Below are 57,671 nucleotides of genomic sequence, written 5' to 3'. Positions count from 1 at the left end.
CGAATTTCCAGGACAATACGAACCCCATGAAAACGAGCGTGGCCGGGTTCAGCAGCGGATTGCCCAGCCAGAACGCCACGGCCGAGCCGGCGGATACGTTCCGGCGGCGCAGTCCCGCGGCGAGCGGGGCGGCGCAGCACGTGCACATCATGCCGGGAATGGCCGCGATTCCTCCCCAGAACGTGCTTTTGAAGCCGTTGCTCCCCAGCTTCCGCTGCAGCCAGCGCGCCGGGATCAACACCTGCACCAGCGAACCGAGCAGAATGCCGAGAACGGCCGCTTTCCACACGGATTTGAAGTAGGCTTCCGCGTATTCGAGCGCGCCGCTCCAGCTCGGGGCCGCCTCGCGGTTCGCCGGATCGCCGAGGATGGATTTTCCGATCGAATGCGTATCCGCGGCGGTTAACGCTTTATGATAATAAGGCCACCATTTGACGTACAGAAGACCGGCGGCCGCGATCAAGACGAAGATCGCCGCCATCGCCGCGATTTTCGCGCCGCCGCGATTCCCCGGATGCAAGTCCAGACTGGCTTGAGACATAACGGACAACCTCCTTTAACGCATAAATAGGCACAAAGAGCATTATAGCACACCCGATCGCGGGCGAGCCGGAAAGTTTGCCTGAATTCCGCGGGATCGTGTACGATGGAGAGAGTAGAAGCAAAGGGGATGCAGAATCGATGGAATCGTGGGAGAACGTGAGATTGACTTCCTTATCCAGCAAAGGCGGCTGCGGCTGCAAAATCGGACCCGCGGACCTGATGCAGGTCATTCGCGAGTTGCCGCCTTCCGTCCCGGATCCGAATTTGCTGGTCGGACTGGAGACGAGCGACGACGCGGGAGTCTATAAGCTGTCGGACGAGACGGCGCTCGTGCAGACGGTCGATTTCTTCACGCCGATCGTGGACGATCCGTACTCGTTCGGACAGATCGCCGCGGCGAACGCGATCAGCGACATTTACGCGATGGGCGGCAGACCGTTAACGGTATTGAACATCGTGGCGTTTCCGATTTCGGCGCTGGACAAGCGGATCCTGGCGGAAATTTTGCGGGGAGCGTCCGATAAGGTGCGGGAAGCCGGCGCCGTATTGGTCGGCGGTCATTCCATCGACGATAAGGAGCCGAAGTTCGGGCTCGCCGTCACCGGCCTTGTCCACCCGGACAAAGTCCGGACGAACGCGGGCGCGCGGCCGGGCGACCGCCTGATCCTGACCAAGCCGATCGGGGTCGGGATTCTCACGACGTCGCTCAAGAACGGACAGTTGGATTCGGAGGAAATCAGCCGGGTGACGGGCGTCATGTCGACGCTGAACAAATCGGCCGCCGAGACGATGGAGCCTTACGACGTCCATGCCTGCACGGACGTGACCGGGTTCGGCCTGATCGGCCACGCGCTGGAAATGGCCAAAGGCAGCGGCGCGGGCATCCGCCTGCACGCGGGCCGCGTGCCCGTGCTTCCGCGCGTGCGGGAGCTGGCCGAGAAGGGCTTCGTGCCGGGCGGCACCAAGAACAACTTCCGGCACGTATCGGACAGCGTCGATTTTCCCGAATCGTTGGACGAAATCGGCCGGTATATTTTATGCGACGCCGTGACGTCCGGCGGGCTGCTCATCTCGGCGCAGCCCGAGCAGGCGGCGGAGCTGCTGGAGAAGCTGCGGGCAGCCGGCGTGGACGCGCACATGATCGGCGAAGTCACGGCGGACCATCCGGGACGGATCGCGGTTCTTGACTGACGGAAGCCCAAGCAAGGGAGCCAAGGAGACGGTTATGTTTCAAGATATCGGCATCGAAGAGTTGGCGGACAAGCGCCGCCAAGGAGACATCGCGCTGATCGACGTGCGTTCGCCGTCCGAGTACCGGGAATCCACGATTCCGGGCAGCGTCAATATTCCGCTGTTCGACGACGGGGAACGCGCGGAAATCGGCACCCTTTACACGCAAGTCGGCATCCCGGCCGCGAAAGAAAGAGGCCTGGAGATCGTATCGGCCAAGCTGCCGGCGTTCATCCGCCGCTTCGCGGAAATCCCGGGGCGCAAAGCCGTGTTCTGCTGGCGGGGCGGCATGCGGAGCAAGACGTCCGCCACCGTCCTTTCCTTGATGGATATCCACGTATACCGCCTGAGCGGCGGTTATCGGGCTTACCGCAAGTGGGTCGTGGAAACGCTGGAATCCTATGAAATCCGGCAGCCGCTGTACGTCCTTCACGGCAATACGGGCACCGGGAAAACCGAAGTGCTCCAAGCTTTGAAGCGGAAAGGCTATCCGGTGATCGACCTGGAGGATTTGGCGGGACACCGCGGGTCCATCTTCGGCCACATCGGCCGGAAGAGCCGCAATCAGAAAACGTTCGATTCGCTGCTCCTGGACGAATTGATCCGGTACGAGCGTTCCCCTTACTTGATCATCGAGGCGGAAAGCAGCCGGATCGGCAAAGTCGTAATGCCGGAGTTTCTGTTCCGCAAGAAAGAGACCGGCCGGCATCTCTGGCTGGAAATGCCGACCGAAGATCGGGTCCGGAACATCCTGAACGATTACCGGCCATCGGAATACCCGCAGGAATGCCTGGCCGCTTTCCGCAGGATCAAGCAGCGCATCCACACGCCGATCGCGGCCGAAATCGAGGGATGCTTGCTGACGGAGCGATACGATAAAGCGGTCGCCATGCTGCTGGAGTATTATTACGATCCGAAATATGCCCATTCTTCGGAAGGGCAAGAGCCGGACCCCGGGTCCGTCATCCGTGCCCGCGGCGCCGAAGAAGCGGAGGAGCAGCTGGTCCGGCTGCTGCCGGATCCCGGCGCAGCGGACTGAAAGCGGGGCCGGGTTCGCCCCTTAATATCCTTCGTCCATGATTTGGGCGATGGCGTCCGCCAAAATATCGACCGTGCGATAGCATTCCTCAAGCGAATTGTAAGCCCCGCCGATTTCGATCAAGGCGCTGCGGGGAGACAGGTTCTGATTGTAAACGCCGTTGCCTAAGCTGCGGCCTTTATACGCGATGCCCCGGGACAACCCGGGGTATTTACGTTCGACGAGGGACTGCAGCTTGCGGGCCAGCCCGTCGTTTTGTTTCCAATCCGGATTTTCCTTGCCGATCACGAAATACAGCCGGGCGTAAGACGTTCCCTGGATCGTCGCGGTCGTCTCGTCCCGGGAGCTCGAATCGCGATGGAGATCGAACAGGTACCGGATGCGCGGATGGGCGGCCAGCAAACGTTTGACGGTTATAGCCGAGTATTCGTAGGATTTGCCGACGCTGAACGACGAACCGTAGATCGAAGGGTAGTCGTCCTTCGCATGGAAAACCTCCGCGCCTTGTTTCTCGAGGTCGCTCGCCAGACGGTCTCCGAGCAGGCCGATGTTCCGTTTGGCATCGTAAGCATCGTCCGGATTTTTCACGCCGAGTAAAGACGTGTACGATTCGCGGTTGTGGGAATGGTAGATCAGCGCGGACGAACTCTGCAAACCGGGCGTCCATAGCCGGACGGCCCGGGCGGTTCTGTCCCACTGAACGCTTACGCCGAACCGTTCGGCGACGAACCGGACCGGCACCAAGGTGGCGCCGCTTGCGATCGTCGGGGCGGCGTCGAGCTCGACGCTTTTCCCGCCGTCGTTGGCGCTGGTCCTGCCGATCGTCAAGACGATGACCGTGGAATGCTTCGCGATGGTAACGGATCGAGCGGCGGGATCCCATGCGACGGAAGCGCCGAGCGCTTCCGAGACGGTTCTGACGGGCACGAGAGTCGTTTGGCTCACGATGCGGGGAAGTACGGGCGGATTCAGCTTGCTTCCGTTCAGATACAGCTGCAGGGACGATTGGGAGGAAGCGCTTGCGAACGGAAAAATGGCGGAGATGACGAACGATAGGACGACAAGGACGGAAAGCTTGGTTCTCATGCTGCACCTCGGGTCTCGTTGTTACCCATGAGACTGGCATTCGAACCGAAAGTTTCGCGCTTTTCATAGATTTGCGGATAGGGAATTGGTGGAAACGCCCGAGTTCGCCGCGAAGTGCGCCTGGATCTACCCGGTCGGCGCATGCATAGCTTTCGCCCCGTTGACGAAAAATTTGGGGGTCAGGCCAAACACGACCAGCAAAGGGGACGAAAGAAACTCAATGGCATCCGTTAAATTGGCGATCGTGTACTACAGCTCCACCGGCACGAACTATCAGTTGGCTCAATGGGCGGAAGAAGGCGGCAAACAGGCCGGGGCGGAGACGAAGATTCTCAAGGTGCAGGAGCTGGCGCCGCAGGCGGCGATCGATTCCAACCCGGCCTGGAAGGCGCATGTCGAAGCGACGCAGCATATTCCGGTCGTCACGAAGGACGATATCGTGGATGCGGACGCGATCATCTTCAGCACGCCGACCCGTTTCGGAAACGTCGCTGCCCAGATGAAGCAATTCATCGATACGCTCGGCGGCATTTGGTTCGAGGGCAAAACGGCGAACAAAGTCGTCAGCGCGATGGCGTCCGCCCAGAACGCGCACGGCGGCCAAGAGGCGACCATCCTGGCCCTCTACACGACGATGTACCATTGGGGAGCGATCGTAGTGGCGCCGGGCTATACCGATCAGTCTGCCTATACGTCCGGAGGCAACCCTTACGGCACGAGCGTCACCGTGAACCAAGAGGGCAAAATCGTCGAAAACGCCCGCGACGCCGTCATCCATCAAGCCAAACGGGTCGTGACGGTCGCCGGATGGGTGAAAAACGGCCTTCAAGGCGGCTGAGGGCGGCTCGGCCATCGCGTTTCGATAAGACGAACGTAAAGGATCGATAAAACAGCACCCGTCCCGTAAACCGAATCGTCGGCAGCGCGGGACGGGTGTTTTAACTCGTTAAGCGTTCGGGGAACCTGAGGGGAGAGATAGAGGCGGAGGAGCGTATACCCCTTGGAACGATCCGCGGACGATTGGGACGTATATTTGCTGGCCGGCATCGCGTCGATGCCCGGCATCTTCAATGCTTGCCGGAAAGAGCTTCGGGAACGGTTTCTCCGCGAGGGAAGGGATCCCGTCATCCGCGAATTGTTCCCCTACGGAGACCATACCCACCGGATCTGGCGGCAGTTGTTCGAGGTCGGAGCCGACCTCGTTCGGCTGCAGGGCAGGTGGAGATCGGGCGGGAAGGAGGCGGCGGCGGAAATCCGAAGCCGGTCCGCCGGGAAGCCGATCCTGCTGATCGGACACAGCGGGGGCGGCGTCGCCGCTTACCATGCGGCCGTCCGGTTAATGGCGGAAGAAGCGGTGCCGGATTTCCGCATCGTGCAGGTCGGCTGCCCGAAGGTGCCGATCCGCGCCGAATACCGCGACAAAGTCAGTTATTTCGCGGCGGTGGACGAACGGGGCCGGCTTAAGGACCCGGTGACGATGCTCGGAAGCTGGAGCGGGATCCGGCGCGATTCGCGGGGATTCCCCCGCTGGGATCGCAGGAAATACGCGCCGGGTTTCATCGGGAAAATCGGGATTCTAGGCGGGCACGAGCATTATTTCCGGAACGACGGGACTTACGTGCATCCCGTTCGCGGGGCTAACTTGACGCTCACGCTGGACGGAATTTGGGAACGGGTCGCATCGATTGCCGCAAACGTCACGTAATGCGGCCGTCACACGTAACGACCGTAATCGGGGATCGCAAGGCTGCGGAAATTCCGCGTGATCCGGTCAAGAGCTTCCGTCAGTTCGGCTCCCTCCATCGGCTGGCCGTGGCCGGTCGCGGCAATATCCGGCCGGAGCCCGTGCAGGAGACGCACGGATGCTTCGGCCGCGTTCCAGTCGGTCGTGAAATAGCGGGGAGGTCCGCTGATTTCCTTCTGCTGCGTGATGACCTTATACAGCGACTCCTGCTTGACGGTCACGAACGCGTCGCCGGCGATCAGCGTGCGGTCGCCGTCCCGGAACAAGGATACGTGCCCCGGCGTATGGCCGGGCGTATGCACCCATCGCCACCCCGGCATCCCGGGCACCCGTCCGTCCGCGGGGAGGGCGGACACGCGGCCGCCCAGGTCGATGCCCCGGGAAGGGAAAAACGCGGAGAGCTCCGTCACGAGGCCGCCTTCGACGGACGGATCCGGGGCCGGATAGTCGCGCTGGCCCGTCAGATAGGGAAGCTCCCGCTCGTGCGCGTAAACGGGAACGGGCCAACGCTCGAGCAAGCGCAGCAGGGAGCCGACGTGGTCAAAATGGCCGTGGGTGAGGACGATCGCGTCCGGACGGGCACCGATTCCGAACAGCGTCTCCGCGATCTCCGCGATTTCTTCCCCGGAGCCGGGCATCCCGGCGTCAACGAGCACCCAGAGGCCGCGGTTGCCGGCGAAGAAGAGGTTCACGATCTGGTTGGTGTACATGTACAAATCTTCCCGCAGCTGCCGGACGTCTCCGTTTTTCAGCGAGGTTAAAGGCATTTTCGTGTCGCCGTATACGCTTCTCATTGCGCGTCCTCCTTTTGCGTCTTAAGGCTGCCGGTTGAACGCCCGCCTCAGCAGGCGATACGCGGCGTAAATCACGACGATCCAGAACAGCAGGCCGATCAACGAGACGCCGCCGGCCACGCCGTACCCGAACGGGTTGAGCAAGTGGCCGAGCAGGCTCCCGGCCAAGAAACCGCCGAACAGCCCGCCGAAAAACCCGCCTCTGCGGGGAGCCGTTACCGGTGTCGTCCCCGTCGCCGGACGTCCGGTTGCGGGATTGCGCACGCCGGTTCGGGTTCCGCCTCCGGTGTAGCCCATTCGGGGAGAGCGGAAGCTCCGGCCGGAACGGAGCGCTTCGGGACGGTACGTCGGCGCTTCTTTCCGAACCTCGTAAGCCGGCGGCTCTTCCGTCCCGTCAACCGCGGCAGCCGAAGCCGCCGTCGACGTCGCGGGTGCAAAAGCCGCGGTCCACGCAAGCATGAATACCGCCATCGCAGCCAACATTGCCGAACGCATGCGAAAAACCTCCGATCCCATTTCGCGTCTTGATCGACGCGAACGATATCGGAGGTAGTATGGGGCATCTCCGGGAGCGTTCATCCCCGAAGCAGGACTTCTTTCCACCGGGCATACCGATTCCAGGCGCCGCCCGATTCCAGGATCGCTTTGCATTGGTACAAGCCTTCCTCGACCGATCCCGCGCGATCGGCAAGGTGCAGGCGAACCGCCGCGTTCAAGGCCGTCTGGTAAATATAGGCGAGCGGACCTTGACCCCGAAGGACGTCCTCGGCCGCTTGAAGCTGCTTGACCGGCGTCCACTCGGTTTCCGGCGCCTCCGCATCCAAGCCGTAGGCGTCCGGGTCGATGACCTGCAGCCGGGCTTCCCCGTTCTCCACGAGATAACAACGCGTCGGGCGGTCGACATGGAGATCCTCCGAGCCTTCTTCCCCCTGCACGATCAGGGCTTTCCGGTACCCCAGCTTCGTCAGCAGGCGGGAAGTCCGGTCGAATACGGTATTATGGTAAACCCCGATGGCGAGAAAAGGGGAGTGCGCGTAATCGACCAGCTTCTCCGCCGTGTTGAACACGGTGCGCATGCCCAGTTCTTCGCGGATCGGGCGAAGCTCTTTCAGCGGCGGGCACCAGGTCTCGGCATCCACGTACAGCACCCCGGCGCGGGCGGCCGCGCGAAGCGCCGCTTCCTTGCCGGCGCGCGAGGGATCGAAACCGGCGGCGAGCATCAGATCGTGCAGCGTGATCCCCCATTTGGGCGGCAGGCTGGGGGCGCCGTGCAGCGTGACCGGCAATCCGGCGGCGGCGAGCAGGAAGGCGGCGGGGAACGTCGCCATGAAGCTTTTTTTGCGGCCGTCGTAAGGGCCGGCGCAATCCAAGCCTTGATGCGCCGAAGTCCGGTAGGCGGCTTGCCGGCAGACGGCCGCGAACGCTTCGATTTCCTCGGCGCTCTCCATCTTGACGCGCTCCGCGATCAGGAAAGCCCCGATTTGCGCCGGCGTCGCTTCCCGGGACAAGATTTTCCCGGCCGCGGACAACGCTTCTTCGTAGGTCAAGTCCCGGGCTCCCCGTTTTCCGCGTCCGACTTCCTTGAGCAGCTGGATCATCGCCGTTTCGCTCCTTTCGGTTTGGACTCCTGCAGCAGCTCGTATACTTTCACGATCGAGGTGGCGACATCCACCATCCGCTTGCGTTCGTTCATCGCCTGCGTGCGCAGCATTTCATAAGCTTCCGTTTCGTTGATGTTCTTGATTTCGCATAGAATGCCTTTCGCCTTGTCGATCCATTTGCGCTCTTCGACCTTCGCCGTCAACTGTCTGCGTTCTTCCAGCCATTGTTCCCGCTCGTAAAAACGCTTGGCTCCGAAGTGCAGCGCCCAATGGCATTCGTAGTCCGCCATGCGCGGAGTCAGGATGCCGTCTACCCGCACGTCGTCTTCGCAGGCGTCCAAGGATTGCGATGCGGCGGAATCGCTGCACCACCAGAGCAGCGGCAGCCGTTTATCCGCGAGGAGCCGCATGCTCCAGGCTTTGAATTCGGTAACGGGAAGGTCCAGCACGGCCGCATCGGCTTTGGCGAGACCGATTCGCGCCTGCTCGGGGGCGAAGGCGGCCATGACCCGGTAACCGGCGGACTCCAGCACGGCTTCCGGCGTCCGCTCCGCCGAAGGCGTTTCCCGGTTCGCGGCCGGACGCGCCGCGGGATCGTAGACAACCAACAAAGAACGCACGATGAAGCCGCTCCTTTCTCGCTCGGTTTCTCCATGCGAAAGTATATTAATGTTAAAATATATAACATATATGTACGCGTTGTGTCGATACGCTCAAAAAAATATATTATGACGTTATGTATATTGACATAAAAACGTCCGGATTGTATAGTATCCCTAACGACGAATACGACGGATACAATGGGGTATCCGAGGCGAAGGCAAAGAAGCCTGCGGCCGCACCGGCGAGAGAGTTAATGACTCTCCGCGGGGCGGGAGCAGGCTTTTTCGATTTTCCGATTCCGACGAAGGAGTGAGGTTACGATGACTCAAAAGAAAAAATTGGTGATGGTCGGGAATGGGATGGCCGGCGTCCGGACGATCGAGCATCTGCTGAAGCTGGCTCCCGGCGCTTACGAAATCACCGTTTTCGGCGCGGAGCCTCATCCCAACTACAACCGCATTCTATTGTCTTCCGTTCTTGCCGGCGGCGCGGACCTGAAGGACATCGTGCTGAACGATTGGGATTGGTACGAGGAGAACGGCATCCGCCTTTTCGCGGGCCACGCCGTGGAAAAGATCGATACGAAAAACCGCGTCGTCATCTCCCATAAGGGTACCGCGGTGAAATACGACGCCCTCATTCTAGCGACAGGCTCCAATCCGTTCATGCTTCCGCTGCCGGGCGCGGACAAGGAAGGCGTCATTGCGTTCCGGGATATTCAGGACTGCGAGACGATGATGGAAACGTCCAGGTCCTACCGCAAAGCCGTCGTCATCGGCGGGGGGTTGTTGGGTCTCGAGGCGGCCCGGGGGCTGCTGCACCTCGGCATGGACGTGAACGTCGTCCATATTCACCCGTACCTGATGGAGCGGCAGCTGGACGAGACGGCTTCCCGCATGCTTCAGCGGGAGCTTGAGGCGCAGGGCATGAAATTCCTGCTGCAGAAGCACTCGGAATCGATCTACGGACGGAAGCGGGTCAAAGGGCTTCGGTTCACCGACGGTACCGACGTGGAAGCCGACTTGATCGTCATGGCCGTCGGCATCCGTCCGAACGTCGCCCTCGCCCAAGCATCGGGGATCGAGACCAACCGGGGCATCGTCGTGAACGATTATATGGAAACGAACATCGATTCCGTATACGCGGTCGGCGAATGCGCCGAGCACCGGGGCATCGCGTACGGCCTGGTGGCTCCGCTGTACGAGCAGGGAGCCGTCCTGGCGAAGCGGCTTGCGGGCGTGGAAACGGCCGGTTACGCGGGCTCCGTCACCTCCACCAAGCTCAAGGTATCCGGCGTGGACGTGTTCTCCGCCGGCGCGTACGAAGGCCCGCCCGGCACCCGGTCCTTGCGCTACCAGGACGAAGTCGAGGGCGTCTACAAGAAAATCGTCATCCGCGGCGACCGGCTCGCGGGAGCGGTGCTGTTCGGGGACACGGGGGACGGCGCGAAGCTGTTCTCGCTGATCAAGAGCGGCGAATCGATCCAAGGCCGGGAAAAGGAGCTGCTCCTCGGGTTCTCGCCTTCAGGCGGCGCCGTCTCGCCGGAAAGCCGGCTGGAGGCGATGGCGGGCGACGAGATCGTCTGCGGCTGCAACGGCGTCTCCAAGGACGCGATCCTGGACGCGATCCATAACAAAGGCTGCGGAACCGTCGGCGCGATCAAAGCCTGCACCAAAGCTTCCGGATCCTGCGGCGGCTGCAAGCCGCAGGTCGAAGGACTGCTCAAGCTGTACGGCGGAGAAAACGCCGGCGCGCCGGTCAAGGAGGGCATCTGCGGCTGCACGTCGCTGGACCGCGACGAGATCGTGGCGGAAATCAAGCGCATGGAGCTGAGGTCGGTCCGGGAAGTCATGCACGTGCTGGGTTGGTCCCAGCCGGAGGGCTGCTCGAAGTGCCGCCCGGCGCTCAATTATTACTTGGGCATGCTGTGGCCCGAAGAATACCAGGACGAGAAGGAATCCCGCTTCACGAACGAGCGGTACCACGCCAATATCCAGAAAGACGGGACGTATTCGGTCGTTCCCCGCATCTACGGGGGCGTGACCAACCCGGCCGAGCTGAAGAAAATCGCGGAGACGGCGGAGAAGTTCGGCGTCCCGCTGGTCAAGATTACCGGCGGGCAGCGGATCGACCTGCTCGGGGTGAAGAAGGAAGACCTCCCGAAGATGTGGGAAGAGCTCGGCATGCCTTCGGGCTACGCGTACGGCAAGGCGCTGCGGACGGTGAAGACGTGCGTCGGCAACACGTTCTGCCGGTTCGGCACGCAGGATTCGATCGCCATGGGCATCCGCCTGGAGAAAGAGTTCGAGCGGCTGAACACCCCCGCCAAAGTCAAGCTGGCGGTATCCGGCTGCCCGCGCAACTGCGCCGAGGCGACGATCAAGGACTTCGGCGTCGTGGCGATCGACGGCGGCTGGGAGCTGCACGTCGGCGGCAACGGCGGCGTGCATGTCCGGGCGACGGATCTGCTGTGCGTGGTGAAGACGGAGGACGAAGTCGTCGAGTGGGCCGGAGCGTTCCTCCAATACTACCGGGAGAATGCGCAGTGGAACGAAAGAACGTCCGTTTGGATCGAACGGGTTGGCCTGGACTCGGTTCGGAAAGCGCTGGAGAAGCCGGAGGAACGCAAGGCGCTGTACGGGAGAATCCGGGTGGCGCTAAGCCGGTCGGCCGACCCTTGGGAGCAGATCATTCGGAATCCCGAGCTGCGCAAAAATTTCGAAACGCTGAACGCCGCCGTTCCGGCGCAAGGTTGACAGGAGGAATTGCCGATGGGAAAAAGGAAAGTCGCGACGACGGCGGAGATCGACGCGTTGGGAGCCCGGACCGTAAAGCTGGGCGACAAGGAAATCGCGCTCTTCCGATTGACGGACGGAGAAGTGCTGGCGCTGGAAAACCGGTGCCCGCACAAAGGCGGCAAGTTGTCGGAAGGCATGGTGTGCGGGGGGACGGTCCACTGCCCCCTGCACGATTGGAGAATCGACCTGCGCACCGGCAGCGCGCTGGAGCCGGATGAAGGCTGCACCGGCGTGTACGGCGTGGAGGTCGATCCGGCCAGCGGAGCCGTATACTTGTTGGAGGAATAGACCTATCGCCTGCATGGTTCGCTACGCGTTGGGCATCCTAGACCCGTTATTCTGGGCTAGGTCCCGTCACGGAGGATCGACCATGCGGATTTTGTTTACCCATAACGATTTGGACGGCGTATCATGCGGCATTCTGGCCCGGCTGGCGTTCGGCGATCAGGCGGAGATCCGTTACAACTCGGTGGACGGGCTGAACCGCGATGTGGAACGGTACTTGGAAATCCGGAAAAAGCGAAAGAACGAAGCGCTGTTCATTACCGATTTGTCCGTGAACGAAGCGAATGCCGCAAGGCTTACCGAGTATGCGGAATCGGGAGGCAAAGTGAAGCTGATCGACCATCACAAGTCGGCGCTTCCCTTGAACGCGTATCCTTGGGCTTCCGTTACGGTGGCTTACGAAGACGGCAGAATGGCTTCCGCTGCCTCCTTGTTCTACGAATACTTGCTGCAGCAGGGATGGATCCCCCCGAACGCCGCGCTCCGCACGTTCGTCGAGTGGGTGCGGCAGTACGACACGTGGGAATGGGAAGCCGAAGGCAACGTCAAGGCGAAACAGCTGAACGACTTGTTCTTCCTCTGGTCGATCGAGGAATTCGAAGAGCGGATGTTGGAGCGGCTGAAGGCGGACGGCGAATTCGCCTTCACGGAATTCGAAGAAAGGCTGCTGGAGCTGGAACAGGAGAAAATCGAGCGCTACGTCCGGCGGAAAAAACGGGAGCTCGTGCAAGCCTTCGTCGAGGACCGCTGCGTCGGCATCGTGCATGCCGAGTCGTACCACTCCGAACTGTCGAGCGAATTAGGACGGGAATACCCCCACTTGGACTATATCGCCATCCTGAACGTGGGCGGCAAAAAAATCAGCCTGCGTACGGCGCGCGACGACGTGGACGTCTCCGAAGTCGCCGGGCGGTACGGGGGCGGAGGACATGCCAAAGCCTCCGGCTGCCCGCTCACGGAGGAGGCGTACACCCGGTACGTCGAAGCGGCGTTCGGCTCCGAGCCGATCCGGCCGGACGCTTCCCGGAACCGGTACAACGTCAAGGGCTCGCCGCACGGCATTCTGTACGATAACCGGGATGCCGACGCTTTCTACGTGTTTCAGGCAGGCGACGGATGGAAAATCGACCGGAACGGCGAAACGATGCCCCGGTCTTTCTCCCGTTTCGAGGAGGCGGAATACGTGTTGAAGCGCGATTTCCAAGCTTCCTTGGTGCGGGACGAACGGTTCGTCAAATTTTTAATGGAGCAAACTTGGGCGGCCAGACAGGAATCGGGCGCCGGGGAGGGGAATGGTATAAGGGAAGACGGATAACCTCGGGCAGAGGCGAAAGGGTGGACGACATGATCCCAGCGGCGAACGATGCCGGACTGGTGCTGGAAGGCGGAGGCATGCGGGGGCTGTATACGGCCGGCGTGCTGGAGTATTTCGCGGAACGAAATCTCGTATTTCCCTATCAGATCGGCGTATCGGCGGGCGCCTGCATGGCCGCCAGCTATTTATCGCGGCAGCGCGGCCGCAATCGCAAGGTCAACATCGACTTCGCGGGGGATCCCCGCTATTTGTCGTGGCGCAGGTTTTTGCGCCGCCGGCGGGAGCTGTTCGGAATGGATTTCATTTTCGAAGAAATTCCCCGAAACCTGGTCCCGTTCGATTTTCAAGCGTTCGACGAATCGGACGCCGAGTTCGTCGTCGGGACGACGGACGTAGAGACCGGGCGTCCGGCCTATTATTCCAAGCGCGGCGGAGACTTGGACGGCAGCCTGCTGACGCTGCTGCGGGCTTCGAGCTCGCTGCCGTTCTTCGCGCCTATCGTCGAGTATCAAGGCCGCAAGCTAATGGATGGCGGCATCTCCGATCCGATCCCCGTCCGCAAGGCGGAGGCGGACGGATACGCCCGCAACGTGCTGATCCTGACCCGGAATCCGGGCTACAAGAAAAGCAGGAACCGGCTGCGCTGGCTGCTGGAACGCAAGTTCGGAACGTATCCGGCGTTCGTCGAGACGATGCTTCGCCGGCACGAGCTGTACAACGATACCGTGGCTTATGCCGAAGAACAAGAACGGAAAGGGCTGGCTTTCCTCATCCGGCCGCAGCTGCCGCTCGCCGTCGGCCGGACGGAACAGAACAAGCAGAAGCTGGAGTCGCTCTACCGGCAAGGCTACGAGGATGCCCGCCAAGCGTATCCCCGGCTGGCCGAATGGTTGTCCTAATCGATAAAGACCGCCCCGACACGGGGCGGTCTTCCTTTATTTGACAAATTAACAAGCGAGCGCCGCAGACGCTTTGACAAGCTTCTCGAACGCTTCCACGTACAATCGAGATAGCCTGTACGAATCCCGATTGCACGAAGGAGTGATCCCATGGTCAAACGTCTGTCCCATTGGCTCTTATCCCTGATCGTCCTGCTCGCTGCCGCGCTGCCGTCCGCCGGTTTATACGCCGGCATCCTCCACGGCTCCCGCGCCCAAGCCGCTTCCGTACCGGCTCTTCCCGAACCCCGAAATACCGCCATTCCGAAATTCTCGCTTCTCATACAACCTCCCGCCGCGCCGCCTGTAGGCGAAACTCCGCTTCCCGCAACGCCGAAACCCGTGCCGGCCGTTCGCGCGGCGTCCTCCGCGCCGCCTAAACCCGCGGTACGACCGCCAGCGCCGGAATCGGCCGTCAGCCGTTACGAAACGACCGCCTATTTCCTGAACGTGAGATCCGGACCGGGCAGCGATTATTCCATCCTGCGCACGGTGGAGAAAGGAACGCAACTCGCGGTGACGGAGAAAACCGACAACGGCTGGCTGAAGCTGCAAAACGAAGGTTACGTGCATGGAGCGTACGCCCGGCCCGTTTCGGTGAAGCAGGTGTCGCCGCCGGAACCGGAAGCCGCGTTCCCGCCTGGCGACCAGCCGGTCAAGCCAACGTCCGCCGTCCATTCCGATTCCGGCCTGGACGAAGACGGCATCAAGGAAATCCTGAAAGGCACCGCGTTGGAGGGACACGGACTGGAGTCGGCCATTCTGGAAATCGAAGAGGATTTCGGCATCAACGCTTTTTTCACGATCGCGGTCATGAAGCTGGAGAGCGGCAACGGCACGAGCCGGCTCGCCAAGTCCAAAAACAACCTGTTCGGTCTGAACGCGACCGGCGGAAGCAACCGCAACGCTTATGAATTCGATTCGAAAGCCGACAGCGTCCGCAAGTTCGGGCAGATCATCGCCCGGAATTACATAGGCAAAGGCTACACCACGGTCGAGAAGGTCGCGCGCAAATATTGTCCGGCCAATTCCAAATGGTCGAAGCTGGTGAAAAGCATCATGAACAGCGACGTGAAAAAGGTCATCGTCTAGAACCGTTTCCCGGAGGCAGAACATGAAGTCCATTCGCAGCAGCATATCCCTGATTTTGTCGCTGGCCGCCGTTATGTTCCTGGCCGTACCGACGGCCTTTGCCGAAAACCTAATCCAATACCGTTGGGACAAGCTTCCCGGTCCGCAGCATTTCCCCGATGCGTATTCGAAAATCCCCGGCGTGTTGACGTTCCGGGGCAACGCCTCCCGCACCGCGCCCTCGTTCGGAACGGTGCAGATGGCCGACTTTCAGCCGAAAATCGCCTGGAGCAAAACGACGAGATCGAGCAGTTGGGGAGGCGGTGCCGGATGGACGGGTCAACCGGCCATCGTGCGCTGGCCCCCGGACGTGCTCCGGACGATGAACGTGAAGGGGAAATTCCGGGCGAAGCCGGATTTCACGGAAGTGATATACGGGTCGCTCGACGGGTACGTATATTTTCTCGATTTGGAAACGGGGGAAGAGACGCGGCCTCCGATCCGGGTCGGCAATCCGATCAAAGGGAGCGTGTCCGTCGATTCGCGCGGATACCCCCTGCTGTACGTCGGCGAGGGAATCCCGGAGAACGGCTCCATCGGATTCAACCTATACAGCTTGATCGACCAGAAAAGGCTGTACCGGCAACAGGGGATCGATTCCTTCGCCCGCCGGGGCTGGGGCGCGTTCGACGGTTCGGCGCTGTTCAACCGGACGGACGATACGCTGCTGGTCGGCGGCGAGAACGGCATGCTCTATGTCGTGGAGCTGAACACGATTTACGACAAAGCCAAAGGAACGATCCGGGTCGATCCGAAGCCGAGGAAATACCGCTACGCGATCGCCGGCAACGCACGCGCCGGCATCGAGAATTCGGTGGCCGTCTACGGGAACGCCGCGTACTTCGCGGACAACGGCGGAAGCCTGCAGGCCGTCGACCTGAAGACGCATGCGCCGATCTGGTCGCTGCCGGCGACGGACGACACCGATGCCACCCTCGTGATCGAGGAAGAGAACGGCGTGCCTTATCTCTATACCGGCACCGAGGTCGACAAGCAGGGGAAAAAGGGGAAAGCGTTGCTGCGCAAAATCAACGGACGGACGGGCGCGGTCGTATGGTCCGTCTCTTATGACTGCTACAGCCAAATCGGCGATCATCCGGTGAACGGCGGTTTGCTGGCGACGCCGGTCGTCGGCAAGGGTGAGATCGCGGATCTCGCCGTGTTCACGCTTGCCCGATACGGCTCGTTTGACGGAGGGGTGATGGTGGCGTTGGACAAGCGGACGGGGAAAGAACGCTGGCGCTTGCCCATGGGACGCTACGCGTGGTCGTCTCCCGTCGACGTCTACGACAGCCAAGGACATGCTTATCTCGTTCAGGCGGATTCGGTCGGCACGATCGCCGTGATCGATGCGGAGAACGGCAAGGTCAAAGGCAGCGTCCGGACCGGAGCGAATATCGAGGCTTCGCCCGCGGCGTTCGGCGATATGCTGGTCGTAGCCTCGCGAGGCGGCAAAATATTCGGGATCCGGCTGACGTAAAGGCATCGAATAATCGATCCTGCGAAGTTTCATAATAACTGGAAACTTCGCCCTGGGGAGAGCAGCCATGAAGCCGTTTCAGCGAATCCTTCAGACTCTAGGCCTTCGGCGGCCGACGCCTACGGGGCGTTCACGGGCGCCGGCATCGGCGAGCTCATCCCCGGCTTTGAATGCGTCGCTCCAGGAAACGTTGTCTCGTTTGCAAACCTCGTTCGGGCAAAGCTCCGATATCGTCGTTCGCCAATGGGGCGGTTCGGGGGACATGTCCGGACGCCTTTCCCTGATCTATATCGAGGGGATGGTGAATCCGAAGCTTCTGTCGAACTTGACGAAAGCCTTGTCCGAAGCGGAACCGCGACTCGCGGATCGCTCGATCGCCTCCGAAAGCGTGGAAGAGACGATCCAATCCGTGCTGCCGGCCGGCCATCTCCATCGGATCGAGACGGACGCGCAGCTTTATTCCGCCATTCTGGAAGGGAGCGCCGCCGTGCTCGTGGACGGCGTTCCCGGCGGGATCGCGGCCGCCGTCCCGGGCGGGGAAAGGCGAGGCGTGGAGGAACCGACGTCCCAGACGGTGGTCCGAGGTCCGAAGGAAGGGTTCACCGAGGAGTTGGCGATCAACCTTTCGTTGCTTCGACGTAAACTTCGGACGCCCGGTCTTCGGTTCGAGAGGCGCAAAATCGGCCGGTACACCCAAACTTCCGTCGTGATCGCCTATATCGACGGATTGTTGGATCCGCAGATATTGGAGGAAATCCGAACGAGGCTGGACGCGATCGATACGGACAGCATCCTGGAGAGCGGATATATCGAGGAATTCATACAGGACCGGACGTGGTCTCCGTTTCCGACGATCATGAATACGGAGCGCCCGGACACCGCGGCCGCCGCTTTGTTGGAAGGTTTGGCCGCGATTCTGGTCGACGGGACGCCGTTCGTTCTGTTGGCACCCGTGACTTTCTTCAAATTTTTCCAGGCCAGCGAGGACTATTACCAGCGGTACGACATCTCCTCTTTGCTGCGGGTGATCCGGTTGTTTTCGTTTTTCGTCGGCATGCTGCTGCCCTCGCTTTATATCGCCGTGACGACGTTCCACCAGGAGATGCTCCCCACCACCCTGCTCGTCAGCCTCGCCGCCCAGAGGGAGGGCACTCCGCTTCCCGCGCTGATCGAAGCTTTCCTGATGGAAATCACGTTCGAGGTGATCCGGGAAGCCGGCGTCCGCATGCCCAGGGCGATCGGCCCCGCGATCTCCATCGTCGGCGCGTTGGTGCTGGGACAAGCCGCCGTGCAGGCGGGACTCGTCTCCGGAGCCATGGTCATCGTCGTCTCCTTCACGGCGATCGCCAACTTCGTGATCCCGGCGCTCAACATGGCCGCCTCCATCCGGCTGATCCGGTTCCTGCTGATGCTGCTCGCCGGCACGTTCGGCCTTTTCGGCATATTGATCGGGACGATTCCGATCCTGACGCACGTCGTCACGCTCCGGTCGTTCGGCGTTCCTTATTTCACGCCGCTCGCCCCGCTCGAATGGAACAACCTGAAGGATCTGTTCCTGCGCGTCCCGTGGCGGCTCATGAAGTCCCGTCCCGAAGCGTTCTACCAGCAAAACGAATGGCGGCAGGGGCAGGGCGGGAACAGCGGATCGCATCCGGGGGGAGGCGCGGGATGAGGCGGGTTCTGCGGTGCGCCGTCGGTTTCCTGCTGATCCTGCCGCTGGCCGGCTGCTGGAACCGGATCGAGCTGAACGAACTCGGCATCATGACCGCCACCGGATTCGATTGGGAGAACGGCGAATGGATCGTGACTTTCCAGGAGGTCGTACCTTCTACCATGACGTCGGGGATGGGCGGCGCGTCCGGAGGAAAAGGGTCGCAGGCGACCGTGCATGTGTTCACGACCCGCGGCAAGACGATCCGGGAGGCCGATTCGATCAATAATTTGGAACATTCGAGATGGGTGTACCTGGCGCACAACAACGTGCTCATTTTGGGCAGGGGCGCCGCCAAACACGGCATCCAGGACGTTCTGGACAAATATTTCCGCGATACCGACGCCCGCCTGACGACGGAGCTGCTGGTGACGGACGGCGACGCCCGCACGATCCTCAAGCAGTTCGTGCCGCCGGAAACGCTGCCGGGGGCGGCAATCGCCGCGATCATCCGGAAAGAGGACCGGTTCAGCTCCATTTTTCCTTCCGTCAACGTATTCCAGGCGGCCCTGAAGCTTAGCTCGGAAGCCCGCGCCGTCGGCATCCCGGAAATCGCGCTGTCGGGCGCGGAAGACAGCGGGTTGGAATCGATGGACGTCTACAAGGTAACGGCCCCGCCGGCCAAGCTGAAGCTGTCCCGGCTTGCCGTATTCCGGAAGGATCGGCTGATCGGATGGATGAACCGGGAGGAAAGCCTTGGGGTATCCTGGCTGTCGGACCGGATCAAATCCTCGACGTTTTCCGTCCCCTGTCCCGATGCCGGCTCCGCTTCCGAAAGCCGTAATATGGCGTATCGGGTGGACCATGCCGAAGTCAAGGTGATTCCCCGCAAAGCGAACGGCGGTTTTCGGATGATCGTCAAAGCCGACGCCACGGGCGAGCTTCTGCAGTACGGCTGCAAGGAGGATTTGACGAAACCGGGCACGGTGCGGATCATGGAGAAACAAGTCCGGCAAAAAATCATGGACGACATGGAGAGCGGCTGGACAGCCATGCGATCCCTCCATGCGGATTTGGCCGGATTCGCGGATCGGATCCATCGCAAATATCCGAAAACATGGAAGCGAATCAAACCTTCCTGGAACGAGGAGCTGCCGCAGACGGATCTCGACCTTCGGGTATCCGCGAAAATCCGCAGGCAAGGGTTGATCTACAATCCCGTTCGGTAAACGGGCTCCCCGCCATGCGCCGTGATGCGGGATCATCCAACGAAGCGTAAGGAGGATACGAGTTGAATAAGCCGCAGATCCGCGTATCCCAAATCGCGACCTGGATGATCCTGTTCGAGATCGGCAGCACGACCCTGCTGCTTCAGGGAGCCAAAGCGAAGCAGGACGCCTGGATCTCGATGCTGCTCGGGGCGGCCGGCGGAGCGGCGCTGCTGCTCATGTACCTCTGGATGTACCGAAGGGACCCGGGCCGGAATTTGTTCCAGCTTCTCCGCGCCTATTTCGGGAAGATTCTCGGATCCGCGGCCGGTTTCGCGTTCGTCTTGTACTTCAGCTACGAATCGTCGAGAAACCTCCGGGATCTGGGGGAACTGACGGTCATGACGCTGCTCGACAGAACGCCGATGCAGGTCACCCTTTTGCTTTTCCTTTCCGTTTGCGCATACGTCGCCTGGAAGGGACCGCAAGCCGCGATTCTTCTCAACACGGCTTTGGTTCCCTCCCTTTTGACCAGCTACGTGCTTTTAGCCGTGTTCATATGGGCGTCGGGACTGGTCCATTTCGAGTTCCTGTTTCCGATCCTGGAGAACGGTTGGAAGCCCGTCGTGCAGGCGGCGTTCCCCGAAATCGTCTCCTTTCCGTTCGGCCAGCTGGTGCTTTTTCTCGTCTTTTTCTCCTTGGCGCAGAACGGGAAGAACATGACGGGAGCGATGTTGGGGACGTACGTATTCATCGCCCTGTTCCTGACGTTCCTCAATCAGATCAATTTCCTCGTCATGGGACCCGTTCTTGCGGTGAACAACACGTTCCCGTTGTGGCATGTGGTGCAATTGGTCCGTTTCGCGCGGCCGATGCGGATGGAGCCGCTGTTTTCCCTGGTGCTGTTCAACGGGCTGGGCACGAAAATGGCGGCTTTCATGATCGGCGCTTTGCTCGGGCTGGAGAACCTGACGGGCGTCTCCCGCAAGATGTGGGTCTTGCCCGTCAGCGCGGCCATATTCGGAATGGCTTTCATTTCTCCCAATTTGACGCACCATCTATGGCTGGGACGGAAATCGGCGACCTGGATCTGGCCCTGGTTCCAAATCGCGATTCCGCTGCTGCTGTTCTTGGTCATGCTGATACGGAGCAAACCGAAGCCGGCGGCCGCCGGAACGGAGTGAAAGGATCCGCGAATGTGCTAAGATAGAGGAGGTTTGAGGAAGCGGGAACGGGTAAAGGAGAAAACATGTCAAACTTCAGGATTTACCTCCGGTTCGTGAGGCCTTATTGGAAAACGGTGCTGGTCACGGTGGCCATCGGCATGGTGAAATTCGCCATTCCGCTCGCGCTGCCGCTGCTGATGAAATACGCGGTGGACGATATTCTGCTGCAGCCGCTGGACGCGGGGGAGAAGATCTCGAAGCTGTTGTACGCCATGCTGGCCGCTTTCATCCTGTTCGTGATCGTAAGAGGGCCGGTCGAATATTTTCGGCAATATTTCGCGCAGCTCACGACGAGCCGGATCTTATACGATTTGCGCAATCATCTGTACGAACACATTCAAAAACTCTCCTTGCGGTTTTACCACAACCGGAAGACCGGGGAAATCATCTCGAGGATGATCAACGACGCCGAGCAGACGAAATCCATCGTCGAGACGGGGCTCATGAACGTCTGGCTGGACCTGTTCACCTTGACGATCGCCATCGGGATCATGCTGAGGATGGACGTTTGGCTGACGCTGGTGTCCATCGCCATTTTGCCGTTCTACGCGATGTCCGTGAAGAAGCTGTACAAAAAGCTGAGAGGATACTCGAAAACGCGCTCGGCGGCGCTGGCGGACATGCAGGGCTATCTGCACGAACGGGTGAACGGAATGCCGGTCATCAAGAGCTTCACGCTGGAGCGGCACGAAAGCGGACAATTCGGCCGGAAGAACATGACCTTCCTGCAGCGGGCGCTCGCGCTGACCCGGTGGAACGCCCTGACGCAGTCGATCATCAACACGCTGACCGATCTCGCCCCGTTGCTCGTCCTGCTCTACGGCGGGTACCAGGTGATCCGCGGCAACTTGACGATGGGCGCTTTCGTCGCCTTCTTTGCCTATTTGGACCGGCTTTACAGCCCCTTGCGGCGCCTGGTCAATTCGTCGACGGAGCTGACGCAGGCCGGGGCGTCGCTCGAACGGGTCGTCGAGCTCATGAACGAGCCGTACGACATCGTCGATTCCCCGGCTGCCCGGCAGCTGGCGGAAGGCGTGCGCGGCCGGATCGAATTCGAGCACGTCCATTTTCGTTACGATGCCCAGGGAGATTGGGTCATCCGCGATCTTTCGCTGCGCATCGAGCCGGGGCAGACGGTCGCTTTCGTCGGGATGAGCGGGGGCGGCAAATCGTCCCTGATCAGCTTGATCCCCCGGTTCTACGACATCCAGGAAGGCACGATCCGGTTGGATGGGCTGGATATCCGGGACATCGCCGTGCGGAGTCTGCGAAGCCGGATCGGCATGGTGCTGCAGGACAACATCCTGTTCAGCGGGAGCGTCCGCGAGAACATCCTGCTCGGCCGGCCGGACGCTTCCGAAGCGGAAGTGCTCGAAGCGGCCCGGGCGGCGAACGCGCATGGCTTCATCCAGCAGCTGCCGGACGGTTACGATACGGAGATCGGGGAGCGGGGCGTCAAACTGTCCGGGGGTCAGAAGCAGCGGATCGCGATCGCCCGGGTGTTCCTCAAAAACCCGCGCATCCTGATCCTCGACGAAGCGACCTCGGCGCTCGACCTCGAGTCGGAGCATCTGATCCAGGAATCGCTGGAGACGTTGGCCAAGGACCGCACGACGCTGATCGTGGCCCATCGCCTGTCCACGATCACGCACGCGGACCAGATCGTGCTGATCGAACACGGGCGAATCACGGAGCGGGGCACGCACGAGGAATTGATGCGGAGAGACGGAGCGTACGCCCGGCTGTTCGGCGTTCAAAATCTGAACGGGCTCACGGGCGCAAACGTATAAGTTTCAGGCAGGAATCCTATCGCCGAGGGATTTGAAAAAGCGACATTCCGGCGCCGCATGGAGGCGAAGAATGTCGCTTTCTTTTATTTTATGTCGTTAATGATCAATCCAATGAAACATTCTGTCGACCGCGGCTTCATGGATTTCGTCGGGCAGGTGATGGCCAAGCCCCTCGTAAAAATGGCGGTCGGCGTCTTTCCCGAGCTGCTTCAGCCGTTCGTAGAAGGACGTTCCGTGGGAGAAATCGACTTGCGCGTCTTCCGTTCCGTGAATGACCAGGACCGGGCAGCCGATTCGGTCGGCCATGGCGAGAGGGGAACGGGCCGCGTAAGCTTCCGGCGCCTTGGCCGGGCTTCCCCCGACGACGCGCTTCAGCATTTTCCGCAAATCGGGGCGCTCCTCGTAGGTTCTCGCCAGATCGGAAACCCCGCCCCAAACGGCCAGCTTGCGCACCTTGTCCGACTCGACGGCCGCGCGGACCGCATTGACCGAGCCTCGCGAGAAGCCTAGCACGGCAATCCGCTCCGGATCCGCGAACGGCAGGCTTTCGAGCCAGCGGATCGCGGAAAGGACGTCTTCCGTGTCCCGTCCCCCGAATTCGTCCCGGCCGGCGCCGCTTTCGCTTCCCCGGTAAGAAGGGGCGAACACGAGGCGGCCGTGCCGCGAAAACTTCTCCAGCCAATGCGTCTGCACGCGTCCGACGTGTCCGATTCCGCCCCGGCAATAGACCAGGACGGGCCACCGCCGGTCCCGAACGTCCAAGAGGTTTTTGCGGACCGGAACGGCGACCTCCGCGGCCGACAAATCCTCCGTCCCGTAATATCGGTTGAGCAGGCGGCGGAGCTCCGGCTGCGGAAGATGCCGGCCGTAAGGCAAGCCCAGAAATCCTTTGACCCGGAGGCCGTCGGACAAATACGTTGTTTGGTAAATCACAGGAGTCACCCGTTCGTTAAGATATGGAGCGGTTGACGCCCGGTTCGCCGAAGCCGGGCGCCATTTCCATTATACGGACCTTGCTCTATTCCGCATAGAAAACCGCCAGTTTTGTGCATTCATTTTTGGCCGGGATTCAAGTAGAATGGATCATGATATCATCATCCGGAGCCAAGATGGGAGAGGAAATGCCGTATGCCGTTGATCGATATGCCGTTGGAACAATTAAAGGAATATAAAGGGCGGAACCCCCGCCCGGAAGATTTCGACGCGTACTGGGATCGGGCGCTCGCCGAGATGCGGGCGACGGACCCTCAGGTGGAGATCCGGCCCAGCGGATTCCGGGCGCCGAACGCGGAGTGCTTCGACTTGTATTTCACCGGGGTCCGCGGGGCCCGCGTACACGCCAAATACGTACGCCCCTTGAACGCGGAAGAACCGCATCCCGCCGTCGTGCTGTTCCATGGGTACAGCGGCAATGCCGGGGATTGGTACGACAAGCTGGCTTACGCGTCGCTCGGTTACTCCGTGCTCGCCATGGATTGCCGCGGGCAAGGCGGCTTGTCCGAAGACACGGGCGGCGTGAAGGGCAACACGCTGAACGGCCATATCATCCGCGGGCTGGACGATCACCCGGACAACTTCCTGATGCGGCATATGTTCCTGGATACGGCGCAGCTGGCCGGCATCGCGATGGGACTGCCGGAGGTCGACCCGCAGCGGGTATACGCGGCCGGCGGGTCGCAAGGCGGCGCGCTGACGATCGCCTGCGCGGCGCTCGAGCCCCGCATTCGAAAGCTGGCGCCCGTGTTTCCGTTTCTGTGCGACTACCGCCGCACGTGGGAGATGGATTTAGCCAAGGACGCGTACCAGGAGCTCCGCAGCTATTTCCGTTCTTTCGATCCGCTGCACGAGCGCGAAGACGAGATCTTCACGAAGCTCGGGTATATCGACCTGCAGTTTCTGGCTCCCCGGATCCGGGGCGAGGTGCTGATGTTCGTCGGACTGATGGACACGATCTGCCCGCCGTCCACCCAATTCGCGGCTTATAACCGGATGACCGCGCCGAAGGACCTGGTCATCTATCCGGATTTCGGGCATGAGCATCTGCCCGGATCGACGGACCGCACCATGCAATTCTTTTTAGCCGACTGAAGAAAGCAGGTATGAAATGAGGCTTGTAAAACCGATCCTCCGGCTGGCGATCCCCTCGATCGCCACGTTTTCCTCCATGACCTTCACCGGCCTGCTCGTACTCATGACCGTGGGCAACCTCGGAGCGGCGGCGATCGCGGTGGTCGGCATTTCCAATATCATCGTGTACAACCTTTGGGCCCTATTCTCCGGGGTGCAGGCGGCCGTCAACTATTTGGTGGCCCAGAATATCGGCGCCGGGAATATCCGCCTCGGCAACCAGCGCATGCAGATCTCGCTGCTGATCACGGTCGGGCAAGGCGTGCTGCTCGTCATCGGGAGTTTCTTCCTGCCCTATGGGATTCTTTATTTAATGGGCTCCAACGACACGATCTTGACGCTTGGCACGCCGTATTTGCAGGTTCGGATGGCCGCCCTGGCGTTCGGGATGTTCAACGCCGTATTCTATTCGTACATGCGCGCGGTCGGGGACACCCGGACGCCGATGACGCTGTCCTTGATCAACAGCGGGCTGGTCGTCTCCTTAACGTACGTGATGGCGTACGGCAAGCTCGGGTTTCCCGAAATGGGATTGCAGGGCGCCGCTTGGAGCATGGTCATCGCGGAATTCGCGACCCTGCTGCTCTGTCTGCTGGCTTACTACCGTTTCATGAGCGGCATGTACTTGACCCGGATCTGGGTGCCGATCGAACGGCAGCAGGTCCGGCTGGTGATGGTCGAAAGCGGCAAGCTGGGTTTAACGGAATTGTCCAACAGCCTCGGCATGCTGGTGTTCACGGCTTGCATTACCCGGCTTGGCACGACGGCCATCGCGGCCAACGAAATCGCGCTGAACATTCTGTCGTTCGGCTTTATGCCGGCCAACGGCTTCGGCGCCGCGGCGACGATCGGAATCGGCCAGGAAATCGGCAAGCGTAACGGGGAGGAAGCCCGGCGCTTCGGCCTCGTGACGGTGTATTTGGGGTTGATCTTCATGGCGCTCATCTCGGTCGTGTTTTTCCTGTTCGCCTTGCCGATCGCCAAGCTGTACACTTCCGAAGAAGCCGTATATTCGACGGCGATATCGCTCATCCATTTGGCTGCTTTCATCCAGCTTTTCACGGGAGCCAGCATCATATTCGGCGGAGGGCTCCGCGGGGTCGGGGACACGAACTTCCTCTCGAGAACCGCCATGCTTCTGAACTGGGTGCTGTTCATTCCGGGGACGCTGCTGCTCACCGGCGTGTTCGATCTCGGGCAAGTCGGCGCCTGGACCGGATATTGCAGCCTGATCGTGCTGACGGCCGTCGCGAACGCTTGGCGCTACCTGTCCCTGGACTGGCTGAACGTCCGGGTCAAGACGGGGGCGGCGGCCGGATCGATCTCGGCGGCTGGACATATGTGAGATAGAGATCAGGGGAATCGGAATGCGCATTTTGCGGGGGATGCCCATCGGGCGTTCCTTTTTCTATGTTGAGAATTCGGTATAACGGACCCTATGGACGTTATTTCGTCAAGCGCAGACCGAGAGGTCCATTAGCCGGACTGATAAATCCTATAAATTCAATCTAATTGATCTGAATTCGCAGTTGTGTTAGGGTCAATACAGGAAGCCTTAAAAAGGTTCGACAAACGAAGCGCAAGAGAAACGCGATACGGGGTGGATGTTGTTGGAACTTCAAGTCACGAACAGCCCTTTCAGCCAAGAACAGGTGGAATGGCTGAACCGGCTCCTGCCGACGTTGAACGGCGCGCAGCGAGCTTGGCTCAGCGGATATTTGACCGCGCTGCAAGGCGGTCCGTCCGAGGCGGCCGCTCCGTCGGCCGGACCTTCCCAAGTCGCGCAAGCGCCTGCCGTCGCCAAGGAGGCGACGATCCTCTTCGGATCCCAGACCGGGAACGCCCACGGATTGGCCAAGAAACTGGCGAAGAAACTGCAGGACGCCGGCGTCAAAGTCGAGCTTTCCTCGATGAGGGATTTCAAGCCGAACAACCTGAAAAAAGCGCAAAACCTTTTGGTACTCGTCAGCACGCACGGAGAAGGGGAACCGCCGGACAACGCCGTTTCCTTCTATGAATTCCTGCACAGCAAACGAGCGCCCCAGCTCGAGAACGTCCAGTATTCCGTATTGGCGCTGGGGGATACTTCTTACGAGTTTTTCTGCCAGACCGGCAAAGATTTCGACAAACGGCTCGAGGAACTGGGCGCCAAACGGCTCGCTCCGCGGGTCGACTGCGACGTCGATTTCGAGGAATCCGCCGCCGAATGGATGGGAGAAGTCGTCCGTTCCCTGAGCGAAACGGCCGCACCCGCCGTCGCCGCCGGAGCAGCAGGGACTTCCTCGGCGGTCACCGCCGAGAGCGAATACTCCCGTTCCAACCCGTTCGAGGCCGAGGTACTGGAAAACCTGAACCTTAACGGACGCGGCTCCGATCGGGAGACGCGCCACGTCGAGATTTCCCTGGAAGGCTCGAACCTGCAGTACGAGCCGGGTGACAGCTTGGGCATCTATCCGGAAAACCATCCCCGCCTTGTGGACGAATTGATCGCCGCGATGGGGTGGAAGGCGGACGAACCGGTGCCTTCGGCGAAGAAGAACGAAGGGCCGGTCCCGCTGCGAGACGCCTTGCTGCGCCAATACGAGATCACGGTCCTGACCAAGCCGCTGCTGGAACAGACGGCCAAGCTGGTGCCGAACCGCCCGCTTGCCGGGCTGCTCGAAGCGGGCCGCGAGAAGGAATTGAAGACGTACATGAGCGGGCGCGATTTGCTCGATCTCGTTCAAGATCACGAATTGAAAGGAATTCCGGCCGCGGAATTCGTTCCGCTCCTGCGGAAGCTCCCGCCCCGGCTGTACTCGATCTCCAGCTCGCCGAAGGCGTCGCCGGACGAAGTGCACGTCACGGTCCGCGCGGTGCGTTACGAAGCGCACGGCCGCAACCGGTACGGCGTCTGCTCCGTCCATCTGGCGGAACGGGCCGAGCCGGGCTCGAAGCTGCCGGTGTTCGTCCAGAACAACCCGAACTTCAAGCTGCCGGACAACCCGGATACCCCGATCATCATGATCGGACCCGGCACGGGCGTCGCTCCGTTTCGCGCCTTCCTGGCGGATCGGGAAGAGACGGGCGCGCAAGGGAAATCGTGGCTTTTCTTCGGAGACCAGCATTTCCGCACCGACTTCCTCTACCAGATCGAATGGCAGCGCTGGCTCAAGGAGGGCGTGCTCACGCGTATGGACATCGCTTTCTCCCGGGATACCGACCGGAAGGTGTACGTGCAGCATCGCATGATGGAGCGCAGCCGGGAAATTTACGAATGGCTGCAGGAAGGCGCCATCGTCTACGTCTGCGGAGACGAAAGCAAGATGGCGCACGACGTGAATGCCGCGCTGGCCGCGATCCTGAAGCAGGAAGGCGGCATGGGCGACGAGGAAGCCGCGGACTATTTGGCCCGCATGCAGCAGGACAAACGGTATCAGCGGGACGTCTATTGATTCGGCGTTCCGGCAGGTAGCGAGAGGAGATAAGCACCATGTCCGATAATAATCTGATGAATCCGAACAGCGCCCGCAGCGACGTCGAAGAGATCAAGCTCCGCACGAACCATTTGCGGGGGAATTTGGCGGAATCGCTGAAGGATCCGATCACGGCTTCGATTACCGAAGACGAGAACCGGCTCATGAAGTTTCACGGCAGCTACATGCAGGACGACCGCGACCTGCGGAACGAGCGGCAGAAGCAGAAGCTCGAGCCCGCGTTCCAGTTCATGGTCCGCGTCCGCGCGCCGGGCGGGGTCGTGACCCCGGATCAGTGGCTGATGATCGACCGCATCGCGCAGCAATACGCGAACGGCTCGATCCGCCTGACGACCCGCCAGTCGTTCCAGGTGCACGGCGTCATGAAATGGTCCATGAAACCGATGATCCGGGAAGTCAACGAAGCGCTGCTGACGACGCTCGCGGCATGCGGCGACGTCAACCGCAACGTGATGTGCGGCCCGAACCCCCACCAATCGGAATTGCACGGCGAGGTGTACGAGTGGGCCGGCAAGCTCAGCCGCCATCTGGAGCCCCAGACCCGGGCGTACCACGAAATCTGGCTGGACGGAGAGAAGGTGGCGGGAACCGAGCCGGAAGACGAGCAGGAGCCGATTTACGGCAAAGTATACTTGCCGCGGAAGTTCAAAATCGGCATTGCCGTGCCGCCGTCCAACGACGTCGACGTGTTTTCGCAGGACCTCGGCTTCATCGCGATCGTCGAAAACGGCAAGCTGGCCGGCTTTAACGTTACGGTCGGCGGCGGCATGGGCATGTCGCACGGCGATCCGAAGACGTATCCGCAGGTCGGCCAAGTGATCGGCTTCGTCCGCCCGGATCAAGTCATCGAGCTGGCCGAGAAGACGGTCACGATCCAGCGGGACTACGGCGACCGCTGCACGCGCAAACACGCGCGGTTCAAATACACGATCGACGACCGCGGCATCGACTGGTTCATCGGCGAACTGACCGCCCGTCTCGGTTGGAAGCCGGAGCCGGCCCGCCCCTTCCATTTCGACAATAACGGGGACCGGTACGGATGGGTGAAGGGCAGCGACGGCAAGTGGCATTTGACCTTGTTCATCCAGAATGGCCGCATCGTCGATCAGGACGATTATCCGCTGATGACCGGCCTTCGGGAGATCGCCAAGGTGCATACCGGGGATTTCCGGCTGACGCCGAACCAGAACCTGATCATCGGCGGCGTGAAGACGCAGCAGAAGAAGAAAATCGAAGAGCTGGCGAAAAAGTACGGCCTCACCGAAGGCGCCCACCTCAGCGCGCTGCGGCGGAATTCGATGGCCTGCGTGGCGCTTCCGACTTGCGGGCTCGCCATGGCCGAATCGGAGCGGTACTTCCCGACGCTGCTGTCCAAGATCGAGCCGATGCTGGAGGAGTTCGGCCTGCAGAACGACGACATCGTGATCCGGATGACCGGCTGCCCCAACGGCTGCGCGCGTCCGGCGCTGGCTGAAATCGCGCTGATCGGCAAAGCCGTGGGCAAGTACAACCTGTACCTGGGCGGCGGATTCGCGGGAGACCGGCTGAACCGGCTGTACAAGGAGAACATCGGCGAAGCGGAAATTCTGGACTCGCTGAAGCCGATCCTGGCCCATTACGCCAAGGACCGCCAAAACGGGGAACGCTTCGGGGATTTCACGATCCGTGCCGGATACGTGAGGGAAGTGCGCTCCGGGCAAGATTTCCACAGTTGAATCATGATGGACGAATAGAAGCGGATAGACGCCGGACCGGGTTCCGGCGTCTATTTTTATGCCCCCGCGCCTTCGCGGCGTGTCGTACGAACCGGTTTGTCCGAATACACATAGGACAAAGGGGTTGCGCGAAACGATGGAATCGCTGTTCAGATCGATTTTACTGGGATTGTCGATCTCCGCTCCGATCGGTCCGGTGAACGCCGCCCAGATCGACAAGGGGATCAAAAACGGATTTTTGCACGCCTGGCTGGTCGGACTTGGAGCGATGGCGGCGGATTTGCTCTACATGACGCTCGTCTTCCTTGGCGTGGTGCACTTCATTAGCCAACCGTTTCTGAAAACGTTCCTGTGGCTGTTCGGCGGATTCGTCATGATCTATACCGGCCTCGAGAGCCTGAAAGGCGTCAGAGGGATGAAACCGGACGCGGAAGGCGTTGCCGCAACCAAGTGGAGCACGTTTTGGACCGGCTTCCTGATGTCGGCGTCAAGCCCGCTGTCCATTTTGTTCTGGCTGGGCATCTACGGAGCCGTCATCGCCGAATCGTCCTTGGAGTCCAATCTCGGGGATCTCCTCAAGCACAGCGGGGGCATTATCCTCGGTATCGTTATTTGGGATATCTCCATGGCGGCGCTCGCCGGCGTATTCCGGAAGCTGCTCTCCGAACGGCTGCTTACGGCGGTATCGATCGTATCCGGCGTTTCTTTGCTCGGCTTCGGAGGGTATTTCGGGATTCACGCCATCCGGCTTCTCATCGCCTGAACGGCTGCCCGCACGGCGTTTTCGCAGCCGGATCACGATCGCGGCGAACGCCGCGAGGAAGACGAGATACCCCATGCTGATCCACAATCCGGGGCGGCTGGCCGCATGGACGGACGTTCCGGCGATCGCCCCCGCGATCAGCGCCATGCCGGCATACGGCATCCCTCTTCGAAAGCCCCGCCAGCGGACGAGCTTTAAGGACGAAGCCAAGATGAACATCCAGTTATACAGCAGCATGAGCCCTGCCGCCGCGGTGAAAGATTCGTAGACGCGTCCCGGCAACAGGAGCGAGAGGGCAATGGAGCCGCCTACGGCAAGCGTGGTAAACGCGAGGGCGGGATACGGCCTGCCCTTGTATTGGCGCGCGAAGATGGGAGGAGCGTCCCGGTCTTTGGCCAGCACGGCCAGCATGTTCGTTACCGCGAACAAGGATGCGGTCATGGTCGAGAAGCCCGCGGCGATCAACACTCCGTTGAACAGATGGGGGATGAAGGGCAGGTCCAAGGGCTCCAAAGCGATGATGAACGGGCTTTTTCGGGCATTCAGTATCTGCCAGGGCACCATCCGCAGCGCAAGCAGCAGGGAGGCCGCGTATAACAAGGCGAGAGAGAGCAGCATCACGTTCCCGGACTTCGGAGCCTCTTCCGGATTTTTCAAACGCAACGCCATCAGGCCCATGACCTCGATGCCCCCGAAGGCGTAAAAGGCGAACAGCAAAGAGGACCACCAGCCCGGAAACCCTTCGGGGAACGGAGGGAAATAGCTGCGGCCCAAGCTTCGCGGCGAAGGACCGCCCGGAAACCAGCGAAGCAAAGCCGCCGCGGCCAAAGCGATGAACAGAAGGATGGCGGCCAGCTTCAGCACCGCGAGCGTATGCTCCACCCGCTCGAATCCGCGTGTTCCGAGCCATACCGTGAACATGCCGAGCGCCGCGAACCCGGAAGCGAACATCCAAAGCGGCACTCCGGGAAACCAAAAACGCGCGAACAAGGACAGGGCCGTCATTTGGCTGCCGGAGATGAGCAGTTCGGACATTCCGTACACCCATCCGCTCAAAAAACCGGCCCATGGACCGAACGCTTTTTTCGAATATGCGCGAAACGAACCCTCGAGCGGCTCCGCGGCGGTCATGCGCGAGAGGGCGACGAAGACCAGATAAGCGCCTAATGCCGCCCATAAGAAGGAGAGCAGAACGGAAGGCCCCGCCATACGGATGGCGATGCCCGAACCCAGGAAATAGCCGGTTCCGATCGTGGAAGCGACGCCGAGCAACGACAGCTGCCGCCAAGACAGCGGTTGCGTCCGGCGCCGCGGATTGCGATTGCGGGTCGAGGTGCCGCCCATGGTGATCTCCGCCCGTCCGTTGGATTGGAAACTTCCCGTAAGCTGTCACGTCCCTTCCGATTTTATACCGGATACGGCCGACGGTTTCACCCGGCTGCCGCACGCCTGCGCGTTCCGGCATAAAGCGGGTTTCCGTCAGCCATAATAAGGGCCGTTCGGCGGAGGAACGGAAGGTGATCAGCGATTTGAAGCACGGCGAAGAAATCCAAATGGCTTTGTACCGAGGCGGTTACGGATCCGGCCCGGTTTTCCCGCTGTCTTTCGAGGAATGGGAACAGAAGGCGAGGGAAAAGCTTGCCGCGGGACCTTTCGGGTACGTACACGGGGGAGCCGGCTCGGGGGAAACGATGCAAGCGAATCGCGACGGGTTCCGGCGATACCGCATTCGTCCCCGGATTTGCTGCGACGTCTCCGAAAGGGATCTCGGCGTCGAGTTGTTCGGCAAGCGGATCGAAGTTCCTTTCTTGCTGGCTCCGATCGGAGTCAACTCCATTTTCCATCCGGAGGCGGAGAAAGCCGTTGCCAAAGCCGCGGCGAAGCTGGGCGTCCCCTATGTGCTCAGCAACGTGGCCAGCACGGATATGGAACGTATCGCGGATATCATGGGGGACGCCCTGCGATGGTTTCAACTGTACCCGCCGAAAAACGAAGAACTGAGCCAAAGCTTCATTCGCCGGGCAGAAGCGGCGGGGTACTCCGCGATCGTCATGACCGTCGATTCGACGCTGCTCGGTTGGCGCGAGACGGACCTGCGGAACGCGTACTTGCCGTTTCTGGAAGGACACGGAATGGCCAATTATTTCACGGACCCGGTATTTCGCGCGCAATTGAAGGAGCCGCCCGAGGAAAATTTGAAAGCGGCGGTAGAGAAGGCGCTGGATGAAGGGAACAACACGCTGCTGACGTGGAAGCAGTTCCGGAAAATCCGGGAATGGACAAAGCTGCCGCTGCTGCTCAAGGGCATCACCCATCCGGCCGATGCGCTGCTGGCCATGGAGCACGGGGCCGACGGGATCGTCGTCTCCAATCACGGCGGCCGTCAGCTCGACGGAGCCATCGGCACGATCGAGGCGTTGCCGGAAGTGGCGGAAGCGGTGAACGGGAAAGTCCCGCTGCTCATCGACGGGGGATTCCGCCGCGGCGCGGATATCCTGAAAGCGATCGCCCTCGGGGCGCATGCCGTGCAGATCGGCCGGCCCTATATTTACGGATTGGCTGTCGCCGGACAGGCCGGGGTGGAGCAGGTGCTTTCGAATCTATTGGCCGAGACGGAATTGCAACTCGCGATCTCCGGCAAATGCGGCATCAAGGACGTCGACCGCTCCTTGATTTGGGACATACGGGATCATGGTTAGACAGCAAAACGCCGGGAACGGGTTCCGGCGTTTTCGTTTTTTCGAAATATTTTTTTCGGCGGATGAACTTTTCGGAGTTCCGCGTTGTCCTTTCGACTATCCAAAGATCAAAGGGGCATCCGAACATGAACAAATGGATCGAAACCGTCATGCAGCGAGCCGCCGTCCTCATCGTCATTTTGGTCATGATCCTGGCTTGGGGCGTTTACGCCGCCGTCCAAATGAAGCGAGACTATCTCCCCGGCATCGACAATACGACGCTCATGGTTTCGTTGCGGGCCTCGTCCCTGCAGGCGGACCAAATTCAAAGGGACGTCGCGGCGCCTCTCGAAGACGCGATCCGCGCGACGGACGGAATCGCCGACATCGAGACGACGTCGTACGACGGCGGGCTGCTGATGAACCTGTATTACCCGATGGACTTCGATATGGCCAAAGCGGAGAACCAAATCAAGCAAGCGGTCTCCGAAGCGGGCTTGCCGACGGGCGTCAATCCGCCTTCGGTTACGCGCCTGACCAGCAGCTCTTTTCCCATCTTAAGTTACAGTTTGACATCGAACGGCAACCGAGTCGACGATGTCGCCTTGCAATCCACGGTTCAGGCGGAGATCGTCCGGCAATTGAAAAGCGTGCCCGGCGTCTCCGACGTCCAGACCGTTGGGGGAGCGAAGAGCGGGTACGTCGTTACGCTCCGCAATCCGGATCTGGCGAAATACGGCTTGACCGTGGACGATTTCAACAAATCCGTCGCGGCGTCGCTTCCCGTCCTTCAAGGCTATGCCGCGAACGTGAAAGCTTCCTTGCCGATCCGGATCGTCGGATGGGATTCGAGCGAAGAACGATTGAAAAGCTTGCCGATCCGGAATTCGAAAGGGGACAGCGTGCCGCTAACGGCGGTCGCGGATCTCGGGAAGTCGCTGAATGACGTCAAAACGGTCGCCCGGACGGACGGAAAAGCGAGCGTGCTGATCCAAGTCGTCAAATCGCCGTCCGCCAACATCACGACCGTAGCCCGTCAAGTGAAGGACCGCGTGGCCGGCCTCTCGGCCGTCGAAAACGGAGACGTCTCCATGAACCTTCTGCTGGACCGGGCGTTTGAGTTGAACGCTTCGCTGCTCGGTCTCGTTCGCGAAGGGATCTTGGGCTGCCTGTTCTCCATGCTGTGCGTGCTGTTCTTCTTCCGGGACGTCCGTTCTACCTTGCTGATCGCCGTATCTTTGCCGATCTCCTTGCTGGCCGCTACGGCCGTCCTAAAATCGATGGGCGTCTCGCTGAACATTTTGACCGTGTCCGGCTTGATCGTCGCCATGGGACGCATCGTGGACGATGCCATCGTCATCATGGACAATATGTACCGGAGAGTGCAAGAGCGGACAGGCGAGCCTCGGCTGCGGGTACTCGCTTCTTCCGCTGCGGAAATGCTTCCGGCCATTCTCGGATCGACAGCCACGACGATTGCCGTCTATGCGCCGATTGCCTTGGTCGGCGGAATCGTCGGGGCTTCGTATTCCGGATTCGCTTGGTCCGTCGTCATTGCGCTCGCCGTCTCCTTCCTGACGGCGATGCTCGTCATTCCGACGTTGGCGTATAGGGGTTGGAGAGAACCGAAAGGCAAGACGGTCACGCTGGAGCCCGTCATGAAGCCGTTGCTGTCCGCCGCGCTTCGGCACAAGAAGACGGCGGCCGCGATTTCCCTGATCGTGTTCCTCGCCGCCGCAGGATTCGCGACGCGGTTACCGTTCAATTTGCTGCCGGCTTCGGCGACGGGGCAGGCCGCGATCAAATTAGAACTGCCGCAAGGCAGTCCGCTGCCGGTCGTGGACCGGGAAGTCCGCAAGGTGGAAGCCGTGCTTCGAAGCGATCCGCGGGTCGCTTCGTTCTCCTCGACGTTCGGCTCCTCGTTCACGCCTCAGGCGGACGACGTGTTCGATCAAGGGGGCGGGTATATCCAGAAAGCGAACGTGGCCAACCTGTCGGTGGAGTTAAAAAACGAGAAAGAAGCGAATTCTTTTATTAGCTCCATGCAAAGCGCTTTGCCGGCTGTTTCGAAAATCGCCGTGATCACGGTGACGAACCAAAATATCGCCGGCGACGATTCGCAAATGAAAATCATGCTGAGCGGAGCGGATGCCCGTACGCTGGACGACGCGGCCCGGACGGTACGCACCGGCCTGTCCGGCATCCGGGGGCTGAGCGTAGACGGGAAAGCGGATTTGACGAACGGAAACCCGAAATACGATATCGTGATCGACGCGGACAAAGTTCGGAGCGCAGGCGTCTCCGAAGCGGATTTGAACCAAGTGCTGAACCGGTACTTGGCCAAGGCGAAGGATTTCGAGGTCCCGGCTGCAGCAGGGCCGATTCCGGTCGATGTCTATTTGGACAATGCGGGGTCCGGCCCGCAGGGCGGCGGCGAAGTGCCGGTCTATGCCCCCGAACGGCTGATGGCATCGCTGGGCGCCGAAACCTTTACGGGAACAAGCGGCGCGGTTTATCGATTCGACCAGCTGGCCGCGATCCGCACGAGCGACGCCGTGACCGCGATTCAAGAGCGGGACGGGCAGCCTTATGCCGTAGTCACCGCCCAAATCACCTCCGGCGACGTCAGCGGGGTGGCCAGAACGGTGCAAAACACTTTGAAAGGCCTCGTGTTGCCGGCCGGAGTGACGTATACCACGGGAGGCATCACGCAGCAGGTCGGGGAGATGGCCATGGAAATGACGATCGCCATTCTCGTGTCCATCGTACTCGTGCTGCTCATCGTCAGCTTCCTGTTCAAAGGCTGGAAGGCACCGCTGGCCGTCCTTCTCAGCATCCCGATGGCATTATCGGGCGTCGTGCTTGCCTTGTACGCGGACAGGGGACAGTGGAACCTGGCCGCGCTCGCCGGAGCGCTGATGTTGACCGGCATCGTCGTGACGAACGGGATCGTCATGATCGACAAAATCGAGCGCAATCGCAGGGAAGGGATGGACCTGCGCGAAGCCGTGTTCCAGGGAGCCTTGTCGAGGGTGAGGCCGATCTTCATGACCGCCGGAACGACTGTCCTAACCTTGCTGCCGCTCGCGCTTTCCCGCAGCTCGGACACGGTCGTCTCCCAAGTGCTCGGGATCGTGGTCATCGGAGGCATGGTGACCTCTACGCTGAACAGCTTCGCCGTTATCCCGATGCTCTATGAATGGATGCACGGCAAAAGCATGAAGACGGAGCAACGTTTGTCGATATAAAGAGATGAGAAGGGGCGAGGAGATGAACGTCTTCGATTTCACGGGATTATTTACCCATTTGCTGGAGCAATACGGGTATTGGGTTCTATTCCTCGCCTTGATGCTGGAGCTGATCGCGCTGCCGCTCCCCGGGGAGTTCATCATGACCTATGCCGGACTCATCGTATACCAGGGCCAACTGGATTGGCTGCTCAGCATTCTGGTGGCCGGCATCGGTTCCTGCATCGGAATGACGATCTCCTATGGGATCGGCTATCGGCTCGGCAAGCCTTTCTTCGAAAAATACGGATCCCGGTTCCACTTCGGACCGGAGAAGCTGAACAGCGTCTCCCGCTGGTACGGACGATACGGCAACAAGCTGCTGCTGGTCGCGTATTTCATTCCCGGCGTCCGCCATCTGACCGGCTTGTTCTCGGGCATCACCCGGCTGCCGTATCGCAAGTACGTCGGCTTCGCGTTTCCCGGCGCTTTCCTGTGGGTCAGTCTTTTTATTTCGCTCGGCCGGTTGCTCGGGCCGGAATGGGAGAAATACCACCATACCGTCAACCGGTATATGCTGCTCACGGGTTTGTTCACGCTGCTCGCCTATTTAACGGTATACTTGTATCGCAAGAAGAGAGAGACGCTGAAAACCGGACTGGTCCGTCTTTTGAACCTGGGGGTGGCCCGATACCGGTCGCTGGGCAGGGTGAGGCTGATCGTCGTATCCGCATTCGCCGTTTTCGTGGCTTTCTTCTCGTGGCTCATCGGCGTCGTGCAGGATTTCCTCGCGCAAGAATTCGGTTCGTTCGATGACATCACGGTCTATATCGTCCATCAGATCTTCGCTTCGGGTTGGACCGAACCCGCGATTCGGATCTCGGCGTTCGGAACGGCCGTCTACTTTGCGCCCGTCATTGCGGCAACCGGCCTATGGATCGCTTTGAGAGGGCAGGACAGACGACTGGAGCTGCTTCATTTGGTATTCATGGCGGCGGGCGGTTGGGCGCTGAATGCGGCGCTTCGGTACTCGTTTCACCGGATCGGTCCGGCGGGAGCGGCTTACGGCCCGACGTTTCCGAGCGACCATACGATGTTGGCTCTTGCGATTTACGGTTTCGCGGCTTATCTGCTGTTTCGCCATTATGGCAACTTTTTTTTCCGGTTTGCCGCCGTATCGGCCGTCGTGATCGTCTGCCTGATTCTCGGCATCAGCCGGGTCTACTCGAACGAAGAGTATCCCAGCGACGTAACGGCCGGTTATGCATTCGGCGGGGTGTGGCTCAGCTTGAACGTGATGCTGCTCGAAGCGTTCCGGATGATGCGCGGATTCAAAAAGGACTGATCGGCCATGGACGAGGAGTTGCACGGTTACGTCATGGAAGCGAGGCGCGGAAACCCGGATGCGTTCACGGAGCTCGTGCGCCGTTTTCAAGGCCCCGTCTTCCGATACGCGTACGGAATGCTCGGCGACCGGCAGGAAGCGGAGGATGCCGCCCAGGAAACGTTTATCAAAGCTTATCGCTCCTTGTCCGGGCTGGGGTCCGATTACGCTTTCGCTTCCTGGATCATGAAAATCGCGAACCATGCGTGCGTGGATCGCTTGAATCGGCGCAAAAAGGAACGCCAAGCGGTCAGAGACGTTCCGTCGGAAACCGCCGACAAGACCGACCGGAACGCCGAATGGCGAACGGCTTTGACCGAAGCGATGGAATCGTTGAGCGCCGAGCATCGGCAGGTAGTCCTTTTGCACGACGTTCAGGGTTACCGCTACGAGGAAATCGCGGACTTCCTGAGGATTCCGCTCGGTACCGTGAAATCCCGCCTGAACGCGGCTCGGCTGGCGCTGCGCAATGAATGGAAGAAGGGTGAGGCATGATGGAACATCCCGTGGAGTGGTTGTCCGCCTACTTGGATGACGAGATCGACGAGAAGACCCGAATACAGGTCCGCGATCACCTGGAGAGCTGCGAATCCTGCGCGGAAACGCTGCGGGAGTTAGCGGAGATCCAGGCGTTAACCGCCTCTTTCTACGGAGCGATCGAGCCGCCTCCAGAGCTGGAGCAATCCGTTCGCCAAGCGATCGGGCGAAAACTCCCGCCGCGTGCTTGGTTTCGCTCCGCGTTGGCGCTCGCCTTGGCGGACGCCGTATGTTTGGCCATGGTCTGGCAGTTGTTCGGCGGCCTGGTATGGATTCTGTGGAAATCGGCGTACAAAATTTCAATTGCCGCGGCGTATTTGGTTTCGGATGGGATCGGTTCATCTCCGTCTCTGTACGCATGGGCGGTCGGCTTGGCGCTGATCCTGATTTTCCTGTCCGGGATTTCCCTGCGGCGGTTGCTTCGATCGGAAACCGAGTAGCGGGGAGAGCTTGCCTACGCCAAACTCCCTATTTTAGGAGGAAGCCGCATGAGAAAGATTCCGGGGATGATACTGCTTGTCTGGATCGGATTGCTCTTCCTGCCCGCCGCGGTATCCGCCCAAAACGTATTCGGGCATCACGGCGCCCTCGTCCCGGAGAACCAAACGGTAAGGGACGTCGTCGCGATCGGGGGAGACGCCGATATCGCCGGAACGGTCGAAGGTTCGGTCGTCGTGTTCAACGGCGATCTCCGAATCCGTTCGACGGCCCATGTTCACGGCTTCGTTCTGTTGGTCGGAGGACAGCTTCGGCAAGATACGGGCGCGGAGCTTGACGACGATATCCTGACGATTTCATTCGATAATGCCACGCTGAACAGCTTGCTGATTGGTGGAGGTATGGTCGCCGGTATCGCGGCTTTGCAGCTGGCGGGCACGCTTCTCATGGTATTGGTCCCGCTCCTGATCCGTTCGCTGGCCTCGCGGAAGGCCGCGGCGTTTACGGATCGCTACCGAACCGCATCTTGGGGCCGGCTGCTGCTCATCGGCTTGCTGGCCGGCGTGATCCTGTTCGCGGTTTGCCTGCTGCTTCTGTTTACGGTCGTCGGCATCCCGCTCATCCTGGTCATTGCCGCGCTGGCGCTGGCGTCCATGGCGGCCGGGCTAACCGTGATGAGCCAGCTGCTGGGGGAACAAATTCAAGGCATGTTCGGCAGAGCGGAATGGACCCAGACGGCGGCGGGCGCATTCCTACTGGCTGCTTCGACCAATATTCCCGTGATCGGCGGGATCCTGTTGATCGTTCTCGCGGCGATTTCCCTGGGTATCGCGGTTACTTGGGGGGCCGGTTTACGCAAACGGAAAAAACGGAACGGTTAACGTCACGTTTATCGGTATCCGGATATCCTTTCCCATCGTATGCGAGCTTGCGACGCGCTTGCGGGCGTTTTATGCGAATTGGAAAAAACGTCGTATAATGGGATTGCGCCGTCGGGCGTTTGTCAAAGCGAGTCGGGTAATCGGAAAATCAATCGTCTGGCTGCGGCAAGGAAATCCGAAGTCCGAACGTCGCGGATCGGATACGGCAGGAGCGTGAAACGCAGCATGCATCGGCTCAAGGGCGGGCGAATGCCCTCCGCGATATGGATCATGGGCTGGGTCAGCTTGTTTACGGATTTGTCGGGTCAAATGATCATGCCGATCTTGCCGCTGTATATGACCACCGTACTGCATTTGCAGGTCGCGGAAGTCGGTATCGTCGAAGGCGTGGGGGAGAGCGTCGCGAGTCTGCTCAAGCTGTATTCCGGCCTGTTGACCGACCGGCTGGGCAAGCGGAAGCTGTTCATGGGCATCGGTTACGGGCTCTCGAACTTGGTCAAGCCTTTCTTCGCGATCAGCGGTACCTGGACCCAGGTGCTGCTCATTCGCTTCGCCGATCGATTCGGCAAAGGAATCCGCGTCTCGCCGAGGGATGCGCTCATCGCCGATTCCGCTTCTGAGGAAGAGAGAGGCAAAGCGTTCGGTTTCCGCAGGGCGATGGACGCGCTGGGCGCCGCGCTCGGCCCGTTGTGCGCGTTCGGCGTGCTGGCTTTCGCGGAGGGGAATTACCGGCTGGTGTTCTGGTTGTCCGCGGTGCCCGGAGGGCTCGCGATGATCCTGCTGGTCGTATTTCTGAAAGACAGGGGAAGCCGATCGCCGCGTGACCGCGTTATCGGGGGAGCCTCACGGGGAGTCCAGCGAATCGGAATCCGGCAATGGGACCGGCGTTTCGTCATGTTCACGTTGGTGTTCTCCCTGTTCACGGCCGCCAACTTTTCCGATGCGTTCTTGGCGCTGCAAGCCCAGCAGGTCGGGATGAAACCCGCCTTGATCCCGCTGGCGTATTTCGCGTTCAATCTGGTCAGCAGCGTTTCCTCCATGCCGGTGGGGGCGCTGTCGGACCGCATCGGCAGGCGGCCGGTGCTCATCACGGGCCTTTTCCTGTTCGCCGCGATTTATTTCGGATTCGGAATGGCCGACACGGTCGCATGGATTTGGATTCTGTTCGTGTTGTACGGGCTGTATTACGCCTTCACGGACGGGATCCAGAAAGCGTATATCGCCGATCTGGTCCCGGAGGGCCGCAGAGGGGCGGCGATGGGGACGTTCAACGCCTGCACCGGCATTGCGGCGCTGCCGGCCAGCATCTGGGCCGGGTTCGCCTGGCAGACGCTCGGCTCGGCGGCCGCGTTCGGGATCAGCGCCGGCGTCGCGGCCCTCGCGGCGCTTCTGATTCTCATCTTGAAAATTTAGCGGCGTTTGTCGAAATCGTCTCTTCTCATTCGTCTATAGGCCGAGTGAAACGTCCATCACTCCAAATTCGCAGGTAAGAAAGGGAGAGATCTCATGCAATTCACGCTTCTGTTCTACGAATCGCCGGAGGAATTCGCCAACCGGAAAGACCCGGAGAAACAGCAGGATTATTTGGCCGGGTGGTCCCATTACGTGAAAGCGCTGCGCGAGTCCGGCGTCGTGGTGGGTGGGTTCGGCTTGTTTCCGCCGGAGACCGCGGCTTCCTTGAAACGGAAAGACGGGGAACTGGTGGCGCAGGACGGTCCCGTCATCGAGACGAAGGAACAGCTCGGCGGCGTTTTCGTCATCGACGTGCCGGACGTCGATACGGCGCTGGAATGGGCTTCCCGCGGCCCGTCCTGTGCCGTGGAGGTTCGGCAAAACCTGCCGCCGATGAAGTGAACATGGAAACGATCGACGCATACTCCGAAGTGGAAAGAACCGCCCGGGAATCCTACGGGCGGTTGGTGGCGTATCTTGCCGCCAGGTGGCGGGATTTGGCGGCCGCGGAGGACGCGATGGGCGACGCGCTGCTCGCCGCGCTGGAAACTTGGCCTCGCCAAGGCATTCCGGCCAAGCCGGAATCCTGGCTGCTGACCGCGGCCAGCCGCCGGCTTGTCGATCGGGCCCGACATACCCGCATTGCCGCCGGAGCCGTTCCGGATCTGGTTGCGTTGTCCCAGGAGGCCCGGCATTGGTCTTCGAAGGGCAAATCGTTCCCGGACGAACGGTTGAACATGCTGTTTCTGTGCGCCCATCCGGAGATCGATCCGGCCTCGCGTACGCCTCTCATGCTGCAGACGGTGCTGGGGGTGAACGCGGAACGGATCGCTTCGGTTTTTCTCGTGAAACCCGCCGCGATGGGGCAGCGGCTCAGCCGCGCGAAAGCGAAAATCCGGGAGCAGCGCCTCAGCTTCGACTTGCCGGACGAAACGGAGCTGCCCGTACGGCTGAGTTCGGTGTTAGAAGCGATCTACGCGGCATACGGCAGCGGATGGGAGGAGACGGCGGGGGCAGATGCCCGGCGCAGGGGGTTGGCCGAAGAAGCGATCTTCCTGTGCCGTCTGATCGTCGCGGCGATGCCCGGCGAGCCCGAAGCGGCCGGCCTGCTGTCGCTCATGCTGCACGGCGAAGCGCGCCGCCCGGCCCGCCGCAACGAGCGGGGCGAATACGTGCCGATCCTGGAGCAGAATACGGCGTTATGGTCGAGGACGATGATGGAAGAAGCGGAACGCTGCTTGCGTCAGGCGGCCCGGACGGGACGCCTCGGGAGATTCCAATTGGAGGCGGCGATCCAATCCGTGCACGCGCAGCGCGCGGTCACCGGCCGCACGGAATGGGAGGAGATCGCGCTGTTGTACGAGGGATTGGCGCGTTTCGCCCCGACCGTCGGCGTCCGGGTCGGACAAGCCGCCGCCGTCGCCGAAGCCCGCGGAGCCGAACAGGGTTGGGCCCTGCTGGGGGCGCTCCCGCGGGAAGCGGTTCGGGGGTATCAGCCGTATTGGGCGACGGCCGGCCATTTGCTGAAACGGTTGGGACGCCTGCAGGAAGCCCGAGAGGCCTACAGCCTGGCGATCGGTCTCGCCGCCGATCCGTCCGTCCGGGAATTTCTGAAGCGGCAATCGGCTTCCGAATAACCTCTACTTCGTTCCGGGAGCCGGCATATCCACCCCTTGGACGCGATGGCGGTGCCCGTCGTCCGTCGTCGTGTAGAAATCATAGTAGTGCACGTGCATGCCGTTGCCGACGGGAATGGCCGGTCCCGAGTAGGCTTTATAGGCATGCTTGTGGCCGTTCTCGAAGACGACGAAGCCTTCCGTATAGTGGATATGGGAGCCGTCCGGCGTCGGGATTGCCGGAGACGTGACGTCAAGGCATTGATGGACGTGGCCGTCCGCGACCGATGTGTAATCGACGGACCCGTGGTTATGCTCCGGCACGAATCCCTGCACGAAGGAATCTTTCGATACCGCCATTTCCAAACACCTTCCTCGATCGGTTTTACCCCAATATATTCCGCCCGCTCCGAAATCCGAACCGCGCCGCCGAGGCTTGCGGTAACGAATGGCAATCGCTTATGATGGTTGGTAGAGAGAGGAGGTCGGTAGGGATGGCAAATCACATTGCCGGAAGACGAATCGGCTCATGCAAAGCCTGATATTGGGGCGACCCTTTGCATGAGGCGGCTGGCGTAACTTTCCCTGTCGCCCGAACAAGAGGAACTCGTTTCTAATAATGGGCTTTGCGCGCCTCGCCTTGCTTGAACGAATTCACTTGAAGGGGCTGCAAAGAATGAACCAACCATTCATTAGAAACCATCAATATAATCGAATCAAGAAGGCCGTCGGCCAGCTTCGGAACGCGATCCAAACCGTGTCCGACCCCAAAGTGATCCGGGCGGTCAGGGAGCAAACGGCCATCGCGGTATCGGAAGCGGTGCCGGATGCCGCGGAAGAACAGAAGCGGCTGCTCGCGGGCGCGGCCGATCTCGCGACGGCGGAAGATTGCCAGCGATTCGCGGATTCGTTGGAACCATACGTTGCCGATTTCGGCGCGCTTACGGACGAACAGCTGCGGAAGCTGTTCCCCAAGATCAAAAAGCTGAAGCTGCCGGATCGGTCCGGACTGGATTCCCGTTTCGTCACCTATCTCGGCTGGACCGATATCGCATCGAACCGCATGTTCCTGGTCTATCGGCTGGACGGTCGGTACGTCGGCGTAGAAGGAACGGTCACCCCGGCGAACAAGAAGAATACTTGCTTCCTGTGCAACCGGCACGAAGAAGTGGCGCTGTTCTCGGCCATCTCGAAGAAACGGCCTGCGGGCGCTTCGCCCGATTATTACCAGTCGTTCGGCAACTACTTGTGCCTGAACAGCGAAACGTGCAACCGCGGCATCACCGACGTCTCCGCGCTCGAGGCGTTCTTGCGGAACCTCATCGGATAGTTTGACTCGCCAGCACTCCTCGGAATGGTTTCGGGATTTCTTCACGCGGTTCCGCCCATTTCCCGGGGAGTGTTCTGTTGTCTCAAGAATTCTTGACTCCATGACGAAGAGGACGACGAATCCATATGAAAATCACCGTCCAAGATGTAATCCGGGAGTTGATCCAACCCGTCGGACCTTTGGAAAATACCGTGGATACGCTGAAATTCGGCGATCCCGCGGCCAAGGTGAACGGAATCGTCACGACGTTCATGCCGTCGCAGCGGGTGCTGGAGGAAGCCGCCGCTTGGGGCGCCAATCTGGTCATCGCCCACGAAGCGCCGTTCTATCATCATCGGGACGCGTTCGCGGAGACGCTGGAATCCGATCCGGTCGTTCGCGCGAAGCGGGGCTTCATCCAGGAGTCGGGCCTGGCTATTTTCCGGTTTCATGATTATTGGCATCGCTATCGACCGGACGGGATCATGGAAGGATTGATCGAGGCGTTGGGTTGGAGTGCCTATGCGATGGAGCATCTGCCGACCGCTTCGATCGCGGAGATTCCCCCCATGACCGCGCTGGAAGCAGCGGAACAGGCGAAAAAAAGGCTGGGGATCCGCTACGTTCGCTTCACGGGGAACCCGGACGCCATATGCCGCCGGGTCGGTTTAATGGCCGGTTATCGCGGCGGCGGAACGCACGCGATTCCTCTCATCGAGCAGTATCAACTGGATCTCGTCCTCTGCGGGGAAGGACCCGAATGGGAGACGCCGGAATATATCCGGGATGCCGCGCGCCAAGGACGGGGCAAAGCGCTGATTACGCTCGGCCATGCCGAAAGCGAGGCGGCGGGGATGAAGCTGCTGGCCGATCGGCTGCAGGCGCGCTATCCGGGATTGCCCGTGCGTTATATCGCGGAGGAACCGATATTCCGTATTTTGTAGAACGCAACCGTCACCTATTGCCACAAATCGACATGGGAGGCTGGACACGCCATGCTGTTGCAACAAGAGAGAGAACAGATCGCCGAATACGGAAGAAAGCTGATCGAGAGCGGGCTGACCCGGGGTTCGGGAGGCAATCTCAGCATCTACGACCCCGAAACGAATTTGGCGGCGATCAGCCCCAGCGGCATGGCCTACGACAAGATGATGCCGGAGGACGTGGTGGTGGTCGACTTGGAGGGAAAGACGGTCGACGGAACGCGCAAGCCTTCCAGCGAGCTGGACATGCACCTCGTGTTTTACCGCGGAAGAGCCGACATCCGGGCCGTCGTCCATACGCATTCTCCTTTTGCCTCGACGGTGGCGGCCCTGCAGATCGACCTTCCCGCGGCGAATTATTTGGTATCGCTGGCCGGGACGAACGTAAGATGCTCGGAATACGCGACCTTCGGCACGAAGGAGTTGGCCGACTCGGCGTTCGAGGGAATGCGCGACCGGAAAGCGGTGCTGCTTGCCAATCATGGGCTCCTGGCCGGAGGGAGCGATCTTGCCGACGCGTTCAACGTCGCCGAGACGATGGAATTTTGCGCCGAGGTGTTTTGCCGGGCGAAGAGCATGGGAGAACCGAAGATCATCCCCGAGGAGGAAATGAAGAAGTTGGTTAAGAAATTCGTCGGCTACGGGAGATAATCCCGGGCGAAAGGGGAGAGGACGCCGTGCCGGGAGAGGAAGGGCGGCGGAGCATCGCCGGCGAGATCGACCGGATGGAACACCAGGTTCTCGTCGGAAGGGACCGCGAAATCCGTTATTATCTCGATTGTCTGGAGGGCGGCGCGCCGGATACGAAAATTTTGAACCTCTACGGCACGGGCGGCGTCGGAAAAAGCTATTTGCTGGACGAATTCCGCAGGCACGCCGGGAAAGCCGGGATTCCTTTCCTGTACATCGACAGCCGGTCCATTCCCCGGATTCCCGCCGCGTTCTGCGATTACTTGCTGCGCTTGCTGCATCGGCCGATCCCGGCCGCCGAAACGGCTCGGATGGACGTTCGAGAACTCGCGGCCCGATGCGCGGATGAGCTTCAACTTGCCGCGGGCGGGCGGAAACTCGTGCTTGCCCTGGATACGTTCGAAGAGATCGGTGAAATGGAGCATTGGCTCCGCGAGCAGCTGCTCGTCCATTTCCATCCGGACATCCTGACGATTGTGTCCGGCCGGCTGCCGTTGCAGCGGGATTGGCTTTCTTCCCCGGCGTGGAGGCGGTTCATCGCCCGTCTGCCGCTCGGCGATTTGCCGTACGAAGCCGCCCATCGCTATATGACCGCATGCGGCATTCGGCACGAAGAGACGATCCGCGGCATTTGGGCGCAGACGAAAGGCCATCCCCTGACGATGTCCCTATTCGTCTCGCTTGCCCCGGGCCGGCTTCAGGACGGTCTTTTCGTTCCGGAGGATGACTATGGGATCTTCGCGCATGTGGCGACGAATTGGCTGAGGGAAGTCCCGGATCCCGAGACCCGCGAGCTGGTGGAGGCCGCGGCCGTCTCCCGGCATTTCAACCAGGAATCCCTGAGCTACATTCTGGAGAAGCCGGTATCGACGGAACGGTTCCGCCTGCTTACCGGATTTTCGATCGTCCGCAAAGGGGAACGGGGATGGCTGCTGCACGATTTGCTGAGGGATGCCATCGGCCGGGAGATGAGGGAACGCGTACCTGCCGCGTATGACCGGCTATGGAGGCGCTGCGTCCAACTCTCGTCCGTGCAGCTGCAAGCCTCGCTCCGAAGGAAAGCGGCCGCCCCGGAAATCACGGACTGGGTGTATTATATCGGGGACCGGCTGATCCGCACGATGTTTTACCTGCAATCGGTGAATTTCCGCTTGGAGCCGCTTCACCCTTCGAACCGTGACGAGGCCGAGCGGCATATCGAAAACCGCCTCCGGTTCGCCCAAGACATCCGCATTCCCTTCTCCGATCCCGACACGGACGCGTTTATCGAATACCGGATTTCCAAAGAAGACAGGGTCGCTGCCTTTCATCTCATCGATTTGCGTGAGTTGCACGAGTTGGATCCCCGTATCGTCAAGCTGATCCGCGACGAACAAGGCCGGATGCGCGGCTTGGCGGCAATCGTGCCGATCCATGAAGGCACGCTGCCCTATTTGCTGACCCGACCGCCGTATTCCGCCTATTTCTCGCGGTTGTCCGAGTCGAATCTCCGCGAATTCAGGACGCCGAGCGATTCCGCGGCCGGATATTTCGTCTCGTTCATCGACGTCGATTACGACGATCCCGCGATGCGGCAAGCGGCGGGCCTCTTGTTCATCTCCTACATGCTGGCCGCCCGGCTGGTCGTCACCACCGCGCCCGCGATTCCGTTTTTCCGCAACGTTTTCCAAAGTCTGGGTTTCGAGAAAGTGCAAGATGCGGTGCATTTCGACTATGACGGAGTGACGCCGACGCCTTATTACTTATTGGATACGAGAGGCAAGAAGCTGTCGGCTTATTTGAACCGCATGATTTCATCGTACGGTATCGGACTGGAAAAGGAGGGAAATGACGAACCGATCCATCTTTTGTCGAAACGCGAGCGGGACGTCTTGGAGCTGCTGGTCAAGGGCCGTACCAACTCGGAAATCGCCTCCGCGTTGATCCTGAGCGAGGCGACCGTCAAGAAGCACGTGTTCAACCTATTCCGCAAGCTGCAGGTCAAAAACCGGATCCAGCTCATGAATCGGTTCGGGAAACCTTGAATTACTCCTTTATTGCAACTTTCGGATAGTATCGGCCGGAATCCGCCGGATGGTACCCTTAAGGCGTCTGTATTTCCTTAAGGGAGAGTGATAGGGACGTGAAGTTTTGGAAGAAGAAGCCGTTTTTGATTATGATGATGGTTGCCGCAATGCTATGCAGTTCGCTCGGATCCGCCTACGCGGCGGCGAATTTGGATCCGATCAAAGCGTTTTTCAATAAAGGCGTCTCTTTCGTTCTGAACGGCGAGCGCTGGCAGCCGAAGGACGCATCCGGCAAAACGCTGAACGCGATCTACTATAACGGGACCAACTACTTGCCGGCCAGGGCGATCGCGGAAGCGCTCAAAATCCCGATCGATTTCGACGCCACGAACCAGATCATCTATATCGGCGGCAAACCCGGCGAGAAAACGCCGATTTTCGGGATGCCGATGGAGATCGACAACATTTACGCCGTTCTGACCAAGAACCCGGCGGAGACGCTCGTGAAGGATACGCAGTACAAGGAAGTCTTGAAGATCGACCAGTACGGCGATGCCGTATTCACGCTGGATCGCAAGTTCAAACGGCTGGTGTTGTACGCCGCCGTCGTGGATCCCGGAGAGCACGACGTGGAGTTCACTTCGTACAACGCGAGCGAACTGGCCGGGAATATGGCGGATGTCGCGCTGGAGACCCATACGGTCAGCCCGGACGACCCGGTGACGGAAATGGTCTTCAACGTGGAAGGTCTGGATAAAGTCCGGATCCATGTCCAGAGCCATAATCTGAATCCGTATATTTACGCGAGAATCCTGGATACGTCCTTCTTCGATAACGGGGAAACGCCGAGTCGATGAGGAAGCTCGGCCTGAGAGCGTGGATCGGGATGCTCGTCCTGCTGGCGGCGGCGGGCATCCTGTGGCCGGCAGGCAACGCAAATGCGGCGAAGATCACCCGCGCCAACGTGATCGACGTGGCTACGCAAGCGCCGGCTGCTTTCTTGATCGCGGGAAGGCTTTATTCCATCCGGTTCGAATCCGATAAAGCCTTCAGCACGTCGATCGAAAATCCGAAGTTGGAATCCTCGGTCGACGGCGGGGCCACGTGGATGAACGTTCCGTTGCCGAAGGAAGTGGGCGGATTTTGGGGTACGGGTTTCACGCTCCCCGTCGAACGGAAGGACGTATCCGTACTTTTGCGCTTCAGCATGTATTTCGATCCGATTGTCGGTTCCAAAACCTATTCCGAGAAGATTCTAGGCCCTTACAAAGTGTTGCAGCCTATGGAGATCTCCGATTTCACGGCGACGCCGAACGATGACGGTTCGGTTACGCTCCGGTGGAACGACAATACGAACATGGAATCGTTCTACCGGATGACCAGGGCCGGTCCGGACGGCGACAAGACGTTCGAAGTGCCGCCAGCGGCGAACAGCATGGGGCCGCTCAGTTATACGGATAAACAAACGAATACGTCGAAAAGCACGATATACGTGTATTCGCTGACGCCGATCATCGATCAATACGATCTGCCGAAGGATTTTTGGCTTGGAACCGTATGGGCGACGGCAAAAACGAAAGTGCCGATTTCGAAGCTGGATATTCTGCAAGATATTCCGCTCGTAGACCCGAAACTCCTTGAGCCGAAGGACGGGAACGGAATCGATCCCAACACCCCGATCCTTAACGTGGACGCGTTCAAATACTTGGATAAGTATCACGTGGATTTAGGCGATTTGGAAAAACCGGCGGTCAGCGGCGTCAAGCTGGACGTTACCGCGCTGGCGCTGAAGCCGGGGGAAAGCCGGATGCTCGTACCGACCGTAACGCCGGCCGACGCCGCCAATCGGAGCGTGGCTTGGAGCAGCGACAACGAGACAGTCGCCGAGGTGGACGCAACGGGCAAAGTGACGGCCAAATCGGCGGGGCTCGCGAAAATCGCCGTGAAGACGGAGGTCGGCCATTTCATCGCGTCTTGCGTGGTGACCGTGCTGGAAGATCCGCCCGTTCCGATGGAACCGGCTCCCGGTTTCCCGGACTTGGCGGGACACCCGGCGGAGAAGGAGATCGCCAAGGCGGTTGAGCTTGGGCTGGTATCGGGTTATCCGGACGGGACGTTCCGGCCGAATGGCGGGGTGACCCGGGCGGAGTTCGCCAGCATGCTGATGAGGGGCGTGAAGCCCTTGGACGACGGAGCGCCGCTAACCTTCACGGATAAGGACGATATCGGCGCTTGGGCCGTGAAGCCGGTCCAGCAGGCGGTGAAGCTGGGGATCATCGCCGGATACTCGGACGGCACGTTCCGGCCGAACGCGAGCATCAGCCATGCGGAAATGGTTTCCATGGTAGTGCGGGCATCCGGACTCCCGATCGGGGAAGCGAAGAAGACCGGCTTTGCGGATGACGCGGAGATCCCGAATTGGGTGAAACCTTCCGTTTCCAAAGCGGAGGAGACCGGCATCATTATCGTCGGCGGCATGCCGGACGGGAAATTCGCCCCGATGGCGAAGACGACGCGGGCGGAAGCCGCATCGGCCATCGTTCGCATGCTGGGACTTCCGAAGTAAGAGAATGGATGTGACATAATGATGATTATGTAAACTTGATCCGGCAGCCTGCGATTTGCGCAGGCTGTTTTTTATTTTCCGATCGCACTATAATGATAATGCTTGCACCAAGGATTTACCGCGTATACAGCGCATCGAGACAACACGGAGGGAGATTTCGAAATGGCAAAAGTCGTGGTCACGGGCGGCAGCGGCATGCTGGGACGCTGGGTCGTCCGGCATTTCGCGGAACAGGGTTACGAAGTGTTAAGCGTGGATACGCGCCAGCCGGATGAGGCGGTCTGTCCTTCGCTCATCGTGGATTTGGAGGATTTGGGCCAAACGTACGGAGCACTGGCGGGAGCCGACGCGGTCGTTCATATGGCGGCGATTCCGAGGGCGGGAATGGTTCCGCCGGAAGTCACGTTCCGCAACAACGTCATGTCGACGTATAACGTCCTGGAGGCGGCGGCCGGCCTCGGCATCCGCAAAGCGGTCATCGCGTCCAGCGAATCTTCCTACGGGATCTGCTTCGCGATCCATCCGTTCGGCCCGCAATACGTGCCGATGGACGAGGAGCATCCGCAGCTTCCGCAAGACAGCTACGGCTTGTCCAAAGTCGTGAACGAAGCGACGGCCGACATGTTCCATCGCCGGACGGGCATGCAGATCGTTTCGCTTCGCTTGGGCAACGTGATTCCGCCCGACTGGTACGAACGGTTTCCGTCCTTCATCCATAAGCCGGAAGAACGCGAACGCATTCTGTGGAGCTATATCGACACGCGGAACGCGGCGGAAGCGTGCCGGCTGGCGATCGAAGCCGAAGGCCTCGGTTCCGTCGCCTTGAACCTCGCCTCCGACGAGACGAGCATGGACATCCCGAGCCGGGAGCTGATGACCGCCCGTTATCCGCAAACGACCGATTTTCGCGCGCCCCTTAACGGATACGAGACGCTGCTGAACAACGAGAAGGCGAAGCGGCTGCTCGGCTGGCAGCCGAAGCACCGGTGGCGGGAAGAACTGAAATAAGAGTTGCCGATTCATAGAGACGAAGGACAAGAGGAGAACTCGGAGAGAGATGCCTGACCGTTCCGTCATAGGGAAGCTTTGGGGCGTGTCGCTGCTGTGGGGCTGCAATTTCGTAGCCAGCGCCTACATGCTGCGGGAGTTTTCGCCCATTCTGTTGTCGTTTGCCCGATTGGTTGTCATGTCGCTTTTCCTGCTGTCCGTGGCTGCGATCCATAAATCCCTTCGGAAACCGACGCCCCGGGAGTGGGGCCTGCTGCTGTTTGCCGGCATTTTCGGAACGTTGATCAACCAGCTGTTCTACTTCAAGGGACTGGAAGATTCGACGGCGGGCAACGCCTCGCTGATCGTGGCGCTGGCGCCGATCGCGACGACGCTGCTGTCGCGCGTGTTCCTGAAAGAAACCGTCACGCCGCTTAAGCTCGCCGGCGCGATCCTCGCGCTGATCGGTGTCGCCGGCATCGTGCTGTACGGAGGCAAGTCGTTCGGCGCGTCCGCAGGAGACGTCTATTTGCTGCTCGCCATGCTCGGGATGTCCGTCAGCCTGCTCTTCATCCGGCAGTTGACGAACGCGCTCTCCTCCTACGAGGTCACGATCTACTCGACGGTGATCGGCACGGTGCTGATGGCGCCGGCAGTCGGCGTCGAAGCTTTCCAAGGCAATTTCCACTGGAGCCATCATGTTCTGACTTGGGTGCTGCTCGTCGGCGTCGCCGTTATCGGCCAAGGCTTGGCGGGGTTCTGGTGGAATCAGGGGATCGCCGTCGTCGGTCCGTCTGCCAGCGCGATGTTCATGAACATTCCGCCGTTCATCGCCATCGTGGTCGGCTACCTCGTGCTTGGGGATCCGATTCGGGCCGCCCAGATCGGGGGAGGAATCCTGATCTTGGCCGGCGTCACCATCGCCAATCTCAAGCCCAAGCAACTCCGGAAAGCGGAGGTTGGAGCTTAAGCCGGTTCGGGTGCCGCGGCGGCGAATAAGCAGGGAGGAAATGGAACAAGCTACGATCGTACCATTCCTTCCCGGGAGGGCGACCCGCCATGACGACACCCGAGCCGACCCGACACGCTACCGGCGACCGGGTTCCGCGTTCCGGCGTATACGAGACGGTGACCGGACGCAAAATCAAGTACGACAAAGGGCAGATTTTCCAGGCGTGCCCCGATTCCGGGGAACCGACCGATTGGAAATCCTGCGACGTTTAAGGCAGGCAAGCGAAAGAACGGGGAGCGTTTTCCCGTTCTTTTTTTCGTTACGGGAGAGTGGACGCGATTCGGCAAACGAAAGGATGGAGAGCGTGAGAAGCATCATCAAGTTTTCGCTCGACAACAAATTCGCGCTTTGGATGATCACCTTCATCGTGACGGCCGCCGGGCTTTATTCCGGCCTGAACATGAAGCAGGAGAGCCTGCCTAACTTGTCGCTGCCTTATTTGTCCGTCACCACGATCGTTCCCGGCGCGGCGCCGGAAGGGGTCGTGGCCGACGTGACGGAACCGCTCGAACAGCGGCTCAAAAGCGTATCGTCGATCAAGAATATCACCTCCACGTCCATGGAAAGCGCCTCTAACATCATGCTGGAATTCGATTACGGCCAGGACATGGACAAAGCCGTTTCCGAGGTTCGGGAAGCGGCGGCGGACGTCAAGCTTCCGGAAGGAGCCCAGAGCCCGTCGATTTCGAAGTTTTCGGTCAATTCGTTCCCGGTGATCTCGATCAGCGTCAGCGACGCGAAGAATCAAAATCTGGAGGCGCTCACCCGCGTCGTGTCGGATGACCTCGTACCGGCTTTTCAAGGAATCGGGGGCGTGGCCTCCGTTCAGGTCGCCGGGCAGTTCGTGCAGGAAGTCCGGTTGACGTACGACCGTGCGAAGATGGCGGCGCTCGGACTGACCGAGGATACGGTCAAAGGCGTCATCCAGGGCTCGGCGGTCAAGGCTCCGCTCGGCTTGTTCGAAATCGGAAAGACGGAGAAGTCGGTCGTGGTGGACGGCAAAGTGACGACGCTGGACGATCTGAGAAACCTCGAGATTCCGATCGTTCCCTCGGCGGCCGGCCCAACCAACGCGCCTGGGGCGGCTGGAGCGGCTGCTCCAAGCGCGCCCGGGGCGACTGTGCCAGGTGCGTCCGGAGCGCCAGGTGTGACGGGGGCTGCGGGTGCAGCAGGTACGGCAGGGCAGCCGAATGCCGCGCCGTCCGCGCAACCGGCGGTTCCGCAGCCTTCGGCCGGCTTGCCGACCGTGAAGCTGAGCGACATCGCCGCGATCGAGCTGGCCGGCCAGGCCGAATCGATCTCCCGCACGAACGGCCGGGATTCGATCGGCATCCAGATCGTAAAGGACAACGACGCGAACACGGTGGATGTCGTCAACGCCGTGAAGGACCAGATTCGGTCCTTCGAACAGAAGTACGAAGGCTTGAAGCTCGACGTCATGTTCGACCAAGGGCAGCCGATCGAGAAATCGGTTCAGACGATGCTGGAAAAAGCGCTGTACGGCGCCGTGTTCGCCGTCATCGTCATCCTGCTGTTCCTGCGGAATCTGCGTACGACGCTCATCTCCATCGTGTCCATTCCGCTTTCGCTGATCATCGCTGTACTGTTGCTCCGCCAGTTCGACATCACGCTGAACATCATGACGCTGGGCGCGATGACGGTCGCGATCGGCCGGGTGGTCGACGATTCCATCGTCGTGATCGAGAACATTTACCGAAGATTGTCGCTTAAGGATGACCCGCTGAAAGGGAAAGCGCTGTTCATCGAAGCGACTCGGGAAATGGTCCTGCCGATCCTGTCTTCCACCATCGTGACGATCGCGGTGTTCCTGCCGCTTGGTCTCGTTACGGGTATGGTCGGCCAACTGTTCCTGCCCTTCGCGCTGACGATCGTGTTTGCGCTGTTGGCTTCGCTGGTCGTGGCCGTGACGATCGTGCCGATGCTTGCGCATCTTCTATTCCGTTCCGGAATTCCGGAACGCAAGCGACATAGCCGCGAGGAGAAACGCAGCGCGCTGTCCTCCGGCTATCGCTGGGTGCTGAACGGCGCGCTGAACCACAAAATCGTCACATTCGGCTTGGCCGTCGTGCTCCTGTTCGGCAGCTTCGCGCTGGTGCCGCTGATCGGTTCCAGCTTCCTGCCGGAAGAAGAGCAGAAAAACGCGATGATCACGTACACGCCGGAGCCGGGGGATCGCCTCGAGGACGTTGAGCAGCGCGCGCTTACGGTGGAGAAGGCGTTGCTCGAAGCGAAGGATCCCGATCTCGTGAACCTGCAGTATTCGATCGGCGGCTCCAATCCGCTGCAGCCCGGCAGTTCCAAATCGGGGTTATTCTTTTTGCAGTACAGGGACGAGACACAAAACTTCGAACGAAAGAAGGATGACTTGCTTGCCCGGTTGAAGGAAATCGTTCCGGTCGGAGAATGGGCCCCGATGGACATGGGAGCAGGGGGCGTCGGCGGCAGCAAATTCAGCCTGAGCATATACGGAGACAGCTTGGAGCAGATCAAGCCGGTCGCGGATGAAATCGCAAAACAGATGGCCGGAGAGAGCACGTTCCAAAACGTGAAAACGAGCTTGTCCAAAACGTACGGCCAATACACGATCGCGGTGGACCAAGCAAAGCTTAGCCGATATGGCCTCACCGCGGGTCAGATCGCGATGAAGCTGAGTCCCGCCCGCACGCGTCCCGTTTTGACCAAGGTGCAAGTCGATGAACAGGCTTATAACGTTTACGTGGAAACCGACACGACGGCTTATCAAACGATAACGGATATCGAAAATGAAACGATCGACTCGCCGCTCGGCATGAAGGTTCGAATCGGCGACGTCGCCCGGATCGAAGAAGGCACTTCTTCGAACAGCATCAACCGCGAAGGCGGGCGAATGGTCGTGACCGTCAACGGAGACGTCACGGTCAAAGACGTGGCAAAAGCTTCCTCCGATTTCTTGGACAAGGTGGACCGGATTCAAAAGCCGGCAGGCGTGGAAGTCAAGGCGGGCGGCGTCACCGAACAGATGAACGATACGTTTACCCAACTCGGCCTTGCGATGGCCGCGGCGATCGCGATCGTCTACCTGGTGCTCGTCCTGACGTTCGGCGGCGCGCTGAAGCCGTTCGCCGTCATGTTCTCCTTGCCGTTCGCGATTATCGGCGGTCTCGTCGCACTCTGGATTGCCGGCGAAACGCTTAGTGTATCGGCGTTGATGGGCGCCCTGATGCTGATCGGCATCGTCGTCACGAACGCGATCGTGCTGATCGACCGCGTCATTCATAAAGAACGGGAAGGAATGTCCACGCGCGAAGCGCTGCTGGAGGCCGGCGCCACCCGGCTCCGACCGATTCTCATGACCGCGCTCGCCACGATCGGCGCCTTGCTGCCTCTGGCATTCGGCCTTGAAGGAGCAGGCATCATTTCCCGCGGCCTCGGAGTGACGGTCATCGGAGGCCTGATTAGCTCCACGCTGCTGACCCTCGTGATCGTGCCGATCGTGTACGAGACGCTGTCGAAGTTGGGCAGGAAAAAGCAGGTGTATGAGGAGGCGTAAGGGAGGAGGAGCCGCTTCTTCGCAGGCGGCTTCTATTTCAATTGGGATGGCAGTATCGGAGCTAACGTCGATATTGTGAACGGTATTGCCTACAACGGGCATTCACCTAGTGGCAGTCAGTGATGGAGATTGGTGAATCGAAGTGTGATTTGTATCTCGACATCAAAAAGAGGAAAAAACAGGATATTTGCCGAATTCGTGATATAAGTAAGAAAGACTTTATCACGAACAACTTTCGCATTATATGTTTTATATCTCTGTAATACGAAACATATTCGCAGAAAAGCAGTTAGACGAAAGATTGGTATTGGGGGTGAAAATTTGTACAAACCTTTTCGCATAAATTTTAATGATCCTGATAAATATTTATATCACTATACTACACTTGATGTAGCCATTGATCATATTCTGTCATCAAATATGATGAGATTTAGTTCCTTTTTAAGAACGAATGATCCACGGGAATCAAAAATCTGGAGATTTTCATATGATATAAGTGGTTATAACAAGACTGAAATTCCAGATGTGGCGACAAAAATTCAACAAGAAATACAAGAAAGAATAAAGGTGGTTTGCTTTACAAGAGACGACCCTACGAAATTCATTAATGGAAGCTGTAAATTTTTCTATCGGGGATATTCTCATCCAAGGATGTGGGCACAGTATGGATTTAATCATTCTGGCGTTTGTTTGATATTTAATAAAAATATACTTAGAGTTTCAATCTATCACGATGTAAATCATATTGGTCAAATATATGAGGGACCTGTTCGTTATAGAGATCCAGACGGGAAAATGAAAGAGTACTCATTAAGTTGCAAGTTAATAGATAAGCTCGGAGAGGAAGATTTTATAAAACAATACTTTGAAAAAAACCACAAAGCTCTTTTCTTTACAAAACTTAAAGACTGGCAATCAGAACTAGAGTATCGCTGGGTATTACTTGGTAAAGATAGTTCGTATGAATACTTTTCTATAATTAGTGCTCTGGAAGGTATTGTTCTAGGGGCGGATTTTCCTGAAGAATATCTTCATTACATATTAGACATCTGTGCTGAGTCTAGCATTCCAGTAATTAAACTCGATTGGCACAATGGATATCCAACACCAATTACCTTTGAGGGTTACCCCAGGAAGCACCAATCCTTCGTCTAACACTGCATTCACGAGGGCCGGCATTCGCCGTCCCTCGGTCGCCCGAGGCATTTCGAGGAAACTTAATCAGGCGACACACCTGCACCACCTAACCGCATCGCGGCCGGACCCATTCGGGTCCTTAAGGTGGTGGGGCGTCGTGAATGCGGTTATCTGAAATTCGTGAGGAAAAGGAGAGAATTATGAAATCAAGAACTCAAATAATTTCGAAAAAGTCTTTTGATAAAGAACGGAGTACTCTAGAAATTAATGCAAATGAGAATAATGATAAAACGGGAACTAAGGTTACAATAAACCCGTCATTATTAATTCCTTATCTAACTTTACTAGGTTATGTGAACGGCTTTTTCTTTGAGGTTGGGTACAAGGCGCATTACCACTTGCCATATAAGTTTGTAGAACTGAATTTGTCAACGATACTTGCTCCAGCCACTCTAACAGTATCAATGTACCTCTTCATGATGGTAATTATTATTGTTCCGTCATTTATTATTTATCTTATTCTTTTCTGGATTAGATCCAAAATTAAAAGAAAGTACATACTTAAGAAAAAAGATTGTGTTTCAAATAATGATAAACTTTGGACAATTTTCGGAATGTTAATAATATTAATTAGGGCTTGCTGAACAATTGAAAAATGCAGTAGCAGCAAGGATT

General features: G+C 59.7%; 48 protein-coding genes and 1 pseudogene (1 of these 49 running past the window's edge). 40 read left to right on the top strand and 9 right to left on the bottom strand.

Annotated elements, in window-relative coordinates; all coding sequences use genetic code 11:
• Positions 1-541, bottom strand: partial view of a permease gene (locus tag PTZ19_RS03230; RefSeq protein WP_339329288.1) — the 5' portion only. 527 nt of this gene lie to the left of the window's left edge; the window shows 541 of its 1,068 coding nt (coding positions 1-541); it begins with the start codon at positions 539-541; the stop codon falls past the left edge of the window.
• Between the two features lie 140 nt (positions 542-681).
• Between PTZ19_RS03230 and selD the strand changes: the two genes are divergently transcribed.
• Both selD and mnmH read left to right on the top strand, forming a co-directional pair.
• Positions 682-1,734 (top strand): selenide, water dikinase SelD, encoded by a 1,053-nt coding sequence (gene selD, locus PTZ19_RS03225; RefSeq protein ID WP_276352341.1) that lies wholly within the window; start codon positions 682-684, stop codon positions 1,732-1,734.
• Between the two features lie 34 nt (positions 1,735-1,768).
• Positions 1,769-2,812 (top strand): tRNA 2-selenouridine(34) synthase MnmH, encoded by a 1,044-nt coding sequence (gene mnmH, locus PTZ19_RS03220; RefSeq protein ID WP_276352340.1) that lies wholly within the window; start codon positions 1,769-1,771, stop codon positions 2,810-2,812.
• A 21-nt stretch (positions 2,813-2,833) separates the two neighbouring features.
• On the opposite strand, the gene spoIIP is transcribed toward mnmH, so the two are convergent.
• Entirely contained in the window at positions 2,834-3,898 is a 1,065-nt protein-coding gene (spoIIP, locus tag PTZ19_RS03215; RefSeq protein WP_276352339.1) for a stage II sporulation protein P, read from the bottom strand.
• 220 nt (positions 3,899-4,118) lie between these two features.
• Here spoIIP and wrbA point away from each other — a divergent pair, with 220 nt between their 5' ends.
• Complete coding sequence (wrbA, locus tag PTZ19_RS03210) at positions 4,119-4,736, top strand: NAD(P)H:quinone oxidoreductase type IV (RefSeq protein ID WP_276352338.1); 618 nt, start codon at positions 4,119-4,121, stop codon at positions 4,734-4,736.
• A 162-nt stretch (positions 4,737-4,898) separates the two neighbouring features.
• On the top strand, positions 4,899-5,603 hold the full coding sequence (locus PTZ19_RS03205; RefSeq protein WP_276352337.1) for a hypothetical protein: 705 nt from the start codon (positions 4,899-4,901) through the stop codon (positions 5,601-5,603).
• Positions 5,604-5,611: 8 nt separating this feature from the next.
• Here the strand turns inward: PTZ19_RS03205 and PTZ19_RS03200 are convergent, their stop codons facing one another.
• The 4 genes from PTZ19_RS03200 to PTZ19_RS03185 form a co-directional block, all read right to left on the bottom strand.
• Positions 5,612-6,436, bottom strand: coding sequence for an MBL fold metallo-hydrolase (locus tag PTZ19_RS03200; protein ID WP_276352336.1), 825 nt, complete (start codon positions 6,434-6,436; stop codon positions 5,612-5,614).
• 21 nt (positions 6,437-6,457) lie between these two features.
• The gene (locus tag PTZ19_RS03195) at positions 6,458-6,931 is read right to left on the bottom strand and encodes a hypothetical protein (RefSeq protein WP_276352335.1); all 474 of its coding nucleotides are present in this window, start codon (positions 6,929-6,931) and stop codon (positions 6,458-6,460) included.
• 80 nt (positions 6,932-7,011) lie between these two features.
• Positions 7,012-8,034, bottom strand: a complete 1,023-nt coding sequence (locus PTZ19_RS03190; RefSeq protein WP_276352334.1) for an anthranilate phosphoribosyltransferase — start codon at positions 8,032-8,034, stop codon at positions 7,012-7,014.
• Positions 8,031-8,657: an ANTAR domain-containing response regulator gene (locus tag PTZ19_RS03185; RefSeq protein ID WP_276352333.1), complete on the bottom strand. Its 627-nt coding sequence runs from the start codon at positions 8,655-8,657 to the stop codon at positions 8,031-8,033. The genes PTZ19_RS03190 and PTZ19_RS03185 overlap by 4 nt, the downstream gene beginning before the upstream one ends.
• Before the next feature lie 303 nt (positions 8,658-8,960).
• Between PTZ19_RS03185 and nirB the strand changes: the two genes are divergently transcribed.
• The 10 genes from nirB to PTZ19_RS03135 all read left to right on the top strand — a co-directional run bounded on the left by nirB (position 8,961) and on the right by PTZ19_RS03135 (position 22,462).
• Complete coding sequence (nirB, locus tag PTZ19_RS03180; RefSeq protein WP_276352332.1) at positions 8,961-11,396, top strand: nitrite reductase large subunit NirB; 2,436 nt, start codon at positions 8,961-8,963, stop codon at positions 11,394-11,396.
• A gap of 15 nt (positions 11,397-11,411) precedes the next feature.
• Complete coding sequence (nirD, locus tag PTZ19_RS03175; RefSeq protein ID WP_276352331.1) at positions 11,412-11,726, top strand: nitrite reductase small subunit NirD; 315 nt, start codon at positions 11,412-11,414, stop codon at positions 11,724-11,726.
• Positions 11,727-11,808: 82 nt separating this feature from the next.
• Positions 11,809-13,038 (top strand): DHH family phosphoesterase, encoded by a 1,230-nt coding sequence (locus tag PTZ19_RS03170; protein ID WP_276352330.1) that lies wholly within the window; start codon positions 11,809-11,811, stop codon positions 13,036-13,038.
• Positions 13,039-13,067: 29 nt separating this feature from the next.
• Positions 13,068-13,937 (top strand): patatin-like phospholipase family protein, encoded by an 870-nt coding sequence (locus PTZ19_RS03165; RefSeq protein ID WP_276352329.1) that lies wholly within the window; start codon positions 13,068-13,070, stop codon positions 13,935-13,937.
• Positions 13,938-14,087: 150 nt separating this feature from the next.
• Complete coding sequence (locus tag PTZ19_RS03160; RefSeq protein ID WP_276352328.1) at positions 14,088-15,068, top strand: glucosaminidase domain-containing protein; 981 nt, start codon at positions 14,088-14,090, stop codon at positions 15,066-15,068.
• Positions 15,069-15,090: 22 nt separating this feature from the next.
• Positions 15,091-16,587, top strand: a complete 1,497-nt coding sequence (locus PTZ19_RS03155) for an outer membrane protein assembly factor BamB family protein (protein WP_276352327.1) — start codon at positions 15,091-15,093, stop codon at positions 16,585-16,587.
• Positions 16,588-16,654: 67 nt separating this feature from the next.
• Positions 16,655-18,259: a spore germination protein gene (locus PTZ19_RS03150; protein WP_422614964.1), complete on the top strand. Its 1,605-nt coding sequence runs from the start codon at positions 16,655-16,657 to the stop codon at positions 18,257-18,259.
• The gene (locus tag PTZ19_RS03145) at positions 18,256-19,467 is read left to right on the top strand and encodes a Ger(x)C family spore germination protein (RefSeq protein ID WP_276352325.1); all 1,212 of its coding nucleotides are present in this window, start codon (positions 18,256-18,258) and stop codon (positions 19,465-19,467) included. The genes PTZ19_RS03150 and PTZ19_RS03145 overlap by 4 nt, the downstream gene beginning before the upstream one ends.
• Positions 19,468-19,529: 62 nt before the next feature.
• Positions 19,530-20,630 carry a GerAB/ArcD/ProY family transporter gene (locus PTZ19_RS03140; protein WP_276352324.1) on the top strand — a complete coding sequence of 367 codons (1,101 nt, stop codon included), beginning with the start codon at positions 19,530-19,532 and terminating at the stop codon, positions 20,628-20,630.
• Between the two features lie 65 nt (positions 20,631-20,695).
• Complete coding sequence (locus PTZ19_RS03135) at positions 20,696-22,462, top strand: ABC transporter ATP-binding protein (protein WP_276352323.1); 1,767 nt, start codon at positions 20,696-20,698, stop codon at positions 22,460-22,462.
• Positions 22,463-22,558: 96 nt separating this feature from the next.
• On the opposite strand, the gene PTZ19_RS03130 is transcribed toward PTZ19_RS03135, so the two are convergent.
• Positions 22,559-23,395 (bottom strand): alpha/beta hydrolase family protein, encoded by an 837-nt coding sequence (locus tag PTZ19_RS03130; RefSeq protein WP_276352322.1) that lies wholly within the window; start codon positions 23,393-23,395, stop codon positions 22,559-22,561.
• Positions 23,396-23,590: 195 nt separating this feature from the next.
• Here PTZ19_RS03130 and PTZ19_RS03125 point away from each other — a divergent pair, with 195 nt between their 5' ends.
• The 5 genes from PTZ19_RS03125 (at position 23,591) to PTZ19_RS03105 (ending at position 30,543) form a co-directional block, all read left to right on the top strand.
• A complete protein-coding gene (locus PTZ19_RS03125; protein WP_276352321.1) occupies positions 23,591-24,550 on the top strand; it encodes an alpha/beta fold hydrolase in 960 nt (319 codons plus the stop codon).
• Positions 24,551-24,566: 16 nt separating this feature from the next.
• Positions 24,567-25,934 carry an MATE family efflux transporter gene (locus PTZ19_RS03120; RefSeq protein ID WP_276352320.1) on the top strand — a complete coding sequence of 456 codons (1,368 nt, stop codon included), beginning with the start codon at positions 24,567-24,569 and terminating at the stop codon, positions 25,932-25,934.
• A 265-nt stretch (positions 25,935-26,199) separates the two neighbouring features.
• Positions 26,200-28,023 carry an assimilatory sulfite reductase (NADPH) flavoprotein subunit gene (locus PTZ19_RS03115; RefSeq protein WP_276352319.1) on the top strand — a complete coding sequence of 608 codons (1,824 nt, stop codon included), beginning with the start codon at positions 26,200-26,202 and terminating at the stop codon, positions 28,021-28,023.
• A 38-nt stretch (positions 28,024-28,061) separates the two neighbouring features.
• Entirely contained in the window at positions 28,062-29,780 is a 1,719-nt protein-coding gene (gene cysI, locus PTZ19_RS03110) for an assimilatory sulfite reductase (NADPH) hemoprotein subunit (RefSeq protein WP_276352318.1), read from the top strand.
• A gap of 136 nt (positions 29,781-29,916) precedes the next feature.
• Entirely contained in the window at positions 29,917-30,543 is a 627-nt protein-coding gene (locus tag PTZ19_RS03105; protein WP_276352317.1) for a LysE family transporter, read from the top strand.
• Between the two features lie 186 nt (positions 30,544-30,729).
• On the opposite strand, the pseudogene PTZ19_RS03100 reads toward PTZ19_RS03105, so the two are convergent.
• Positions 30,730-31,887 (bottom strand): annotated as a pseudogene (locus PTZ19_RS03100) (GerAB/ArcD/ProY family transporter); the annotation flags it as partial.
• A gap of 173 nt (positions 31,888-32,060) precedes the next feature.
• Between PTZ19_RS03100 and PTZ19_RS03095 the strand changes: the two are divergent.
• From PTZ19_RS03095 to PTZ19_RS03055, 9 genes are all read left to right on the top strand, one after another.
• Positions 32,061-33,242 carry an alpha-hydroxy-acid oxidizing protein gene (locus PTZ19_RS03095; RefSeq protein WP_276352316.1) on the top strand — a complete coding sequence of 394 codons (1,182 nt, stop codon included), beginning with the start codon at positions 32,061-32,063 and terminating at the stop codon, positions 33,240-33,242.
• 125 nt (positions 33,243-33,367) lie between these two features.
• Positions 33,368-36,469, top strand: coding sequence for an efflux RND transporter permease subunit (locus PTZ19_RS03090; RefSeq protein ID WP_276352315.1), 3,102 nt, complete (start codon positions 33,368-33,370; stop codon positions 36,467-36,469).
• A gap of 22 nt (positions 36,470-36,491) precedes the next feature.
• Positions 36,492-37,793 (top strand): bifunctional DedA family/phosphatase PAP2 family protein, encoded by a 1,302-nt coding sequence (locus PTZ19_RS03085; protein ID WP_276352314.1) that lies wholly within the window; start codon positions 36,492-36,494, stop codon positions 37,791-37,793.
• A gap of 6 nt (positions 37,794-37,799) precedes the next feature.
• Entirely contained in the window at positions 37,800-38,327 is a 528-nt protein-coding gene (locus PTZ19_RS03080) for an RNA polymerase sigma factor (protein ID WP_276352313.1), read from the top strand.
• Complete coding sequence (locus PTZ19_RS03075) at positions 38,324-38,809, top strand: anti-sigma factor family protein (protein WP_276352312.1); 486 nt, start codon at positions 38,324-38,326, stop codon at positions 38,807-38,809. Before PTZ19_RS03080 ends, PTZ19_RS03075 begins: the two co-directional genes overlap by 4 nt.
• Positions 38,810-38,857: 48 nt before the next feature.
• A complete protein-coding gene (locus PTZ19_RS03070; RefSeq protein WP_276352311.1) occupies positions 38,858-39,688 on the top strand; it encodes a hypothetical protein in 831 nt (276 codons plus the stop codon).
• Positions 39,689-39,901: 213 nt separating this feature from the next.
• The gene (locus PTZ19_RS03065; protein WP_276352310.1) at positions 39,902-41,101 is read left to right on the top strand and encodes an MFS transporter; all 1,200 of its coding nucleotides are present in this window, start codon (positions 39,902-39,904) and stop codon (positions 41,099-41,101) included.
• Between the two features lie 93 nt (positions 41,102-41,194).
• The gene (locus tag PTZ19_RS03060; protein ID WP_276352309.1) at positions 41,195-41,542 is read left to right on the top strand and encodes a YciI family protein; all 348 of its coding nucleotides are present in this window, start codon (positions 41,195-41,197) and stop codon (positions 41,540-41,542) included.
• Positions 41,543-41,544: 2 nt separating this feature from the next.
• The gene (locus PTZ19_RS03055; RefSeq protein ID WP_276352308.1) at positions 41,545-42,777 is read left to right on the top strand and encodes an RNA polymerase sigma factor; all 1,233 of its coding nucleotides are present in this window, start codon (positions 41,545-41,547) and stop codon (positions 42,775-42,777) included.
• A 3-nt stretch (positions 42,778-42,780) separates the two neighbouring features.
• Here PTZ19_RS03055 and PTZ19_RS03050 read toward each other — a convergent pair whose 3' ends face one another.
• Entirely contained in the window at positions 42,781-43,116 is a 336-nt protein-coding gene (locus PTZ19_RS03050) for a YmaF family protein (RefSeq protein ID WP_276352307.1), read from the bottom strand.
• 316 nt (positions 43,117-43,432) lie between these two features.
• Here PTZ19_RS03050 and PTZ19_RS03045 point away from each other — a divergent pair, with 316 nt between their 5' ends.
• The 12 genes from PTZ19_RS03045 to PTZ19_RS02990 all read left to right on the top strand — a co-directional run bounded on the left by PTZ19_RS03045 (position 43,433) and on the right by PTZ19_RS02990 (position 57,640).
• On the top strand, positions 43,433-44,086 hold the full coding sequence (locus PTZ19_RS03045) for a FusB/FusC family EF-G-binding protein (RefSeq protein ID WP_276352306.1): 654 nt from the start codon (positions 43,433-43,435) through the stop codon (positions 44,084-44,086).
• Positions 44,087-44,211: 125 nt separating this feature from the next.
• Positions 44,212-45,009 carry a Nif3-like dinuclear metal center hexameric protein gene (locus tag PTZ19_RS03040; protein WP_276352305.1) on the top strand — a complete coding sequence of 266 codons (798 nt, stop codon included), beginning with the start codon at positions 44,212-44,214 and terminating at the stop codon, positions 45,007-45,009.
• Between the two features lie 51 nt (positions 45,010-45,060).
• Positions 45,061-45,699: an L-fuculose-phosphate aldolase gene (locus tag PTZ19_RS03035; RefSeq protein ID WP_276352304.1), complete on the top strand. Its 639-nt coding sequence runs from the start codon at positions 45,061-45,063 to the stop codon at positions 45,697-45,699.
• A gap of 26 nt (positions 45,700-45,725) precedes the next feature.
• On the top strand, positions 45,726-47,762 hold the full coding sequence (locus tag PTZ19_RS03030; protein WP_276352303.1) for a LuxR C-terminal-related transcriptional regulator: 2,037 nt from the start codon (positions 45,726-45,728) through the stop codon (positions 47,760-47,762).
• 98 nt (positions 47,763-47,860) lie between these two features.
• Entirely contained in the window at positions 47,861-48,601 is a 741-nt protein-coding gene (locus PTZ19_RS03025) for a hypothetical protein (protein WP_276352302.1), read from the top strand.
• Positions 48,598-50,310 carry an S-layer homology domain-containing protein gene (locus tag PTZ19_RS03020; RefSeq protein WP_276352301.1) on the top strand — a complete coding sequence of 571 codons (1,713 nt, stop codon included), beginning with the start codon at positions 48,598-48,600 and terminating at the stop codon, positions 50,308-50,310. The genes PTZ19_RS03025 and PTZ19_RS03020 overlap by 4 nt, the downstream gene beginning before the upstream one ends.
• Before the next feature lie 162 nt (positions 50,311-50,472).
• Positions 50,473-51,318 (top strand): NAD-dependent epimerase/dehydratase family protein, encoded by an 846-nt coding sequence (locus PTZ19_RS03015; protein WP_276352300.1) that lies wholly within the window; start codon positions 50,473-50,475, stop codon positions 51,316-51,318.
• Between the two features lie 49 nt (positions 51,319-51,367).
• Positions 51,368-52,267 carry a DMT family transporter gene (locus PTZ19_RS03010; RefSeq protein WP_276352299.1) on the top strand — a complete coding sequence of 300 codons (900 nt, stop codon included), beginning with the start codon at positions 51,368-51,370 and terminating at the stop codon, positions 52,265-52,267.
• Positions 52,268-52,356: 89 nt separating this feature from the next.
• On the top strand, positions 52,357-52,521 hold the full coding sequence (locus PTZ19_RS03005; RefSeq protein WP_276352298.1) for a hypothetical protein: 165 nt from the start codon (positions 52,357-52,359) through the stop codon (positions 52,519-52,521).
• Between the two features lie 92 nt (positions 52,522-52,613).
• Positions 52,614-55,859, top strand: a complete 3,246-nt coding sequence (locus PTZ19_RS03000; protein WP_276352297.1) for an efflux RND transporter permease subunit — start codon at positions 52,614-52,616, stop codon at positions 55,857-55,859.
• A 321-nt stretch (positions 55,860-56,180) separates the two neighbouring features.
• Entirely contained in the window at positions 56,181-57,014 is an 834-nt protein-coding gene (locus PTZ19_RS02995) for a DUF2971 domain-containing protein (protein WP_276352296.1), read from the top strand.
• A 143-nt stretch (positions 57,015-57,157) separates the two neighbouring features.
• The gene (locus tag PTZ19_RS02990; protein WP_276352295.1) at positions 57,158-57,640 is read left to right on the top strand and encodes a hypothetical protein; all 483 of its coding nucleotides are present in this window, start codon (positions 57,158-57,160) and stop codon (positions 57,638-57,640) included.
• Positions 57,641-57,671 lie beyond the last annotated feature (31 nt).

Origin of the sequence: Cohnella caldifontis, from assembly GCF_029360585.1 — a bacterium.
Taxonomy (GTDB): Bacteria; Bacillota; Bacilli; order Paenibacillales; family Paenibacillaceae; genus Cohnella; species Cohnella caldifontis.
The sequence above is the reverse complement of the archived record's forward strand: the minus strand, read 5'-3'. Positions and strand labels throughout refer to the sequence as shown.

Coding starts and splice junctions, on each gene's coding strand:
- PTZ19_RS03035 (WP_276352304.1), top strand. CDS start 45,061: ATGCTGTTGCAACAAGAGAGAGAACAGATCGCCGAATACGGAAGAAAG.
- PTZ19_RS03080 (WP_276352313.1), top strand. CDS start 37,800: ATGGACGAGGAGTTGCACGGTTACGTCATGGAAGCGAGGCGCGGAAAC.
- PTZ19_RS03135 (WP_276352323.1), top strand. CDS start 20,696: ATGTCAAACTTCAGGATTTACCTCCGGTTCGTGAGGCCTTATTGGAAA.
- PTZ19_RS03200 (WP_276352336.1), bottom strand. CDS start 6,436: ATGAGAAGCGTATACGGCGACACGAAAATGCCTTTAACCTCGCTGAAA.
- wrbA (WP_276352338.1), top strand. CDS start 4,119: ATGGCATCCGTTAAATTGGCGATCGTGTACTACAGCTCCACCGGCACG.
- PTZ19_RS03165 (WP_276352329.1), top strand. CDS start 13,068: ATGATCCCAGCGGCGAACGATGCCGGACTGGTGCTGGAAGGCGGAGGC.
- PTZ19_RS03060 (WP_276352309.1), top strand. CDS start 41,195: ATGCAATTCACGCTTCTGTTCTACGAATCGCCGGAGGAATTCGCCAAC.
- PTZ19_RS03085 (WP_276352314.1), top strand. CDS start 36,492: ATGAACGTCTTCGATTTCACGGGATTATTTACCCATTTGCTGGAGCAA.
- PTZ19_RS03150 (WP_422614964.1), top strand. CDS start 16,655: ATGAAGCCGTTTCAGCGAATCCTTCAGACTCTAGGCCTTCGGCGGCCG.
- PTZ19_RS03170 (WP_276352330.1), top strand. CDS start 11,809: ATGCGGATTTTGTTTACCCATAACGATTTGGACGGCGTATCATGCGGC.
- PTZ19_RS02990 (WP_276352295.1), top strand. CDS start 57,158: ATGCGGTTATCTGAAATTCGTGAGGAAAAGGAGAGAATTATGAAATCA.
- cysI (WP_276352318.1), top strand. CDS start 28,062: ATGTCCGATAATAATCTGATGAATCCGAACAGCGCCCGCAGCGACGTC.
- mnmH (WP_276352340.1), top strand. CDS start 1,769: ATGTTTCAAGATATCGGCATCGAAGAGTTGGCGGACAAGCGCCGCCAA.
- PTZ19_RS03120 (WP_276352320.1), top strand. CDS start 24,567: ATGAGGCTTGTAAAACCGATCCTCCGGCTGGCGATCCCCTCGATCGCC.
- PTZ19_RS03070 (WP_276352311.1), top strand. CDS start 38,858: ATGAGAAAGATTCCGGGGATGATACTGCTTGTCTGGATCGGATTGCTC.
- PTZ19_RS03040 (WP_276352305.1), top strand. CDS start 44,212: ATGAAAATCACCGTCCAAGATGTAATCCGGGAGTTGATCCAACCCGTC.
- PTZ19_RS03195 (WP_276352335.1), bottom strand. CDS start 6,931: ATGCGTTCGGCAATGTTGGCTGCGATGGCGGTATTCATGCTTGCGTGG.
- nirB (WP_276352332.1), top strand. CDS start 8,961: ATGACTCAAAAGAAAAAATTGGTGATGGTCGGGAATGGGATGGCCGGC.
- selD (WP_276352341.1), top strand. CDS start 682: ATGGAATCGTGGGAGAACGTGAGATTGACTTCCTTATCCAGCAAAGGC.
- PTZ19_RS03190 (WP_276352334.1), bottom strand. CDS start 8,034: ATGATCCAGCTGCTCAAGGAAGTCGGACGCGGAAAACGGGGAGCCCGG.
- PTZ19_RS03160 (WP_276352328.1), top strand. CDS start 14,088: ATGGTCAAACGTCTGTCCCATTGGCTCTTATCCCTGATCGTCCTGCTC.
- PTZ19_RS03005 (WP_276352298.1), top strand. CDS start 52,357: ATGACGACACCCGAGCCGACCCGACACGCTACCGGCGACCGGGTTCCG.
- PTZ19_RS03145 (WP_276352325.1), top strand. CDS start 18,256: ATGAGGCGGGTTCTGCGGTGCGCCGTCGGTTTCCTGCTGATCCTGCCG.
- PTZ19_RS03075 (WP_276352312.1), top strand. CDS start 38,324: ATGATGGAACATCCCGTGGAGTGGTTGTCCGCCTACTTGGATGACGAG.
- PTZ19_RS03010 (WP_276352299.1), top strand. CDS start 51,368: ATGCCTGACCGTTCCGTCATAGGGAAGCTTTGGGGCGTGTCGCTGCTG.
- PTZ19_RS03045 (WP_276352306.1), top strand. CDS start 43,433: ATGAACCAACCATTCATTAGAAACCATCAATATAATCGAATCAAGAAG.
- PTZ19_RS03155 (WP_276352327.1), top strand. CDS start 15,091: ATGAAGTCCATTCGCAGCAGCATATCCCTGATTTTGTCGCTGGCCGCC.
- PTZ19_RS03105 (WP_276352317.1), top strand. CDS start 29,917: ATGGAATCGCTGTTCAGATCGATTTTACTGGGATTGTCGATCTCCGCT.
- PTZ19_RS03015 (WP_276352300.1), top strand. CDS start 50,473: ATGGCAAAAGTCGTGGTCACGGGCGGCAGCGGCATGCTGGGACGCTGG.
- PTZ19_RS03125 (WP_276352321.1), top strand. CDS start 23,591: ATGCCGTTGATCGATATGCCGTTGGAACAATTAAAGGAATATAAAGGG.
- spoIIP (WP_276352339.1), bottom strand. CDS start 3,898: ATGAGAACCAAGCTTTCCGTCCTTGTCGTCCTATCGTTCGTCATCTCC.
- PTZ19_RS03050 (WP_276352307.1), bottom strand. CDS start 43,116: ATGGCGGTATCGAAAGATTCCTTCGTGCAGGGATTCGTGCCGGAGCAT.
- PTZ19_RS03055 (WP_276352308.1), top strand. CDS start 41,545: ATGGAAACGATCGACGCATACTCCGAAGTGGAAAGAACCGCCCGGGAA.
- PTZ19_RS03020 (WP_276352301.1), top strand. CDS start 48,598: ATGAGGAAGCTCGGCCTGAGAGCGTGGATCGGGATGCTCGTCCTGCTG.
- PTZ19_RS03090 (WP_276352315.1), top strand. CDS start 33,368: ATGAACAAATGGATCGAAACCGTCATGCAGCGAGCCGCCGTCCTCATC.
- nirD (WP_276352331.1), top strand. CDS start 11,412: ATGGGAAAAAGGAAAGTCGCGACGACGGCGGAGATCGACGCGTTGGGA.